The following is a 56,890-nucleotide window of genomic DNA, read 5'->3' as shown; positions in this document are numbered from 1 at the left end:
GGTGATGAGCGGAGTCATGGCTGTACGTCCACGGACTTGCAGAGCAGCAGAGGCGCTTTCACGCCTTCCAACGAAAGCACCAATGCGCAACCCCACGTATCCGCAGAGACGTAGAAGCACGAAGGCACATGCACGGAAGTCAGGAAAGACACGGATCAGGCTCTCCGCTTTTGAAGATAGCCGCCAATGCGGATTTCAGTAAAGGCACAAACGGTCAAAATGAACACTATAGATTGTAGCCCTATAGGACTCAATAAGTTGTCATTCTGGATTTTGGGGAAAGTTCAGAATGACAGCGTTCAAGCCATCGTTGCCCGATGCACTGCGGCGGATCAGAAAGGCGCGTGGTCTGAGCCAAGAGGCGTTCTCGGATGTATCTAGCCGCACCTACATGAGTGCGCTGGAGCGCGACCTCAAAAGCCCGACGCTGAACAAGCTGGCCGAACTATGCGAAGTCATGGAGATTCATCCGCTCACACTGGTGACGCTGGCCTATGCAGGACGCGACCCGCTCAACGCCGATCAGCTCCTTGCTCAAGTCCAGCGGGAACTGAACGAAATCGTTGCAGCATCGAAAATAGAGAACCCATGATCGCGGCCTAGCTGGCCGTTAAAACACCAGATGACTATACCGACACATTGCGGCATGCCGCCGCTTCATCTGAACATTGAAGGTCTTCGCTCACATGCCATGCTTGTAAGCATATTTATGCCCGAGCCAGATGTTTCAGTCGAAAAAAGAAAGTGGCGCTCTTGGTTGGTGCATTGCCTTGTCAAGACGGCCCGTCACTACAACGATGCGCGGTTGTTAATACTTGCGCAGATAAGCGAAGGTCAACGATCTTCTGCCGAGATGGCAAAAGGCCGACTTTTGCCTGTGTTCGACTTCGCATTTGCTATGGAAGACTGCATCACATCACTTGAAAAAGCGATAGCGTGCATCCGGGCTTTGTCAAAAAAGGGGGAAATGCCATCGGCATTTGTTCTCGCGCTAGATAACGAGCGGCAATCCCTAAACGATTTTCGCAGGCAACAGGAACATATGCACTCTCAGATCGCCGCAGGCCAAACCGGCGATGGCCCGATCCTCGTGACGCTATCGGACGATGGTGATAGCATGAAACTCCGCAGTCTTACTATGTCATTCGTTGCTCTGTTTACATTGATCGACGCTATCTACCGTGATATAGCGAGCCTCTTCCCTGCGCACGATATTCAGTCTCCCCCATCACCGGGAGGTATGCCTCAAATCTCAATGTCCATGACAATTGAGGTTGTCCAGGGTGAACCCAAACTGCCGGACATTCCATCATAGGAAAGCCCCGCCGCAGTGGACGGGGCTTCATGGCTCCGTCAGGCTGCCTTTGGCTTGCTGCGCGACCAGATCAGGTCGTGTGCGCCGCCCTCGCCTTCGATCAGGCGGGCATAGACCGTTGCAGGGAACGATGGATCATCAAGGGTCACGGACACATAAGGGCGTCCGGCCTCGCTGGTCTTTTTCCACGCTGCGCCGATATCGTGGCCAGCCGCTTGCAGACGGTAGTCGGGGGCGCTCTCGTTGTCACCCTTGTCGTTGGGAACCAGCTTGACCTTGACGTTGAGCATCAGGGTGCGAAGCGTGCCGGTGAAGCCGTCTTTCTCTGCGGTGAAGGTGCCGATGTTAGTCATGATGATTTCTCCTTTCGGGTTGAACAAGGTCGCGCCAGTGCGTCCTTGTTGTGATCCGCCCGGCGGGGGATAGGCTGGCCGCACCGCGCAGCGGTCGCAACAACGTGGAGAACCTGGAGGCGAAAAGAATTTGCCCCGCGAGGAATGCGCATAGCGCAGGGGAAATTGTTTTCGCCGCAAGGTTGCGGTCATAAAGCCCAAGGCGCAGCCGCGCCACCGCCAGGATTCACGACAAGCCAAGGACGCACGGGCCGCCTCTCCCGAATGGAGACATGACCGACTCGGCATCCTCGCATGACAGCTTCACCGGCTTGCGCCCTGACGCGGCTAGGTCAATGCCCCAGCAACAAGATACGAGCGCTCCTGCAACAACTCGCGGCCACATGCTTGATGCGTGGCGTGGAAGCTCCACATCGAGGCTAGGTGGTGTATCGGTGAACCGTCCTTCTTGACGTACAGGCAACGAACCGCCAGCGTCGAGCACGGCACGCTTTCGTGCAACCTGCCGCAGCAAGCCGGGGCGTAGTCCCACAAGCGCCGCCTATTGCGGCGAGGTGCTGTCGGAATGTCGGCGGCGCGTGCGCCGCGCCGCACTTGCATGGCTTCAATGGCTTTTGCGCACAAGGCGACTTGTGCGCGGCCCCTTTGCCGCCTTCAGTCAGGCGGCAAAGGGGCGTTTTGGCTTTGAGCCTTGAAACCGGGTGCGGCCACTGCCGCGCGCGGGGTTGCTTCCTATTCTTTGGTTTCGATGATCCACCACATGGCACGCGGCAAGGCGCAGCCCGTGATGGGGTGTAGGTCGGTCAGGTCGGCACGGGCTGTCCAGCCGCGAGGCGGACGATAGCCGCGCACGTCGCTATCGCCATGCCAGCGGCGGGCGCGTATCGTGCCGAGGGCGTAAGTCGCGGCCATGCGCGGGCGGTTCGTGGTGTCGTGGCTCATGGGGGAATCCTCGGCATGAAAGCGCCCCGGCCGGAACCGGGGCGCTATCTGTGGTGCGGGGTCAAGCGGCCAGTGCTTCGGCTGCCTCGTCCGTCACCACCTCCTGCACGGTCTGCTGCGTGGCTTCGGCGGCGAAGATGGCAGGCATCCAGCCGGTGCCATCGGCCAGCCGTTCGGCTTCGCTGGCAATGTCGCCTTTTCTCAACTTCGCCAGCCGGGTGACGTGCTCCGGTGCGAATTCGTCCACGGCTTCCAGAATCGCGGCCTTCGGCACATGCTGGAAATAGCCGTCTGCGGTCGGCTGCCACCATGCCGCCATGTCCAGCGCCACGGCCTGCGCCAGTTCGGCACCCGACTGGTGCTGCGTGGCGCGGGGCGTTACCACATCGACCGTGGATGCCACGCATACGGCCAGCAGGCGTACCAGTTCATCCTGCGGCTTCGCCAGCAGTGCGGCGAACAGTTCGGCGCTGTCCTCCGGCAAGGCTTCACCCGCTACCTGTTGCAGTTCGCGCAGTGCCACGGCGGCGGGCGATTCCAGCCAGTCCGGGGCCATGCCTTCCAGCCGATCTTGCTGGGTTAGCTTCACGCCCAGCGGCAGATCGTGGCCGTAGTGGCTGCCTTGCAAGACAGTCTGCACCATGCCATGCACCAGTGCGGCCAGCGCCACCTGCGGATGCCGGGCCACTTCGATTTGCAGCGCGGCGGTGCGGTGGGCACTCAAGCGCTGCGCCAGCCGGTCGGACATGGCAGCGGGCTTGGGGGCGTCGTCGGTTTCCTCGCCGGTGTCGTCGTTCCCGGCTTCGCCCTCGCTGCCGAAACCTTGCCGCAGCCGTTCAAGCGTGCGCAGTGCCTTGGCCTCGGCTTCGCGCAGCAGGCCACGATGAATCACGGCCTCGCCATTGCGGTCGATGGTGACGATGGCACCGGCGGCAGCTTTGACGGCTTCCCCGTAGCCCTGCAAGCCATCTTCCAGTGCCTGCAACTGTTCACCCAGGTGTTCGCCTTCCTCCTGCAAGGCGTCGGCCTTTTCTTCGTCGTCGGCGTCCAGGGCGGCGTCCACGGCTTCGGCCAGTTCATGTAGCTTGGTTTGCAGCTTCTCGATGCGTGCGGCTTCGCGCTTGTTGGGGTTACGGCGCTGCCTCGGGGCGCGCTGGAAGGCTTGCAGGTCGGCATGGGTCGTGCCGGGGGTTGCATCCACCCATGCCCAGCCTTCGGCCTTCACCTCGGCGGCAAGGCTGGCCAGCTTGTCCTGCGCCAGCCGTTCCAGCAGCGTGGCATCGGTCAGATACATGCCGCTATCGGCTTCCGCGAACAGATCGCGGCGGGTGCCACCGCCTGCGGCCTCGTAAGCATCCAGCCCAACGAAGCACGCCAGCGGATGCCGGTGGGCGTCAATCTCGCGCTCGGTCAGGCGGTCGCGCAGATTGTGCGGGCTGCGCTGCCAGGTCGGCGCATCGTAGAACGCGGCTTCCTGCGCGGTGTGGTCGTCGGTGATGGCAAGGGCCATCAACTGATCAAGGCTCACAGCCTCGGCGCGGTAGTCGGCCAGCAGGCGCGGCGACACGTTGGCGAGTTTCAGGCGGCGCTGCACCACCAGCGGCGTGACGCTGAAATCTGCGGCAATGTCCTCAATGGGGCGGCCTTCGGCCACCAGCGCGGCAAATGCCTCGAACTGGTCAGCGGGGTGCATGGCTTCGCGCTGCACGTTCTCGGTCAGGCTGGCGGTGCGGGCGGTGCCATCGGCAACCAGCAGGCAAGGCACGTCCCATTCCTTGCTGATGCGGCGCTTCTTCGCCAGCAGCTTGAGGGCGGCAAGGCGACGGCCTCCGGCCACGACTTCGTAACGCTCGCCGTCAGCGGTCGCGGTCACGATCAGGTTTTGCAGCAGGCCGACACGCTGGATGCTGGCGGCGAGTTCGGGAATCGACATGCGCGGGGTCTTGCGCACGTTGCGGCCCGTGGGGCGCGATACCAGCCGCAACAGCGGCACAAGAATCAGATTCTTGCTCGGGTCGGCGGCTTCCAGCAGCACGGCAGGCGCGTCGCTGGCCGTGGCGTGGATGGCTTGGGCTTGGGTGTGGTTGATGGCGTTCATGGTGAAAACTCCTTGCGATGATGGAATGCAGCAGCGAATGACGCGGCAAGGGCTGCTGCCTGCCCCTGCCGCGCAGGGAAATCAGGCTTTCAACTGGCGCAGACCATCGGCCAGCAGCCACAGGGCGCGATTCAGGCGCACATCGGAATCAATGCCCAGCACCGGACGGGTCTGCTGGCGGCGTCCGTTGGCGCTACGCCCGTGCAAACCGCCTTTGGTCAGGTTCTCTTGGGTGCGGTTGAACACGCTCCACAAGTCCGGGCGGCGGTCGTCGAACCGGCGTGGCATCAGGATTTGCGATTCGGTGATGGGTGCGGGCTTGTCCGGGTCGTCGTACTTGAGCGACAGCGCAGCGCGGGCGAATACTTCGGCCTCGCCTTCGTCCAGCGTAATGGCCTGCATGGATTCGCGGGATTCCAGCGCACGGTCAAAACCGTGCAGTACCTGATAGGCTCCTTCGATCACTTGCCCGGCCACGTCACCCTTATGCGGCACGCGCACATCGGCCACGGTGTCGCCGCAAACAAGGCCATTGCTGCACACGAAACGGAACATGCCGGCCAGCATCTGGTAGCTGCTGGTGCCATCGTGCGAGTTCAGCAGGATGATTTCGTTGGCTTCGCCTCGGGCGTTGATCTGGCTGGCGTGGCGCAGCCGGATCATGTGCTTGGTGTAGTCGCGTCGGTCTTCGTGGCGGGTGCGAGTCTGCGTCACCATGAAGGGCTGAAACCCTTCCTTGCGCAGTTCAGTCAGCACCGTGGCGGTGGGGATATAGGCGTACCGCTGGGAACGGCTTTCGTGGGGCGCTTCCGCAAAGATGGACGGGGCCACGCGGTGAATCTGGTCATCGGACAGCGGGGAATCGCTGCGCAGTACCGGGGAACGGGAAGCGAAACGGGATGCAAGCATGGTCTTTCTCCTGACGAAAAGGGTTTGCTGTTCAAACCGCACACCGGATTCCTAGATTCGGAGCCCAGCCTTTCGGCTGTTCGGTGCGGTTGGCACGAGGAACCCGGTTGGCCCTGTTGCCACCGTCTTTCCTGAGTTCATCGCCCGCGGCCAAAGGAGCGCGCGGACGGGGGCCGTCAAGGAGACAAGCGCAGGGTTGGTGCGGCCCGCAGGCGCAGCCGAGGACACGGCCCTGCGCGCCTTGACGGCACACGGAAGCGGGCTACGGTCGCGGGTAAGGTGATGAAGTCAGGGGAGACGGCTGGACAAGGCAACGGCCATCCCTGTGTGCTGACCGCACGCAAGCGAAGCGCGCAGGCCCGAAGCTGGAAGCCGGGCCGTAGGCGTCAGGGATGTGGAAGGCTGGCGAATGCCAGTCCCGTCAGGGATGAGCGGATAGCGAACCTGGAGCAGCGTGGTCCGCGAAGCGGAGACGCAAGCAGATGTTTCGCTTAATATCTACGTGTACGTGCTATTGGGATTTCACGAAGAAGTGACATCAGCTTATGGAAAGCGTGCACCCGAAGTTTTCTGAATTATCTGAGTAGGCAATTTAAGGCAAGAGAGGGGACTAATGTCGCGGGCATCTTCATTCGATCAGTCTTTTTGTATAAAGACGCTTGAGCGCGTGCTATGGAAGAGAGATTTCCTCAGAGTCCCTGCTGCTGGTCAAGCGGCCCTGCGAGACCAACTCCTCAGTCAAGCGCTTGCATCAGCCATTTCCCATTTCGACCCTCCATCCATACCCCTGGCAGGATTCCCTCTTAAGGGAAAGACTGTTTATCGTTTAGCCAGGCATCAAGACGAGCTGGTGGAGCGAAAACTTCGACTGAACTTAAAAAGGTGTACTTCACTGGCGGCAGATGGTCGATCTCAGATCGTAAAAAATCTCAAGCTCCTCCTAGAAGAAGGAGTGCCTTATCGAATTTATCGTTTGGATATTCGATCATTTTTCGAGTCTTTCCAGAGAAAACATATTTTTGATACCGTTTCCAGCATCAAGAACTTGAGTCCGCATAGCAGGAAGTTAATCGAGTCGCTGCTTGATGCCCATACTGCGATTGGAGGTAGTGGCGTACCAAGGGGGCTGTCCATTAGTGCTGCGCTATCAGAAATTCTAATGCAGGATTTCGATCAGAAGATGCGCTGGGGCAGAAATATATTTTACTATTCTCGGTACGTCGATGACATCATTATTGTCTCGTCAGCAAGGGAAAATGAAACAGATTTTCTACGTGAATTACGCTCTTGCCTTCCTCCCGGACTTGAATTAAATCCTGATAAGAAGAATGTTGCCGCAGCGACCACCAGGGTGGCAAAAGAAGATTCCGAAATCGCGCCAAAACTCCTTCAGTTTGACTATCTTGGCTATCAATTCTTGGTCAAAAATCCCACGAAGCAGGAAGCAGGAAAAACTAAGGACGGAGAGTTGTACCGAAAAGTCCACGTAGATATCGCAAGAAAGAAGATCAAACGAATTAAAACAAGAATTGTCCGCTCATTCCTGAGCCATGCCAAGTCTAATGACTGGGGATTGCTCCGTGATCGCATCGCATTCTTGACACAAAATTTCAGTGTCTATAACCCGAAAGCAGGTGGAAAGAAAGTCGCCGGGATATATCATAGCTACCCATTGATTTCAGAGGGTGCTGCCGGCCTAAAAGACCTGGATAGATTTCTTAGAAATGCAGTTCTATCGAAAAAGGGTCGGGTTTTTTCGATAACGAACACAATAATTTCTGCACATCAGAAGCGCCAATTACTCGCGTACAGCTTTGCGAAAGGGCACAGCAACCGTAGCTTCATCCACTTCTCCGCAACACGAATATCTCAGATTCAGAGTTGCTGGATTTACTAAGGCGATAAAATGAAGAAAAACCGAATTCGCCGCAGCGACTACAACAGAGTTCTCATTACAGAGACCACTCCGTTCGAAACCCCAATCATATTCTCGAATGATGGGCTCTATGATCAGATTGCTACCCTAGATAGTGCTGACCATGTGCAAAGTACCGTCATCAAATCTCTGGTCTTGCATGCTGGCATAAGCAAACCACCAAACTCGACCATACCATATACCTATAAAATCAAGAAAGACTCAAAGAGTTTTCGGCGTCTTGCTCTATTGCATCCGGCCTCCCAATGGAAAACAAGGGTTTTCTATGAAAAATATGAACAGCTAATAATTCACTATTGCTCGATAAGCCCAGCGTCCATCCGCGCGCCCAAAACAGTCGCAAGTAGCTTTTATTCAAAAAGCTCTTGGGAGAATATTAACAAGTATAAAACCGGCTCCATTGCCCTCGACGGGCTCGACAAGTATGTCAAGCATGCGCCCTCTTTTTTTTCGTATAGAGGATACGACCGCCTGTATAAATTCTTCAATTCGAGAGATTATCTCGCATTGGAAAAAAAGTTTTCTTTTCTAAAGACGCTTGATGTCACAAAATGCTTTGACAGCATCTATACCCACTGCCTTTCTTGGGCAGTTAAAGACAAACCTTTTACCAAGTCGCACGTTAATGTCTCCTCGACTTTTGCCCAAGAGTTTGACGGCGTCATCCGCCACGGAAATCATAATGAGACAAATGGAATTCCGATAGGCCCTGAGGTGAGCAGGATTTTTGCTGAAATACTATTTCAGGAAATTGATCGACGAGTTATACAAGAGCTGGTGGACTTGAAATTTGGTCAACATTATGAATTTCGACGCTACGTAGATGACGTTTTTATATTTGCTCGAGATGAGTCCATTGCCAATAGAATTCACGATAAATATGCAGATGTTCTAATTGATTTCAACCTTCACACAAACACAGCGAAGTCCACATGCATAGGAAGGCCGTTTTCCTCATCCAAGGCAAGGCTTGTCTATGACGCAGGACAACAAGCCAATTCATTTTTTGAAAAATTTCTTGAGCAAACTGGGACGGGAGTGCTCAGCCCCAAAGGTATCCATAACAAATGGAAGTTAACCAAAAGCTACATTGACTCAGTAAAGGCTCTATGTCATTCAAATGAATCGACCTATGATGAGATTGCGTCCTTCTTAATTTCAGTGATTACCGAGCGAGTCAAGAGGCTGGTTAATCATGACGACTCTTCGAGCACCATACAAGATGGCGAATATGTTGATGCATTTATTGTGTTGCTCGACGTATTGTTCTTTCTTTACAGTGTTGCCCCCTCTGTTGGCGCGTCGTACAAACTTAGTACGTCCTTAATTTTGGCCGCACGATTTAGCAAGAAGCATTTACCTGCTGGATATCCAACCGTACATCAAAAAATTTTTGATCTTACCTGTTCATTGCTGCATGACCAATGTGGCATGAAGCACGCCGGCGATATTGAAGGATTTGTTCACCTTGAATCTTTTAATATTGCATTAGCAACGCGGGAGCTGGGTGATAATCATCTGTTGCCGCCAGAGATTATTGATGAGCTTTTTGTCAGCGCGGGGAAGTTAACATACTTCACCATTGTTGCCTCTCTGTTCTATGTGCGAGATTCTAATGTGTACCAAGAACTGAGGACTAAGCTTCTGGATGCGGCGATGGGAAAATTATCTGATCTTTCTGATGTCTTGATGAATAGCGAAAAGGCCCATCTCTTACTCGACCTACTTTCGTGCCCCTATGTACCCGATAAGCAGAAGACTGCTTGGATCAAAAGTCTCTTTAGAACCCTTCAATTTGCCCAGCCCAGCAAAGCGGATTTGCAGAAATTTTTGACGGGCATTAATACGAGCCATGCGCAGGTGGATTGGAATGATATTGATCTGCTCAATTCTTTAGAGAAGAAGGAGCTGAAGCAAGCGTATTAGGTTACACTCGCCTGCGAAGGAAGGGTGTCCCCTCATCTTCTGCTGGTTCGCCAGTGGCTGAAGCCGGTGCTCGCAAGAGCGCCATTCAGTATCGACTCGTGCGTATGGTCAGCAATGACAGGAAATATGGGACGGTGCTTGAGTGGTGCACAAGTCACTTCGGTGGCTTGTGCATCCACACACTCAGTGGGGCCCCTTCCTTCACCTCCCTTTGTCGAAGCAAAAAGGGGCCGAAGCCCCAGGCTCAGATCAGGCCACGTTCAGCAAAGGACGCAGTGTCGCTACCGGCGACAATGACATGATCCAGCGTGCGCACCTCCACCAGTCCCAGCGCATCCTTGAGCCGCTGCGTCAGCACCTTGTCGGCACTGCTTGGCTCAGGATTCCCGCTCGGATGGTTGTGCGAGAGGATGACCGCCGCCGCATTGAACCTTAGCGCTTCCTTGACCACTTCGCGCGGATACACCGATGCACTGTCGATGGTGCCGTGGAACATCTCCCGGTACTCGATCAGCCGGTGGTGCGTATCCAGAAACAGCACCGCAAAGACTTCATGCTCGAAGCCTGCCAGCTTGTTGCGCAGGTACTCCTTGACCAGCGCTGGCGAAGTGAACTCAGCACCACGGTGCATCTTCAGCTCAATGGCCTGGCGTGCCGCTTCAAGAATTTGATCCACCGATGCCGGCGAGTAGCGCCCCTGGGCGTCACGCACCAGCAAAGCGTCATCGAACGAGGAAAAGGAAAGTTGCGACATGATTGTGCTCCGGTTGCTCGGGCGGAATTGCCCGGAACCGTGGCCAGCACGGCGCAGCGCAAGCAGTCAGGGATCGAAGACGGCCGATAGGCCGCAAGCGTGCGAGCACGCGAAGTCATTGACGGCGAGAACGCCGTGATACGGTGAAGGGGACAGCAAGACCGCCTACACCCCGCTCAGCCACACACCCGCCGTTGGCAAGTGCGCAGCACGCGCAGGCCCGGATCAAGGATCCAGGCCGGAGGCATCAGGGATCAGCGCCGAATGGCTGTGATTTGGCACGAAGCACAGGGCGCAGCCCGCGAGCCCGACGGCGGTACGCCGGGACGAACGACTATGGCTTATCGTCCTTGAGGGACAGCGTTCCACGAGATTCGAGCAGACGCCGCGTGTTCTCCAGCTCTTTTTGCAGCAACTCTGCATCCGGCAGCACTGTCCGATAGTTCGCAGCCATCACCTTGGTCGGCAAGCCATCCAGCGCATACCGCGCCAAAGCATGGCCCTTGTCGGCACACAGGATCAGACCCACCGGCGGATTCTCGTCCGGGTAGGCCCAATGCTCCTTGGCATAGTTGCAGTACATATGCATCTGCCCCACATCGGCATGGGTCAGGCTGCCCAGCTTCAGGTCGATGATGACCAGGCAGCGCAGCTTGCGATGGAAGAACAGCAGATCCACCCGATACCAGGTCTGATCGATGCGCAGACGACGCTGCCGCCCGACGAAGGTGAAGCCTTCACCCAGCTCCAGCAGGAAGTCTTCCAGCCGCTGAATCAAGGCCGCTTCCAGGTCGGATTCCGAATACTCGTCCTTGAGGTCGAGGAACTCCAACACATACGGGTCTTTGATGGCATCGTTGGGCGTGACGGCATCCTCGGGCTTGGCCACCGAACCCTTGAGCAGCATCGCCGCCTTGTCCTTGGACAAGGCTGTGCGTTCGTAGAACTGGCTTCCGATCTGCCGGTCGAGCTGACGTACGCTCCAGCCACCGCGCAGCGCTTCGACCTCGTAGAACTGGCGGGCATGGTCATCCTTGACCGACAGCAGCCGTACATAGGCCGACCACGGCAGCGTGAAGACCTGGGCCAGTTCGGAGAGGTCGAATTTCCGAGACACTGTCTGGGATTTCTCGGCAGGCGACTCATTTCCCAATTTCCCAGACAGTGTCTGGGAAATCTCGGGCTGGGAGTACGCGAGGAAGAAACGCCGCATGCTCTCCAGGTTGTTGACACCGAACCCACGTCCGAATCTAGCCGTCAGATCGGCGGACAACCGTTCCATCAACTGCTCGCCGTAACCTGCCCGCCGTCTGCCTTTCTGCTCGGCTTCGACAATCCGGCGGCCAATCTCCCAATAACTGGCTGTCATCAGTGCATTGACACTGCGCGCCGCCGCCTGGCGCGCAGCATCCAGCAACTCCACGATGCCGCCATGGATGCCGGCATAGCCAGTTGGTAAGGCGGCACGTTTCCCCGCTACTGCCGGCGTCTTCCTTGTCATGCTGTCACCTCCATAGAACGGGACGCCCCGGTAATCGCCAACCGCCGATTCGCCACCAGTTCGGCCGCGTCCCGTACCGGCTTGTCCTCGGTATGAACATAGTGCATAAACATCGCCACGGTCTTGTGGCCTGTGAGCTTCATGCCCACCTTGGTCGGCACGCCCGAATTGGCAATATCGGTAGTCGCCCGGTGGCGGATGCCATGCGTGCCAACGTGGGGCACGCCAGCGGCCTTGAGCACGCGCGTCCAGCCGCCGTAGTGTTCGCCGTGGGTCATGTGCCGGGTCGGGTCATTCGGCGACGGCAGGACATAGGGGCAACCATCCCGGCGCGGCGCGGTGGACAGCAGCCGATAGGCTTCCTCGCTCATGGGCTTGGAAATGCCACCTGTCTTGCTGTCAGGCCAGACGACGCGGCGCTTTTCCAGATCAATCCAATCCCACTCCAGCGGGCAGATTTCAGAGCGACGGGCGGCAAACTCGAATTGCAGGCGGATCGCCAGTGGGATGACGTAGTTCTCCAGTCCTTCCGCCTCCAGATGCTCCAGGTGGCGGAAGATCCGCACCAGCTCGTCATCCACGATGAGCCGGGTTTCCTTGCCGGGCGGGTACATCGGGACGTGACGGCACGGATTCGTACCGTCCGGGCGCAGCCCCCACACTTCGGCCAGGTTGAACATCTTGCGCAGCACGCCAAAGGTGCGGTTGGCCTCGGCCTGCTTGTAGGCCAGCTTCTTCATCAGCGCCGCCACGTCAGGGCGCTTCACATCCTGCACCTTCATCCGGCCCATGATCGGGATGATGCAACGGTCAATCACGCCCTGATAGCCGCGCTGCGTGCTGGGCTTGTTGCGTTGCTTGGAGTAGTCCTCCATGAAGGTGTGGCAAAACTCCTTCATGGTCGGTGCCTTGCGGGCGGCGTTCTTGGCCGCGCTGGGGTCGCCGCCCTTGCGCACCTCGGCCAGCCACTCCTGCGCCATCGTGCGCGCCTGATCGACCGTCAGTTCCCCGTACTGGCCCAAGGCGGGCTTGCGTCGCTCGCCAGCGTTTGTGCGGTACTGGAGCATGAACACCTTGCGGCCCGCTGGGGTGATCTTGCACAGGAAGCCGGGCACCACGGTATCCCGCAGTTCGACTGCCTTGTCTTGGGGGTGTGCCGCATCGACTGCGGACTTGGTGAGCTTGATCTTCGCCATGATGACTCCTCGGAAAGCCCGGTTTCCAAGAGCCGCATGGGAGCCACGCGAGGGGAAGCCGGGTCAAGTTTCGGAAAGCACCGGCATATGTTGAGCTCGCCTAAGTGATTGATAAACCTGCTGTATCGAGCCTTGGCGTAGTTCAGCGAATTGCGGTACTGGAGTCATCGTGAAACAAAAAAAGGCCCGCGAGCCCGAAAGGGCCGGCGGGCCAAGCAACCCGGCGCGCAGGCCGGGCAGCACTGGCTGGTCATCGCTTGCGGAACAGGCCGCTCAGTATGGCGAGCACGGCAAGGACGATGAAGATGTAAAAGAGGATCTGGGCGATGGACGCGGCGCCGGCGGCGATGCCTCCGAAGCCCAGGAACGCGGCGATGATCGCGATCACGAAAAATACGGCGGCGTAGTACAGCATGGCATTCTCCTTGTTCGATTCGGCCGGTCGGCGGCTTGCCGCCGCCGGCGCCTATCGATTCTTGTCGAAGAATTCCTTGACTTCGCGCTCGGCTTCTTCGCGCGTCCGGCCGTAGCGTTCCTGCACCAGGCCCGCGAGCTGTTGAGCATTGCCATTGATGCGGGTCAGTTCATCGTCGGTGATGTCGCCCCAGACGGCTTTGGCCTTGCCCGCCAGTTGCTTCCATTGACCCTCGATGGTGTCTTTATTCATGGTCTTGCTCCTTGTTTTTCACCAGCGGCGGGAACAGCCCCGCCGCCTTCCGTCAAGCTGCCCGGTCCGCGAATCCGTTCACGAACGGACGGGCTTGTCACTAACGTAAACGATTCCCGGAAGCGCAATCCACACAAAAGCCCAGCAAATGTAACAAGAATGGTAGACATGGTGCGTCACACCGGCCGTGCGCAACATATGCTTAACAAACAGCCGGCGCTGTAACCGGCGCCAAAGCCGGTGAAGGCTGGTAAACTGTACAAAAATACAGCTTAGCTTCCGTTTCATGCCGTCCGCCTCGCCCCTGCCTCAGCCTTATTACTACCTGGACAACTTCCAGTTCGTCCTCGACTGGCTGCAGGCCCGCTATCCGGATCTGCTGTCACCCGAAGAACACGGGTTCATGCGGGATTTCGCCGGCCTCGAACGCCCCTCGCGCGCCCTGCTGGTGCGCATGGCCATGCGCAAGGGCGATCTGTTCCGGGCCGACCGGCTGCGCTATCCCGAAATCGGTGATCCGGTGGCCGCCGCGGCGCCGCTTGCGGCCGCGGGCTGGGTGGAACGCGATCCGTCGCTGCGCATCGACGAACTCTTCGGCCTGTATACCCGCGACGACCTGGCGCAAGCCTTCGGCGACCGCCTCGCCCAAGCCGGCCTGGCGCGGGCCGGGAAACGCACGCAGCTGGAATACCTGCTGGCCCTGTGCCCGGATGCGCGGCCCGTCGCGCAATGGCTGGGGGCCGCCGCGGCCCCGGTGTACCGGCTGCGCATCACGGACCTTTGCGAGCGCTACCGCCTGATGTTCTTCGGCAACCTCAGGCAGGACTGGACGGAGTTCGTCCTGGCCGAGCTGGGGCTGTACGTGTATGAAAAAGTCGATTTTTCGCCCTCTTCCCGCGCTTTCCAGCTGCGCAGCGACGTCGACGACTACCTGAGCCTGCACCGCTGCGCGGAAACCCTGGACCAGGAGGCCCGGGACGAGGCCGTGGACGCCGCCGTCGCCGCGATCCCTTCCGCGCCCTTCCGGAACTCCTGGCTGGAAACGCGGCGCGCCAGGCTGCTGTTTCGCGCCGGCCAGCACTATGAACGGCGCCGCCACTGGGAGGCCGCCTCCCGTTGCTACGAGCACAGCGGCCACACCGAAGCGCGCGCCCGCCACGTGCGGGTGCTGGAGCGCCAGGAACGCTTCGAGGACGCCTTGCGGCTGGCTCGGCTCGCGCTGGAAGACCCGGCCGACGAGGCGGAGGCGCAGCGGCTGCAGCGCGCCCTGCCCCGGCTCCTGCGCCGCTGCGGCCTGCCGCCCGGCCGTCCGCCGATCCGCTTCGATGCGGAGCGCCTGGATCTCACGCTGGCGCAGGACCCGGGCGCCGGGCGCGTCGAGGCCGAAGTCCTGCGGCATTTGCGGCAAGATGCCGCGCCCGTGTTCTACGTGGAGAACACCCTGGTCAACGGCTTGTTCGGCCTGCTGTGCTGGGAAGCCATCTTCGCGCCGGTTCCGGCCGCTTTCTTCCATCCCTTCCAGGCCGCTCCCGCCGACTTGCTGCGGCCGGGCTTCCATGCCCGGCGGGAAGCCCTTTTCCAGACCTGCCTGTCGCAACTCGACGACGGGCGCTATCGGCGCACCATACGCCGGAACTTCCAGGACAAATCGGGCGTGCAATGCAGCTTCGTGAACTGGCACGCGCTCGACGAGTCCCTGCTGGAATTCGCCCTGGCCTGCATTCCGCCCGCGCACCTGGGCAGGCTGTTCGCCCGCCTCTTGGGAGACATCCGCGGCAACCGCTCGGGGCTGCCCGATCTGATCCAGTTCTGGCCGGCCGACCAGCGCTATCGCATGATAGAAGTGAAAGGCCCGGGCGACCGCTTGCAGGACAATCAACGGCGCTGGATCGCCTACTGCCGGCAGCACGGCATTCCGGTCAGCGTCTGCCACGTAAGGCGTCCCGCGGCGTGAAGCACATCGTCGCCGTGCGCGCGCTCTGCGAGTTCGGCGCCCGGACGGGCGACCTGGGCCTGCGCTTCACGCCCGGCGCCACCGCCCAGGAAGGCATCGAAGGGCATGCGCTGGTCCGGGCAAGGCGCGCGCCGGGCTATGAATCCGAAATTCCCCTGGCCGGCGAATTCCAGGGCCTGCAGGTGCGCGGGCGCGCCGACGGCTACGACCCCGTGGCCAATCGGCTGGAAGAAATCAAGACCTGCCGCGGCCGCGCGGAAACCATACCGGAGAACCAGCGGGCCCTGCACTGGGCGCAAGCCATGACCTATGCCCACCTGCTGTGCCGGGACCGCGCGCTGGAGCGCGTGCAGGTCGTGCTCGTGTATTTCGACGTCGACGATGGGCGGGAATCGATGCTGGCCCGGGACTGCGCCGCCCAGGACCTGGAGCGCGGCTTCCAGGCGCTGTGCGGGCGCTATCTGGCCTGGGCCGAACAAGAGGAACGCCATCGGCAGGCCCGGGACCAGGCCTGCCAGGCGCTGGCCTTTCCCCACGCGGACTTTCGCGCGGGCCAGCGCACGCTGGCGGAATCGGTCTACAAAGCGGCCTGCGGGCAACGCCGGCTGATCGCCCAGGCGCCCACCGGCATCGGCAAGACCGTGGGCACCCTGTTTCCCATGCTCAAGGCCGCCCCGCGCGAGCGGCTGGACAAGATCCTCTTCCTGACGGCCAAGACCTCCGGCCGGCAGGTGGCGCTGGACGCCCTGGCGCGCTTGCTGGGCGGCGCTGCCGCCGCCGGCGGCGACGGCCCGCGCGTGCTGGAGCTCACGGCCCGCGACAAAACCTGCGAGCACCCCGAGCTGCTCTGCCACGGCGAATCCTGCCCCCTGGCCCGGGGCTTCTACGACAAGCTGCCCGAGGCCCGGCGCGATGCCGTGCAGGCCGCCGGCAGCCTGGACCAGTCCAGGCTGCGGGACATCGCGCTGCGGCACGAACTGTGCCCGTACTGGCTGGGCCAGGAACTGGCCAAGTGGTGCGACGTCATCGTGGGCGACTACAACTACTATTTCGATACCAGCGCCTTGCTGTACGCCCTGGGGCGCGAGCGGCAATGGCGCGTGGCGCTGCTGGTCGACGAAGCGCACAACCTGCTGGAACGCGCCCGCGGCATGTATAGCGCGGAACTGCGCGAAGAGGACATCGCCGCGGCCCGCGCCGTGGCGCCGCCCGCGCTCAAGAAGCGGCTCGACGCCCTGCTGCGCGGCTGGCGCAAGGCGTTCCGGGACCAGGATCAGCCCTATCGCGCCTATACGGAACCGCCCGCCGGCCTGGCGCCTTTGCTGCAGCGCGCCGGCGTCGCCATGGCCGAGCACTTCACGCAGGCGGCCCCGGCGCCCCACCCTGACCTGCAATCCCTGCATTTTGCGCTCCAGCACTTCCTGAAGCTGTCCGAGTCTTTCGGCCCGCATTCCATCTACGACTCCACGCCGGCGCCCGCGGGCCGCCGGCTCGCCACGCGTCACGACCTGTGCCTGCGGAACATGATCCCCGCCCCGCATCTGCGCGAGCGCTTTGCCGGCAGCCACGGCTGCGTGCTGTTCTCCGCGACGCTCACGCCCTGGAACTTCTATCGCGACACGCTGGGCCTGCCCGAGGACACCGCCTATGTGGACGTCGCCGCGCCGTTCCAGGCCGCGCAGCTGGAGGTCCGCGTCGCCGGCCACATCTCGACCCGCTACGCCGACCGGGAGCGCTCCGCCGAGCCCATCGCGCGGCTGATGGCGCGGCAATACCGGCGGCGCCCGGGCAACTATCTGAGCTACTTCAGCAGCTTCGACTACCTGGAACGCTGCGCGCGCGCCTTCATGCTAGGCCATCCGGACATCCCGGTCTGGACGCAATCGCGCCACATGAGCGAAGCCGAGCGCAACGGCTTTCTGGCACGGTTCACGCCCGACGGTCGGGGCGTGGGCTTCGCCGTGCTGGGCGGCGCGCTGTCCGAAGGGATAGACCTGCCGGGCACGCGGCTCATCGGCGCGTTCGTATCGACGCTGGGGCTGCCGCAAGTGAACCCGGTCAACGAACAGCGCATGCGCTGCATGGAACAGGTGTTCGGCAAGCGCCGCGCCTATGACTACGCTTACCTGTACCCCGGCCTGCAGAAGGTCGTGCAGGCCGCCGGCCGGGTCATCCGCACGCCCACGGACCGGGGCGTGCTGTATCTCATCGACGACCGCTACCGGCAGGCCCGGATACGCGCGCTGCTGCCGGGCTGGTGGCGGGTGGATTATGATGTCGCTACCCAAAACCCGACTCATGACGAAGGCGGCTCGATGCAATGAATCCGGCGATCATACCGTGGGCGCTTTCAGGCGGCGCAGCCGTGGCGGTGGGATTCGCGCGCTTCGCCTATGCGCTGATCCTGCCGGCCATGAAAACCGACCTGGCCCTGAGCTACGCGCAGGCCGGCTGGCTCAATACGGCCAACGCCCTGGGCTATCTGCTGGGCTCGCTGCTCACCATTTATCTGATCGGCCGGCTGGGCAACAAGCGCCTGTTCCTGGGCGGGCTGGCGGTCACCACGCTGTCGCTGCTGGCCAGCGGCCTGACGCGCGATTTCACGCTTCTGACCGTCTTCCGCTTCCTTTCGGGATTCGGCGCGGCGGGCGCCTTCATTTGCGGGGGCGTGCTGTCGGGCGTGGTGGGCACGCGGGCCATCGTGATCTTCTTCAGCGGCGGCGGCATCGGCATGCTGCTCACCGGGGCGCTGCTGCCCTGGCTGTTCGATTTTGCCGGGCCGGGGGCCTGGACATGGGCCTGGATCGCCTGCGGAGCGGTCTGCATACCGCTGTCGCTGGCGGCGATCGCCGCCATGCGCGACATCATCGAGCCGTCGGTTTCGGGCGCGTCGGCGGCATGGCCGCTGCGGCCCTGCCTGCCGGAACTGGCGGGCTATTTTCTGTTCGGCCTGGGGTATATCGCCTACATGACGTTCGTGGTCGCCTGGCTGCGCCAGAGCACGATCGACACGCTGCCGCTGGCGGCCACGACCTCGATCATGTGGAGCACGCTGGGGGTGATGACGCTGCTGGCGCCGGTGCTCTGGAGGCGCTTGTTCAACGGCAGGCGGGACGGCCTGCCCATGGCCGCGTCGATGCTGGTGCTGGCTGCCGGGGCGGCCCTGCCGCTGGCGCTGCCCAGCATCCTGGGGATATGGCTGTCGGCGGCGCTGGTGGGCGCCAGCGTCTTCATGGTGCCTTCGGCCGCCACGGGTTTCGTGAAGACGAATCTGCCGAAGCCGGCCTGGGGCGGCGCGCTGGCCGTGGTCACCAGCCTTTTCGCCATTGGACAGGCCATCGGCCCCGTCGCCGCGGGCTGGATCAGTGATCGTTCGGGTTCGCTGTCCACCGGGCTGGCGGTGTCCGCGGCGGTGCTGGTGCTGGGGGCCGGCATCGCGTTGCTGCAAAGGCCGCTGAGGGACGGGCAAGCGGCGTGACGGCTAGGCTGGATCCAGCCGAGGAGGCGCCCAACGCCGCATCAAGCCAAGGTCACGCAATCACGCAGGAACGAGATCGTGCTGGGAACGAACGGTAGGAGAAGCCACGGCCGCCAGCACAGGACGGATGCCCGTCAACATGTATTCGATCAGCTCCCGCACCGGCCGGATCGCATTGCCGAAAGGCAGCTTCTCAGAGCCACGGAAGAACAGCCCCCGCTTGATGTCGCCCGCCAGCGCGAACGCCAGACGCGTATCGATGCAGAACTGGCCGTGCTTCGCAATGCCATCGCGCAAGCCGCAGGACACCAGGCAATCGAAACCCACCGTGCAAGGACGCTGCTTCGCGGCGCGCTGGAGCTTTTCCTCTTTTTCCAGATAAGCTTCCAGCCACGGCGTGCGCACCGCCCGTGCGGGCAGGCCCGCCACGCTCATGAACGTCACGATGTCTTCCGGCTTGGCTTCGACCAGCACTTTCTTGAAATTGGGGTGGGCGTCGCCCTCCTCCGTCACCGCGAAAGGCGAGCCCAGCTGCACGGCGCTGGCGCCCATGCCCAGCAACTGCTTCACCTGCTCGTGGCTATGGATGCCGCCGGCCGTGATCAGCGGAATGCTTTCCTTTTCCAGCCCCAGGTCCTTGAACAGCTGGCGCGCGCCTTCGAGCACGTTGGAAAAGGCGAAGTTGGGGTTGTCCACCGCATCGGCCGTGGGGGCGCCCAGATGGCCCGCCGCGTATTTCGGATTCTCGATCACGATGGCGTCGGGCAGGCGGTTCTTGCGCATCCATTTCTTCAGGACCAGGCTGATGCCGCGCACGTCGGACAAGATGGGGATGATGGCGACCTTGGGAAAATCGGCGGTGAGTTCGGGCAGGTCCAGCGGCAGACCCGCGCCCACGACGACCGCGTCGGCCCCGCTCTCGCAGGACTGGCGCACATACGAAGCATATTCGGAGACGGCGCGCATGACGTTCACCGCGATCAGCCCCTTGCCCTTGGCCATGTCTTTCGCGGCCTTCACTTCACGGTCGAGCGCGACGAGGTTGGTCTTGTCGATGAGCGCCCGGTCGCGCGAACGACCGGTTTCCACCATGAGGTCGGGGTGATGGCGGCGCAGATCGACGCTCGATATCGTACCCATGGCATCGAACGAGGCCACCGTGCCGGCCAGGCGGTGGGCGGACACGCCGACACCCATCCCCCCCTGTACAATGGGCAGCAGAGATTTGCCCTTGAGCTTGAGTCTTTCTAGTACGGTGTGCAACACAATCGATGTCCTTGGTAAAGATTGGGGGCTTTTAGCCTAGCGAGCACTATGCAGCCATAATGCGCACGATTCCTTAATAAATGTCAAGGATCATGCGCTTTTTTGGCGGCTCCCCGGGGCAGGTGCGCGCAAGCCACACTTCCCGGGAAAACGTCCCCGGCCATGGGGTTATTCACGCAAGGCCGGGCTGCGGCATATATGTTCACATCGGCGGCCCGGGCGCGATCCATCCACGCCCGCCGCCGGCCCTCATCAGGAACCAGCAAGAATCCATGCAGCGCGCATTATCCTTCAGCAACTCGCCCCCTTTGGGCGTTCCCCTGCGTTTCCTCATCAATACGCCATTGTTCGTGCTGCTCGCGGCGCTGCTGCTGCTGTGGGCGGGCCCCAGCGCGCTGGGTTCGCGCTGGACCGGCCACGCGCTGGCCCTGACGCATCTGTTCACCCTGGGAGTGCTCGCCAGCGCCATGCTTGGCGCCATGATGCAGATTCTGCCGGTCGCGACCGGCATCCGCATGCCGGCGCCGCGCCTCACCGCCGCCGCCACGCACTTGCTGCTGACTTCGGGCACGCTCAGCCTGGCGGCGGGCTTTCTGACGGTCCATCCCTTGTTCTTCCGGCTGGCGATCCCGCTGCTGGGCGGCGCTTTCGCCTGGCTGCTCGTCGCGGGCTTCTGCGGGCTGTGGCGCGACCGCCGCCAGGCCACCAAGGGTTCGGCCGAAATACTGGTGGCGACGCGGCTGGCTTTGGCCGCCCTGCTGGTCACCGTCGTCATGGGGCTGCTGCTGGCGGCCGGCTTCGTCTGGCCGGTGCCGGTGTCGCGCCTGTTCACCGACCTGCACAGCGCCTGGGGCCTGCTCGGCTGGGTAGGGCTGCTGGTCATGGGCATGTCCTATCAGGTGATTCCCATGTTCCAGGTGACCGAGCTCTACCCCAAGACGCTGACGCGCTGGCTGGCGATCGTGGTGTTCGTCCTGCTGCTGGCCCTGGCCGCCAACATGCTGCGCGATCCACTGGGCGGCATCGAGATCGGCTATACGCTGGCCATCCTGCTGCTGCTCGCCTATGGCGCCTACGCCTATGCCACTTTCCGCTTGCTGTGGACCCGGAAACGCCCGGAAGCCGACACCACCACCCGGTTCTGGCATACCGCGGTCTTCAGTCTGGGGGCCTGCTTCCCCGTCTGGCTGGCGCAGATCATCACGGGCGCAGACCTCGCCGTGACGCTGGGTGTGCTGTTCATCGTGGGTTTCGCCTGGAGCGCCGTCAACGGCATGCTGTACAAGATCCTGCCCTTCCTGCTGTGGTACAACGCCCAGCGGGACCTGGACGTGGCCTTGCGCGAAGTGCCCAAGGTCAAGCAGATTCTTCCCGACGACGTGGCGCTGCCCCAGTATTGGGTCCACCTGGCCGCGGTGGCGGCGCTGGTGGCCGCCAGCCTGTGGCCGGCCGCCCTCGCCCGGCCCGCCGGCCTGCTGCTCGCCGCTTCCGCGCTGTGGCTGGGGGTGAACATGGCGCGCGCCCTGCTCTTCTACCGGCGCGCGCTCAAGAACATCGCCCGCGCCCTGGCAAGCCGCGCTTAGGGCCTGCCGGCACTAAACAAGTAGGCGCCGAACGGCGGCGCCCCGGCATCAAGACGGGGGCCACAACCCCATGGCGGCCAGCCGCATCGTCAGCGCCAATGCGTTCGGCACGGCATGGCCGAGCGCCGTATTGTCGAAAATACACCAGGCTTGCCGGCCCGCCGCGTGGGCGGCCGCAATCCGGCCGGCCACGGCATCGATGAATTCGTCGCTGTAGTCCGAATGATAGACATGCGGCGCGCCGTGCAGCCGGATATAAAGCGCAGGGGAATCGCCCGCGGGTTCCACGCCTGGAACCGGCAAGGGGTGCGCATGGACCCAGGCGATGCCGAAGTCTTTCATCAGCGCCGCGCCGGCCGGCGTGAACCAGCTCGCATGGCGCGGCTCGCAAACCACATGCACGCCCGTCCGCGCGCGCAGCATGGAAAAGAAGCCGGCGACTTCGGCCGCGTTCAGCGCCAGGCTGGGCGGAAGCTGCAGCAGCAGGCAGCCGAGCTTGCCGCCCAGCGCGGCGGCCTGGTCCAGGAAGGCGCCCATGGCGGCATCCGCCGCGCGCAGCCTGAGCTCATGCGTGACGGCGCGCGGCGCCTTGACGCTGAACCGGAAGGCCTCGGGCACACTGGCCGCCCAACGGGCGTAGGTCTTGGGCTGATGAGGGCGGTAGAACGAGGAATTGATCTCGACCGCTGAAAACACCCGGGCGTAGCGTTCCAGATGGCTGCCCTGGCCGGGAAAATGGGCCGCCACCCTGGAAGACAGCCCCCAGCCGGCGCACCCCACATACACGGGCGCCGCCTTGGGATCCTGCGCTTGACGAATCGGCTTGGCCACGGGCTTCCCCCACGCTGCGCAGCGCCGGGCCGACAGGCGAAAGCCGCCGTCGTGGCGACGCGCCGGCCATGGCTGCAGCCGACAAGCATATCACTTGCGGCTGCGCCGCGCGGCGCTGCGGCGGGGCTCAGCGGCCCAAGGCAATGGCCGGGGAATCGAACACTCTGGGCTCGTCCGCATGGAACGGAGCCGCGAGTTCGGCCGACAGGCGGAAAGTGGATACCAGGGCGCGGAAGTCGGCCGCCTGGCTTTGCAGCAGCTCCGAAGTGCGCAAAGTGCTTTCGACCAGCATGGCATTGCGCTGGGTGGTGCCGTCCATATGGTTGACCGCCTCGTTGATCTGCCTCAGGCCGATGGCCTGTTCCTTGCTCGCGCTGGCGATCTCGCCGATCAGCGCCGTCATGTGGCGGAAGCTCTCGACGATTTCGCCCATGGCCACGCCGACTTGCGACACCTGCTCGGAACCGTTGCGGATGCCGTCGACCGATTCCTGGATGACGTGCTTGATTTCATGGGCCGCGCCGGCGCTGCGCTGCGCCAGCGCGCGCACTTCGCTGGCCACCACCGCAAAGCCCTTGCCGGCTTCGCCCGCGCGCGCGGCCTCGACCGCGGCGTTGAGCGCCAGGATGTTGGTCTGGAAGGCGATGCCGTCGATGATGTTGACGATGTCGCCGATTTTTTCGGACGCCTGGCGGATGGTCTCCATGGTCTTGACGGCATTGTCGGTGACCGTGCCGCCGCGCTCCGCCATCTGGGACGTGGCGATCGCCATGCGGTCGACTTCGCTGGCATTGTCGGCGTTCTGGTGCACCGTGCTGTTCAGCTCTTCCGTGGCCGCCGACGTCTGTTCCAGCGCCGCCGCCTGCTGCTCGGTGCGCGCGGAAAGGTCTTGCGTGCCCGCCGCCACGGTGTCGGCGGCTTGGGCGATGGAATCCGAACCGGCGACGATGCGCCCGATCAGGCTGTTGAGATTGTCCCGCATGTGCCGCATCTGGGTGATCAGCTTGCCGATCTCGTCGCCGGCATCGTCGTGGTCCATATACGCCAGGTCGCCGGCGGCGATCGCCTGGGCGGAACGCACGGCGCGGCGGAAGCCGCGGCTGAGCCGCCGCATCGTATAGAGCATCAGCATCATGCCGGGCAGCACGACCAGCAGCAGGATCAGGCCGAATGCGACCACGGCCGCTTCGAAGCGCTGTTCGGCCGCGGCAACGGCCTGATCCGCCATGACGCTTTGATACTGGCGCAGGGCGGTCAGCGACTTCAGCAAGGCGTCGCCTTCGGTACGGCCCGCCACCAGGAACTCCTGCATGGAAGGCGGGCTGAAGTCCGACGCCTCCAGGCGGACCACGGCTTCGCGCGCCTTGGCCAGCCAGGCGTTCTGATGCTGATCGAGCGTCTTCAGCAGCTCGGCCTCACGGGCGTCGAGGTCGCGGGACTCGAGCGCCTGCTTGTGCTGCTTCCATGCCTCTTCGTTCTTCCGGACGACCGAAGTGTGCAAGGACAGCTCGTGCCCGTGCAGGGAATAAAGCTCGCTTTGCGGATTGTGCTGAAAGCCCAGCAGGATGTTCAGGCGGCTGTCGTAGAACTCCTGCATCAGGCTGTTGACCTGCTCGGCCGTCATCATCCGCTCGTCGTGCAGATTGGACAAGCTGGACCGCGCCTGGAACAGGCCCCAGCCCGATGCCGCCATGATCAGCAGCAATGCCAGGCCATAGACGCTCATGACCGCCCAGACACGGCGCGTAAGACTTGAATCGTTGAAACGGAAGTTGAACCGCATGATGCCTCGACACCTTAAAAGAAAAGAAACTTGCCCGCCCCCGGCCGCCGCTGAAACGGCAGCCGGGCCCGTCATACCGCATCGACCATCGAAAGAATCTCCGTCGTCCAGACTTGGCTTTTCATCCAGGTGCGGTTGAAGGTCTCGACGCGCTCGGGCGTCCAGCCCGCCGTGTTGGCGTTCTCGAAGGCCTCGACGTCCTTGAGCAGCACGCCCAGCGGGCCGCCGCGCGTCAGGACGGCGTCGATGAGGTCGGCGGAAAGCGACAGGTCCTTCATGAGCTCCGGCAGCGGCTTGCCCAGCAAGGGCCCCATCATGGACAGCAGCCCGGCGAGAAACGCCGATTCGGCGCCCAGCATGGACGGCTTGGCCAGCCGTTCGCACATGTCCGCCCGGGTCAGCGCGCGGGACAGCAGCAGCTTGCTGGCCGGGCCGTTGTTCGCGATCAGCATGGTGATCGCCATGTTGCGCACCGGCTTCAAGCCCAGCGCCAGCAGCACCTGGAAGATCGTTTCGATCTTGCCCCGATAATGAAAGCGGGCCGAGTTGGCGTACTTCAAAAGCAGGAAGGTCAGCGCGGCGTCCTGGGCGATGATGCGTTCGATTTCCTTGAAATCGGTGTTGCATCGGTACAGCGCCGACACCAGCCGCATCAGCGCGGCGTGGTTGTTGTTGCGCGTATTGGACAGCGTCTTCTGGGTTTCGGGCCGCGCATAGAAATACCCCTGAAAGAGCTCGAAGCCCATGGCCCGCAAGCGTTCGAAGGAGTCGAAGTCCTCGACTTTCTCGGCCATGAGCCGCAGGCCCATCCGCTTGTACCGGGCGACGGCCGGCTCGTCGAAGGGCTGCAGCATGTCGACCTTGACGATGGTGGCCACTTCCAGCAACGGCTCGGTTTCGGGGGTGAGCACGAAATCGTCCAGCGCCACGTCGAAACCCCGCGAGCGTATCCGCCGGAGCGACTCCACCACTTCGGGATCGCCGGCGACGTCCTCCAGGACTTCAATGACCAGCTGGTCCGGGTTCGACGGCAGGAGCTCGGGCTTGAGCAGCATGTCGCGCGGCGCGTTGACGAACATCCGCCGCTTGCCCACCAGGCGCTCGATGCCGATTTCATAGAAGGCGATATGGTAGACCCGCGCCGTCGCGACCACCGCCTGGTCGTCGGCCACGTTCGCAAAAGTGGCCGTCGCGCTGTCGCGATAGAGCAGTTCATCGCCCACGTGCTTCAGATCGCCGTCGCAGATGGGCTGCATGGCAATGCAGTAGTTCTGCAGTGGCAACGATTCCTGCATGAGGCCGGAGTCGCTCCGATCCGATGTGGAATACGCTGTCATGGTTAGATCCCTTGTATCAAGAAAAGTCCCAGTCAATGCCTGCGCGGCGCAGGCCGGGCGAGCCCCGCGGCCCGCAAAACGATGCGGGGCGGGCGCCCTGAGGCGGATCTTGATCCCCTACACCTCGATCACGTCGAAGGTCTGGCGCCTGTGGACGCCGGCATTGGCCTGGGTGGGCTCCGGCAGGCGGAAGCGGGCGACCTCGTTGGCCAGCCGCTCGGCCAGTTCCCGCATGGCGTCGGTGGCGGAAACCGTTTGCTGCACCATGGCGGCGTTGTCCTGCGTCATGCCATCCAGGTGCTGCACCGCCTTGCCGATCTCGTCGACGCCCACGCTTTGCTCGCGGGCGCCGTTGGCGATCTCGCTGAGCAGATCGTTGGCGCGCTGCGACGAAGTCAGGACGTCTTCGATGGCGGCCCCGGCCTCGCTCGCCGTTTTGGCGCCCGCTTCGATCTGCTGGACGCTCTCGGTGATCAGCTTCTTGATTTCGCTCGCCGCATTGGCGCTGTGGTGCGCAAGCGAGCGGACTTCGCTGGCCACCACGGCGAAGCCGCGGCCGTGCTCGCCCGTCCTGGCCGCTTCGACGGCCGCATTGAGCGACAGGATGTTGGTCTGGAAGGCGATGGCGTCGATGGTGTTGATGATGTCGCTGATCTTGCTCGACGACGCACGGATCTCTTTCATCCTGACGGCCATTTCGCGCATCACCTGCGCGCTTTCGCCCGCCGCCTTGGCGCTCTTGTCGACGACCTGCGCGCCTTCTATGGTGTTCTCGGAGGTGTTGTAGACCGTTGCGCGGATCTGCTCCATGGCGGCCGCGGTCTGCTGGATGTTGCTGGCCGAGTCCTGCGTGCGGGCGGCGAGATCCACCGCCGCGCGATTGATTTCCCCGGTGGAATACAGGATGTTGTCGCTCGCGCCGCGCACGCGGGCCACCATGTCGCGCAGCGAGGTCTGCATGCTGGCCAGTTCGAGCATGAGTTCGGCCGGCTCGTCCTTGCCCCAGGGCGCGGGAGTCGTCGTGAGGTCGCCGTCTTTCATGGCGCGCAAGTGGCGCCGGGTTTCGAGCAGGCCGCCTTGCATCACGCGGTAGAAGGACAGGAACAGATAGGCGAGCAGCAACAGCGAAATCGCCACGATGCCGCCGTTCCACATCAGGCGCCGCATGGCCGCCGCGCGGATGTCGTCGGCGTAGACGCCGGAGCCGATGACCCAGCCCCAGGGTTCGAAGGACTTGACGAAAGACACCTTGTCCACCGGCACGTCGCCGCCCGGCCGGGGCCACTGATAGCTTACGGTGCCTTGGCCGTCCTTGCGGACGACGTCCACCATCGCGTTGAACAGGGCGAAGCCGTGCGGGTCTTTGTAGTTGGTCAGGTCCTGCCCGTTGAGCGCGGGATTCGTGGGGTGCATGACCATGCGCGGATGCATGTCGTTGACCCAGAAATACTCCACCCCGTCGTAGCGCAGCTGGGCGATTTCACGCAGCGCCTGTTCCTGCGCCTGCGCCCGCGTTAAGGCGCCCGAGGCTTCCTGAGCGTGGTGCGACACCAGCAGGGTGTGGGCGACTTCGACCAGTTGCCGGGTTGCGCCGACGCGCGCCTGCGTGGCTTCATCGTGCCGGGCGACGAGCTGCCAGCCCAGCAACACCAGCAGAGGCAGCACCATGGCCACCACGATGATGGCCGACTTGGCCGCAAAGGAGAGCTGGCGAAACAGCCTGACTCCGGGAGCCCAGATGCCGTGATATGTAAAAACCCCCCCTGCTTTTTTGAGAGGGGGGGCAGAATGGGAACCAGTTGCGCTATCGCGCCGGGCAATCAGTGACATAAAGCTCCTTGAATCGTTTCCGTCGTGCGCCTGTTTCAGTTCGATTCATTTTAATCGTTTTGGTTAATATGAACACGCATTTGGCTCTGCAAAAACAAAGGGGACAAGGAACTGTTTTGTTTAATTAAAAAAGGTTCCGCCCGCTCTGAAAATCTATAGCAATGGAGTGGTGGTTGATGGCAATAATGAAGGCGAGGACGAGGACGCAGGCGCGGCTGGCCGATTACCTGATGCTGGGTAACCTGACGCTGGCCTGCCCGCTTTCCAGAGTCCGCGAAGCCCTGGACAAACATGGCCGGCACAGCCGCCGGCGGCGGGGCCTGCCACACGAAGTGTTGGTGTACTACGTGATCTGCCTGTGCCTGTATCGCGAGACGGCTTACGAGGAAGTGCTGCACATCGTGATCGAGGGACTGCGCCGCGTCTATGGCGACCAGATCCGCGACGTGGCCGTCACCAAGGGCGCCATCTCGTCGGCGCGCGTCCGGGTGGGTGCGGACGTATTCGAAACCCTGTACCGTTCGCAGGTCCAGCCGGTCGGCCCGGTACGGATGGCGGGCTGCTGGTACCGGGGGCTGCGCATCATGGGGCTGGTCGCTTGCACGCTGGACATGCACAATGCGCCCGATAACGCGGCCTACTTCGGTTACCCGGACGCCACGCCCGGAACGCCGGCATTTCCACAATTGCGCTTTTGCGCGCTGGCCGAATGCGGCACGCACATCCTGCTGGGCGCGCGCCTGGGCCCGCATGGAACCAGCGAACGGGCGCTGGCCGGCGAGGTGCTGGAAGCGGCGACGGGGGAAATGATCGTCATCGCCGATTGCGGCTTCACGGATTTCGCGCTATGGCGGCGCGCGCAGGCCAACGGCGCGAGGCTGTTGTTCCGGGCCTGTGACAGCCATGTCTTTCTTGCGCACGAGTCGCTGCCGGACGATTCATATCTGAGCAAGATCTATGAGTCGCCGGAAGCCAGGCTGCGGGACGACGGCATCGTGGTGCGCGTGATCGAATACCGCCTGGACACCGACGGACGGACGCATCGGCTGATGACGAATTGGCTGGACGCCGGCGAGGCGCCCGCGGAGGAACTTATCGCCCTGTATCATCGGCGCCTGCCCATCGAGGTGGCGATAGCGGAGATGAAGACGCTGCTCTCCGATGGCATGGTGCTACGCAGCAAGAAAGCGGAACTGGTACGCCAGGAGTTCTACGCGCTGCTCATTGCGCATGCGGTGATCCGGAAACTGATGACGCGCACCGCCGAGGAGGCCGGGCGGGAGTGCAAGGAGTTGTCGTTCACGCACACCATCCATATCCTCCGGCAATTGCTGCCCCACAAGGTCACGCCGCCTGAGACGCAGCGGGGAGTGTCGGAGTTCGGGGGGTAAAGGTGTTTCGGCTCGTCTTCCGAAAGGGCGAGTTCTGCGACCGCCCTGACGGAAACCGGGTAGCCATGGCGTGACAACAACCTGAAAGCGCCATGTATGTGAGAACAAAAATCCTGGAAAAGGCCCACGCAGGAAATATTTAACGCAAAATGTTTTTAACTAAACAACATTTAGCTACATATCTATCGCTCAGTGCCGTATTTCAAAGCATACGCACATCGCATTAACGTTAAATTATGTTGTTTTTTTACAACGAAAAATAGAAAAAACCGCGAAGTCGAATTAATTTTTTATTGCACCCGCACATCGAAACCAAAACCTCGGCAATGACGAACGTCTGGTCCATGGCAATGACGAACGTCTGGTCCATGGCAATGACGGCGTCCTGGACCTGAACCGTGCCAGACTCCAAGACACTCAAAATCGCTTTTACTTGGATCGTACTACGATAAATCAGTATTATGCAACCAGGCGCCTCGGCGTCTCGCGGCGGGAGCACCTGGGGATTCGCCCAGGCCTCGCATGCCGCGCTGGTGACGTTGGGAACCGGGCGGTTCGTCGCCGTCACGACTCGATGACGACGCCGGCCGCGATGATGGCCAGCACCAGCCCCGCGATCACCGCGTAGGCGTAATCGCGCTCGCGCAGGAAAATGGCCAGCATCAGCGCCACCCGCAAGACCGGCAGCAGAATGAGCGCCGCCACGCCGGCCTGCACCACGTCGAACCCGCCCAGCGGCAGCGCCACCGGCAGCGGCTCGGCGGCCGCCATCAGCATGCCCGCGGCGATCAGCGCGCAGGCGAACCATGTTCCGTACCAGAGCAGCCCAGCAATGACGCCCTCTTGCCGCTCGAGAATATTTTCCCGCGCTTTCATTTCCCCCCTCCAGGAACCTGGATGCCGACGGCGCTCAGGAACATCTGGACGGCCAGCACGGCGAGAACGGCCACGAAGAAGATGCGCAGCTTGTCGGCCGGCAGCCCCATCAACAAGCGCGCACCGGCAAGCGCGCCGACCACCGAGCCGACGGCGATCGGGCCGGCAATGCCGATGTCGATGTCGCCGCGCACGAAATAAGCGCCCGCGCTGGCGGCCGCCGTCACGCCTATCATGAAATTCGACGTGGCCGAGGACACCTTGATGGGCAGCCGCAAGGCGGTGTCCATCGCGGGAATCTTCAGGACGCCCGAGCCGATTCCCAGCAATGCGGAGACCAGCCCCGCCGCGTACATCAGCGCCATGCCCAGCGGCAGGCGGCGCACATGGTAAGGCAGTTCGCGCCCCGACACACGGTCTGGGAAGCTGGAATGCAGGCGCAAGGCCGTGGCCCAGCTCTTCGGGTCCGGAGCGTCCGTGGCCGCCGCCTCGCGCCGCCGCGCCAGCATCTGCTGCGCCGACACCGCCAGAATGGCCGCAAACAGGCCATACAGAACCGGTGTGGAGACGATGCCAATGAGGAACACGCCGGTCAGCGCGCCGAGCGTGGTGGCGGTCTCCAGGACGATGGCAAGGCGGACGTTGGTCAAGCGGCTTTTCAGGAACGGGGCCGCGCTGCCGCAGGAACAGGCGATGACCGACACGATGCTGGCGCCGATCGCCACATGGATGCCGACACCGAAAAACAGCGTGAGGATGGGGACGATGAAAATGCCGCTGGCCATGCCCAGCACACCGCCCAATGCGCTGGCGCCAAAGGCGGCCATGAAGAGCCATAAGGCGTCCATTGCTTCGCCTTTGCCTTATGGGCGCTTGCGCGGACGCCGCGCCAGGCGCGTGACGAAGCTGATCAGATCGCCGCGATAATGCAGTTTTTCGTAGTCGATGGGACGATGCCCTTCGGTGTACGAGGTGCGCTCGATCAGGAAGATCGCGCTGCCCGGGCTGACGGCCAGGGCCCGCGCCACCTCCGGCGCGGCGGTGACCGCTTCGAGCCGGTACTCGGCCTCGGTGAGCGGGGATTCGTATTTGTCTTCGAGCAGCGAAAAAATCGGCTCGGCGTCCAGGTCGTGGGCGGCGACTTTTTCACCGATTTCGCGCGGCAGATAGGTTTCGTCGAAGGACACGGCGACACCGTCGGCCAGCCTGACGCGCTGGATCCGCATCACCATGCCGCCGGGCGGCATCGCCAGCCGCCGGGCCACCTCGGCATCGGCGGGGACGAGCCGCTTGTCCAGCAAGCGGGCCGTCGGCGTGCGGCCCAGCGCCTGCATGTCTTCGACGAAGCCGGTCAGTTCGGTCAGTTCCTGGGTGATCCTGCGCTGGGCGACGAAAGTGCCTTTGCCGCGGCGGATTTCGACCCATCCGCCTGACACGAGGTTTTCGATCGCCTTGCGGATGGTCGTGCGGCTGACGCCGAAGCGCTGGATCAGCTGGTCTTCGGGCGGGAGCTGGCCGCCCGGAGGGAGCAGGCCGGAGGAGATGTCGGACGCCAGCGCCGCTTCGACTTTCGCGTATAGGGGACTATGGTCATGTTCCATATGAACATAGTGACATCATGATGTCACTATGTCAAGGCTTGGGTTGCGATGGATTTCCTTATGTCTTGCATGGCATGCGGGCGGATTGGCGCCTGTCAGGCCTCGCCGCGCTTTTCCCAAGATTTCGGCGTCCCGTGCTTCGGCATCGCGTCCGTGCACAAAGTGCACCCTATCTCACGAAATCATTGATCCAGATCAAGTCGGCTCATAGCATGTGATCCGTCAGCAAGGAGAACAGTATGAGCACTTTAACGCCAGACACCATGCATGCCCTGGTCGATGACCAACCAGAGGAATTCCGAGTGTCCACATCCGCGTATCGCGGCGAAGATATCTTCGAGCAGGAACTCGAGCGAATTTTTTACGGTACATGGGTCTATCTCTGCCATGAGAGCGAACTAGCCAACCCCGGGGACTTCAAGTCCACCCAAATCGGCACTCGCCCGGTCATAGTTTCGAAGGGCCGCGACGGCGCCATCCACGCCGTTCTCAATGTCTGTACCCATCGCGGCGCCACTTTGTGCCGTGAAGAAACAGGCAACACACGCGCCTTCGTCTGCCCATACCACGGATGGTCGTTTCGTCCATCAGGCGAGCTCATCGGCATTCCGGACGAAGCTCGTTATCCCGACTGCTTCGACAAAGCCGACAAGCATCTGAAAGCGGTGCCGCGCATCGCTTCCTATGGCGGCCTGGTCTTCGGATCGTTCAATCCGGACGTCGAGGACCTCGAGACCTTCTTGGGCGGCGTCAAGCAGCACATCGACATCTGGCTGAAGCGTACGGCCGGCGGTGCCTATCGCGTCGCCACCTCGCACAAGTACGGCTATGCGGGCAATTGGAAGTTTCAGACGGAGAACGTCTGCGACGGCTACCATCCGGGCTTTGTGCACCGGTCGGCTTTCAATACGGTACGGAAGTTTGACGGATCGTTTGAGAACCGGGCGGTGGACGTTGCGGTGCGGCCCGGCGGCTATACCCGCGGCTATCCGGAAGGACACGGCACGCTGGAAGCCGGCGCCCCCTTGGAGTCAGGCGGCATCGACCCCGCCGTGCGCCAGGCCTACAACGACAAACTCAAGGCGCTCCATGGCGCTGAGGCCGCAGCCGAGATCCTGACCAATCGCCAGTTTTTGATTTTCCCGAATCTCGTCATTTTCGATTTCAATATCCGCGTCATTCAGCCCATCAGCCATGATCGGACGGAAGTGTATTCATACCCCTTGATGATCGAGGGTGCGCACGATGAAATCAACAGCAATCGAATGCTGGACGCTCAGACTCGCGTGGGCACGGCCGGGATTCTGTCGGCGGACGACATCGACGTATTTGCCGGCGGCCAGCATGCCTTGAACGCCGTCGGCTTCGATTGGATCACCTTGAGCCGAGGCTTGAAGCACGAGGAAATCAAATCCGATGGGGAACGTATAGGCGTTTATAGCGACGAAGTGCCCCAGCGCGCTTTCTGGCGCAAATGGCGGTCCATGATGGGCGGCCAGGCTTGAGATCTATCCAGGAAACCAAGATGACACATCCAATCGAAGCACTGATTCTGCGTGAAGCCGAATTGCTGGACGACGGAAAGCTGGACGACTGGCTCTCGCTTTATACCGAAGATGCCAGCTACTGGATTCCGATCGACGAGCACGCCGATCCGCTCAAAGACTCCTCCATCATCTACGACAACCGCATCCGCCTGGCCATGCGCGTCGAGCAGATACTCAACCAGGGCCGCGTTGCGCAGAACCCGCGGTCCCTGACGATGCGCATGGTAACGAACATCCGGATCCAGCAGGATGGCGACTCCACCGCAACCGCCCGTTTCTGCTTGCACTTGACGGAAATGCGCGCGGGCGACTGGCGTCAACGCGGCTTGGGCGAGATGCGCGTGTATCCGGGGCATTGCACGATGCATGCGCGGCGCGACCAAGGCGAATGGAAGATTCACCAGAAGAAGATCGTTCTCTTGAATCGCTACCAGCCCATCGTCGGCCTGTCCTTTCTCATCTGACCCCATCGCCCGAATCAAACCCATGCGTGCCGGCAGCCAAACGCTGCCGGACCATCCCCACCATTTTCGATATCCCAATAGAAGCAATGATCACTCTTAAACAAGCATTCTGTTCCTGGGCAGGCAAGGCCCTGCTCGCCGCCTCGGCCGCGCTGGCGCTGCCGGCCATTGCACAGGCCGGTTTCCCGACGCAAACGGTCACGCTCGTGGTGCCGTTCTCGCCGGGAGGGTCCTCCGACACCGCTTCACGCATTCTTGGTGAATTGCTGGCTCAGAAATGGGGCCGATCCGTCGTCATAGAAAACAAACCCGGGGCCAGCGGATCCATAGGCGCATTGACCGTAGCCAATGCAAAAAGCGATGGCCATACGCTGCTGGTGACTCCCGTATCGATCGGAACCATCAAACTGTTCCTGAAGAATCCCGGTTTCGACCCTCACACGGATCTGACTCCCATCGCTCAATTTGCCAAAGGCGACTATGTGCTTTCAGTGAATCCGAAAGTGCCCGTCAACGACATGGCTGAATTCGTCGAGTATGCGCGCAAGAATCCCGACACGGTTTTCCACGGCGCATTCGGCAGCGCATCCCGACTTGCATTCGAAGATTTTGCCCTGAAGAACGGGGTCACTCCGGAGAACGTCAACTACCGAGGCGAAGCACTGGTCTTGAACGCGCTGATTGCGGGCGAAGTGCAGGTGGCATTGACCACGCTCGTCGGCGCAAAACCCTTCCTGGAGTCCGGCCGCATCAAGGCCCTGGGCATTCCTGCCAAAGAACGCTCGCCCATCGCGCCGCAAATTCCATCGGCTGACGAAAGCGGCGCACCGGGCTTCCATGCCGATTTCTGGTTTGGCCTCATGGCGCCCGCGGGCGTGCCGGAAGACGTCCGCAGGAAGATCGCCGCGGACGTCGGCGAAGTGCTGGCGCGCCCGGAAGTACAGGAGCGTTTCCAGGCCCTGGGCCTGTTGGCCACCTCATCCTCGCCCGAAGCATTCGCCGAATTGATCAAGTATGAATCGGAACGCTGGGTGGAGACGGCCAAACACGCCGGCATCGAACCGCAATAAACGTCGAAGGAGTGAGTGTCATGCGGGCTCTGAGCAAAATCACGGCGGGCGCCGGCGGCCTGGCCATACGCCATTGCGAACCTCGCGCGCCGGCCGAGGGCGAAATCCTGCTGAAGGTGCACAGCGCGGGAGTATGCGGAACAGACATGCAGATCTACCACGGCCATGGCGCCTACGCGCAACGGCTAAAGCTGCCCACCACGCTCGGCCATGAAATGTGCGGCACCGTGGTTCAGCTGGGAGCCGGGGTCCGCCACATTCGTGAACGAGACTTGGTCAGCCTCGAGAGCCACATTCCATGTTGGCATTGCAAAGCCTGCCGCACCGGACGAGCGCATGTCTGCCCCGATACGCGGTATCCCGGCATCGATATCGACGGGACTTTCGCGGAGTATGTGACCGTGCCCGCTTCCATCGCGTGGGTCAACCCGGCGGGAGCGGATCCCGAAATGGCCGCCCTATTGGAACCCTTGGGCATCGCCGTGCATGCGACGCTGGAAGGTTCGGGCGTATCAGCTCAGACTGTGGTCATCAACGGCTGCGGTCCCATAGGACTGATGAATATTGCGGTTGCACGATGCTTCGGCGCCCACCGTGTCGTTGCCGTCGATCCGAACGCGCTGCGCCGCTCTATCGCGGAAAGGCTCGGCGCGGACGTCGTCGTCGACCCGCTCACGCAGTCCCCCAACGAGGTCTTGCGCAAACTGACCGGTGGAGAAGGCGCCGACGTCGTTTTCGAATACACCGGCAATCCTCAAGGCGTTCTCAACTGTTTTTCGATGGCGGGCGCGCTGGGGGAAGTGCGCTGGTGCGCGACGCCAAGCGGTGCCATGGACTTTGATTTCGGCATGTGGCGCAAAGGCCGGCCCACGATCCACAACATCCACGGCCGCCGGCTCTGGACGACCTGGGAAGCGGCCGCGCCACTGGTCTATGGGAACAAGATCGACCTAAGCCCGATCATCAGCCATCGCGTCCCTCTTGCCGAAGGGGCGCGGGCGTTCGAACTGATTGCGGCAGGCAAGGCAATCAAGCCGCTGATCATGTGTGCCTGACTATGAACCATCATCCATCCGCCTTACGCATCCTGTCGACCCAGTACGTGGCGCGAGACATACGCCTGTTCACCCTTGTCGACCCTGACGCCCGGCCGCTACCCGATTTCGATGCCGGCGCCCACATAGAGCTGCTGCTGCCCAACGGAATGGCCCGCTGCTACTCCTTGCTCAATGCGCCTGGTGAGACCTCGCACTATCAGATCGCCGTGCATCACTCCCCGACGGGCATGGGCGGCTCACGCTACATGCATGAAGCGCTGAACGAAGGCGATGTGCTAACGGTAACCGGACTGCGCAACCATTTTCCTTTGCATGAGGAAGCGCCCGGCAGCTGCTTCATCGCCGGCGGCATCGGCATCACGCCGTTCATCGCCATGGCCCGCCGCCTCACCTCCCTGGGCAAGCCCTGGGAAATCCATTACTGCGCGCGCACGCCGGACCACGCGGCGTTCGTTCCAGAGCTGCAAGCAATGGCGGATAGCGGCGGCAACACCCTGCACTGCCATTTCGATCAGCTGCCTGGTGGAAAACCGCTGGATATCCCGCAACTGGTACGGACGCGTCCGCCCGGCACGCATCTTTATTGTTGCGGGCCCAAGGGCATGCTCCAGGCCTTCGAGGCGGCGACGGCCGACATGCGAGCACGGTCGCATGTCGAATACTTTTCCGCCAAGACTGAAGCCGCCCTCGGCGACGGCTTCGTGGTGGAGCTCGCGCGCAGCGGGAAGGCGCTCGAAGTGGCGCCCGGCCAATCCATCCTCGACGTCGTCACGCGTGCCGGCATCAACGTACAGACATCTTGCCGCGAAGGCATCTGTGGCAGTTGCGAGACGCGCATCATCAGTGGCGAAGCCGATCATCGAGACTCCGTGCTCACGCCCGAAGAACAGGCGGGGAACACCACCATGATGATCTGCTGCTCGGGCGCCAAGACCCGAAAGCTTGTCCTGGACCTATGAACGATATGGCACGACGCGCATTCCTGGGCATGTCCCACTCCCCCCTGTTTGGCTTGAACCCGCTACCCGGCGAGACCGGACAGCGGCTCAGCGGCGCCATCCGCGACACGCGTCAACTGGTTCAAGCCTTTGACCCCGAGCTGATCATTCTGATCGGTCCCGACCACTACAACGGCTTCTTCAATGAACTCATGCCTCCATTCTGTCTGGGAACACGGGCAAGCTCGGTAGGCGACTATCTGACGCCTTCCGGGCCGTTGAACGTGCCCGAAGAGCAGGCGCTTTCCCTGGGCCGGCATCTCATGGACAGTGGCTTCGATGTAGCGATTTCGCGCCGCATGCAAGTCGACCATGGGTTTGCTCAGGCCCTCCAGTTCATGTGGGACGGCATCGATACGCCTCCGGTCATCCCGTTGTTCATGAATGCCGTCGCCAAACCCGGCATACCGCGGCTCACTCGCTGCAGGCAATTGGGTGCGAGCATCGGCCGCTGGCTCGATACGCTGCCGCAACGCATATTGGTGATCGGCTCCGGCGGACTATCACACGAACCTCCCGTTCCGACTCTGGAACATCCGGACGAGGCGGTGCGCGAACGCATAACCGTCAAACGCACGCCGACGCGAGACGAAGCGGATGCCAAAACTCGACGCGTCATGGCCGCCGGCATGGCGCTCGCGGCCGGCGATTCTGGAATGAAGCCCTTGGCTCCCGAATGGGACAGGCAATGGCTGGATGCAATAGAACAGTGCAATCTGGGTGCGCTCGAAGCCTTATCCGAAGATTCGATCGAACATGACGCAGGCCTATCGGCGCATGAATCCAAAACGTGGCTGATCGCCCGCGCCGCGACGGCTGAGGCGGCCACGACGGGCATTCGCCATTATCAAGCGATTCCGGAACTGATCGCCGGCTACGGCGTACTGTTCATGCACTGATGCGCGGCAACAATGAATCAGGAAAATGAAATGACCACTGCAACCCCACAACAAGTTCGGATTTGGGCGGAAGCATTGCGCCGGGCCGAGACCAGCCAAAAGCCGATTCCGCCCTTGCGCAACGAGATCCCCGACGCTGCGGCGGCATATGCCGTACAGCTATGCAACGTCCAGCACGCCGTCGCGAACGGCCGCCGCATCATCGGCCGCAAGATCGGCCTGACGTCATTGGCCGTTCAGAAGCAGCTGGGGGTGGATCAACCGGACTTTGGCACGCTGTTCGCGGACATGGTTTTCGGTGACGACGAACCGATTCCGCTGGCTCGCACTCTACAGCCCAAGGCTGAAGCCGAGATCGCGCTCGTTCTCGGACGCGACCTCTGTCTTGCTGATGCAACGTTGATCGACGTCATCAATGCCGTCGACTACGTGCTGCCCGCCATCGAAATCGTGAGCAGCCGCATTGCCGACTGGAACATCCGCTTTATCGACACGGTGGCCGACAATGCCTCGAGCGGGCTGGTCGTCGTGGCTGCGGTCCCCACCAAGCTGAATGGACTGGATCTCAAGTCATGCGCCATGCAAATGACTCGCAACGGTGAGACGGTATCCCAAGGCTCGGGCGCCGCCTGCCTCGGCCATCCGCTCAACGCCGCCGCATGGCTGGCCCGCAAGCTCGCCTCGCTGGGACAGCCTCTGCGGGCGGGCGATCTGGTGCTGACCGGCGCGCTGGGCCCCATGGCGCCGGTGGCCGCCGGCGAGCTCTTCGAAGCCACGATCACAGGCGTCGGATCGGTACGCGCGCAGTTCTGAATCGCGCGCATCTCGCGGCCCCGGCTGCTGCGCACGCATGCCTCCTTCACACAGAGAGATCATATGAGCAAGAAACTCAAGGCCGCCATCATCGGCAGCGGCAATATCGGCACAGACTTGATGATAAAAATCCTGCGCCATGGGCGAAACATCGAAATGGGCGCCATGGTGGGCATCGACCCCGGGTCCGATGGACTGGCAAGGGCCACACGTCTAGGCGTGGCGACGACCCATGAATCCGTGGAGGGCTTGCTGCGGCTGCCTGCGTTCGCTGATATAGACCTCGTGTTCGACGCCACCAGTGCGGGCGCGCATGTCAAGAACGACGCCTTGCTCCGCCAGGCCAAGCCGCACATTCGCATGGTGGACCTGACGCCCGCCGCCATCGGGCCTTACTGCGTACCCGTCGTCAATGGCGACCGGCACCCGGATGCGCCCAATGTCAATATGGTTACGTGCGGCGGTCAGGCGACCATCCCCATCGTTGCCGCCGTATCGCGTATCGCCCGGGTGCACTACGGTGAAATCGTCGCCTCGATCTCATCCAGGTCGGCCGGGCCGGGTACGCGCGCCAACATTGACGAATTCACGGAAACGACCTCGGCCGCCCTGCAAAGCATAGGCGGCGCAACGAAAGGAAAAGCCATCATCATTTTGAATCCCGCCGAGCCGCCCCTCATCATGCGCGACACGGTGTATGTGCTGAGCGACGTCGCCGACGAAGACACCATCGCCAAGTCCATACGCGACATGGTGGCGGCCGTGCAGGAATACGTGCCTGGTTATCGCCTGAAGCAGCCGGTGCAATTCGATCGGGTCAAGGACCTCAACGTGCCCGGCGTAGGCCGCTTGTCAGGGCTGAAAACCTCGGTTTTTCTTGAAGTCGAAGGAGCCGCCCACTACCTGCCGGCCTATGCGGGAAACCTGGACATCATGACCAGCGCCGCCTTGCGCACGGCGGAGCGCATGGCTTCGCGCGTAGACGGCTTCGCCGCCACCGCCTGAGTCGGGCCGGTTCACAAGAATATTTCGGGAAGAACAGCCATGAGCACCAAACTGTATATTTCAGACGTGACCTTACGTGATGGCAGCCATGCCATCCGCCATCAATACAGCGTCGCCGACGTGCGCCGGATCGCCGAGGCCCTGGACGGCGCAAAAGTCGATTCCATTGAAGTGGCCCATGGCGACGGCCTGCAGGGTTCGAGCTTCAACTATGGGTTCGGCGCGCATACCGATCTGGAGTGGATCGAGGCCGTCGCCGACGTCGTTCGGCATGCCAGGATCGCCACCTTGCTCATCCCCGGCATCGGCACCGTGCATGACTTGAAGGCGGCTTATGGCGCCGGAGCGCGCGTCGTCCGTGTCGCCACCCATTGCACGGAAGCCGACGTCTCCAGGCAGCATATCTCCTATGCGAGGGAACTCGGCATGGAGGCCGTCGGATTCCTGATGATGAGCCACATGAACAGCCCCGAAGGCCTGGCTCGGCAAGCGCAACTCATGGAGAGCTACGGCGCGACCGTTTGCTATGTGGTGGACTCGGGCGGCGCCATGAACATGGACGACGTCTCGGCGCGGGTACGGGCGCTTCGCGACGTCCTGCAGCCCGAGACGGCGATCGGTATTCATGCGCACCATAATTTGAGCCTGGGCGTCGCCAATTCGATCGCAGCGGTGCAAGCGGGGGCGATACGGATCGATGCATCGCTGGCCGGCATGGGCGCCGGCGCCGGCAATGCCCCACTGGAAGTCTTCATTGCCGCGGCGGAGCGCCTCGGCTGGCATCATGGCACCGATCTATATCGATTGATGGACGCGGCGGACGACATCGTGCGCCCTCTGCAAGACCGCCCTGTCCGCGTCGACCGGGAAACCCTTGCCTTGGGCTACGCGGGCGTATACAGCTCCTTTCTTCGCCATGCCGAAGCGGCGGCACAAAAGTACCAATTGCCGACCGTGGACATTCTGGTCGAGCTCGGCCGCCGCCGCATGGTCGGCGGGCAGGAGGACATGATCGTGGACGTCGCGCTCGATCTGCTCAGGCAGCGCCAGGACGCTTGAACCCCAATCGTGGAAAAACTCGACATGACAAGATTCACTGAAGCAAGCACCAGCAATTTCATTACCATTCAAGAGGCGGGCAAGAGCCTGTCCTTGCACTACAACGACATCGGCCTGGGCGGGCAGGTAGTGGCCATGCTGCATGGCTCGGGGCCGGGCGCCAGCGGCTGGGCCAATTTCCATCGCAATATCGATGCGCTGGTCGACAGCGGCTACAGGGTGATCCTCATGGACTGCCCGGGATGGAGCAAGAGCGATCCCATCGTCTCGACCGGGTCACGCTCGGACTTGAATGCGAGGTGCCTGAAAGGCTTGCTCGATGGGCTCGACATCTCCAAGGTCCATATCATCGGCAACTCGATGGGCGCGCATAGCGCGTCGGCCTTCGCCCTGGACAACCCCGACCGAATCGGCAAACTCGTGCTCATGGGCGGCGGAACCGGCGGCCCCAGCCTGTTCACCCCCATGCCAGCCGAAGGCATCAAACTGATCGGAAAACTGTATCGCGATCCGAGCATCGAGAATCTCAAGCGCATGATGGAGGTCTTTGTTTATGATGCCGGCAGCTTGAACGAAGAGATCTATCAGCAACGTCTGGACAACATCCTGGCTCGCCGCGACCACCTGGAGAACTTCGTCAAGAGCCTCGAAGCGTTTCCCAAGCAGTTCACGGACTATGGCCACCGCCTGGATGAAATCCAAACGGAAACACTCATCGTGTGGGGCCGCAATGATCGATTCGTGCCGCTGGACGTCGGCTTGCGCATCTTGGCGAATCTTCCCAACGCGCGCATGCATATTTTCAACAAGTGCGGCCATTGGGCGCAATGGGAACACGCTGAAGCATTCAATCGTCTAGTGGCGGACTTCCTCGCGCATTGAAGCCGGCGCGGCCATACGCCGTCCACGGCGGTAGCGGAGCAAGCCTATTCCTGGTTCAATTGCCTTGTACCGAAAGGCCATACGCCATGTCTCCGTCCGATGAAACCTCCGCTACTTACCGCCTCAATAAATCCTTGGTGAAGGGTTTGGCCCTGCTTACCGAGATGAATCGGAACCCCAACGCCAGCGGCACGATCAGCGAACTGGCCAAGTCGACGGGGCTGCACCGAACCACCGTCAAGCGACTGCTCGAAACACTCAAGCAAGCGGGCTATGTTGAGCACGACCTGGCCAATAATATTTACAAGCTCACGTTCCGTGTGCAGCAGCTCAGCTACGGCTATCGCGATACCACGCTGGCCATGGAAGTCGCCTGGCCCCACATGCGGACGCTGTCCCAGAAGATCGTCTGGCCCTGTTCGCTCGTCGCCCCCGAGGGAGACGAAATGGTGGTAAGGACCTCCACCAGGCCCTACAGCCGCCTATCCTTCCACCCGGGGATGCCCGGCCGGCGCATGCCTATGCTGACTACTGCGGCGGGGCGCGCCTATCTCGCCTACACCTCGGAAGCCGCCCGCCAGACCATCCTGAATATGCTGGGCAACCGCCCTGTGCCGGGCAATGCCGCGATGCGCGATTCCCGGTTCATCAAGGCGCTCATCGACCAGACCCGTTCCCAGGGGTACGGATCGAATTTTGGCGAGTGGGACGAAGAACCGAAGTTCGGCGCGTACGCCGTGCCCATATGCAATACCAGCGGCGAAGCCATCGTTTCGCTCAACGTCATCTTCCTCACTTCCGCACTGAAGGAGGCTGGCACGAAGGAAAAGCTTCTTGAAGCGCTGTTCGATGCCGCCAAGCGGATCGAAGTGGCTTACGCCGAAAGTTCGGCCCGTATGCCCGACGAACCGGGGCCGTCTCAGGCTTATCCTGATGAAGGCTGACGGAATGTGCCATCATTCCGTCAGACGTTGCCCTTCCGGCAAATACCCCGCAGCGAGCACCGCATTTGGGAGGAACGAGTGAACTTGACCTATCAATGGCTCCACGACACCGTACGCGAGCGTTTCGACTCGGACGAAGCCATGGAGGCCTTCTTGCCCCAGGCGCTTGCGGCCGACGAATTGAAGCGCAAAGGCGACGACCGGTATCTGTCTGCGATGACGCGGCGGGTATTCCAGGCCGGTGTGCAGCATTCCGTGGTCGACGCCAAGTGGCCTGACTTCGAGCAGGCGTTTTCGGGTTTCATGCCGGAGGCCATGGCCTTGCTCGATGAAGCAGACATCGAAGGCCACATGCAGAACCAACGCATCGTCCGCGACCGCGCCAAATTGCGGAGCATCCCCAGGAACGCCCGCTTCATCCTGGATGTGCGGCAGGAACGGGGCGGCAGTTTCGCCGCGTTCATCGCCGATTGGCCGGCCGCCGACATCATCGGCTTGTGGCGCCTGCTCGCCAAACGCGGCGCCCGCCTCGGCGGGCGTTCGGCGGCCGGGTTCCTGCGCCTGGTGGGCAAGGACACCTTCTTGCTCACCAGCGATGTGGTGGCGCGCCTGGCGGCTGCGGGCGTCGTCGCCCGCGAGCCCACGAGCCAGCGCGACCTGCAGGCCGTGCAGGATGCTTTCAATGCCTTGCGGCAAAGTTCCGGCAGGCCGCTGTGCCAGCTGTCGGCCATGTTCGCATTGAGCATCCACCCGGCCTGGTAGCGGGCCGGGCGGCCGTTCAAAAGGGATACGGCGGCGCGGAATTGCGCACGGTCACCCACTGCCATTGCGTGAACTCGTCCCAGTTCGCGGGCCCGCCGTGGCGCGATCCATTGCCCGATGCGCCGCGCCCGCCCATGGGCATGGTGCCGTCGTCGTTCACCGTCTGGTCATTGATGTGCAGCAGGCCCACCAGCAGCTGCTCGCCCAGGGCCATGCCGCGGCCGATGTCCCGGGTGTGCACGCCCGCGGACAAACCGTATTCGGTGTCGTTCGCAAGCGCAATGGCTTGCGCGTCGCTTGCGAAGCGGGTGATGGACACGACCGGACCGAAGATTTCCTCCCGGAACACCGGCATATCCGGAGTGACGTCCGCCAGCACCGTCGCGGGATAGAACAGCCCGTTCGGGACGCCTCCGGCCAGCAGCTTGGCCCCCTGCGCGATGGATTCGCGCACGATCCGGTCGACCCGGGCAACCTGCTGCGCCGTGATGATGGGCCCCAGGGCCACGGGCTCGGTGTGAGGATTGCCCACCGGCAAAGTCTTGGCTTTTTCCGCCATGCGCCGAGCATATTCCTGTGCCCTGCTCTCGTGCACCAAGTGGCGGCCGGCGCTCATGCAGATCTGCCCCTGGTGCAGCCAGGAAGCCCATGCGCCGCTGCACAGCGCAAGATCCATGTCCGCGTCGTCCAGGATGATCAGCGCATTCTTCCCGCCCAGTTCCAGCGCGACCTTTTTCAGGTGCCGCCCGGCCAGTTCGCCCACCCGGCGGCCCACCGCCGTCGAGCCGGTGAAGGACACCATGGTGACGTCGGGGTCCGTGACCAAGGCCTCCCCCGCCTGCGCATCGCCCGGCAGCATGTGGAAGACGCCCGGCGGCAAACCGGCGGCTTCCAGCATCAGGGCCGGCAGCACGCCGCCGCTGACGGGGGTCCGGGCATCGGGCTTCAACACCACGGCATTGCCGGTGGCCAATGCGGGCAGCACGGCCCGGCTGGTGAGCAGGAAGGGGAAATTGAAGGGCGTGATCACCCCCACCACGCCATGGGGCACACGGCGGGCAATGCTGCTGACCCCTTCATGGCTGGGCAGCACCAGGCCCCTGGGCTGGGTCAGCATGGCGGCCGCCTCGTGGCACAGATGCAGCACCGAATCGATCTCGAACATGGCCTTGGGCCGGACGCTGCCCGTTTCCCGGATGATCCAGGTGGCGTAGTCGTCCCGGTTGGCTTCGAGCAATTGGGCGGCTTTGCGGAAGATCTTGGCCCGTTCGCCGTAGGGCATGGCGGCCCAGGCTTTCTGCGCGGCCTTGGCCGTTGCGGCGCTGGCGCTTACATCCTCGGCGCCGGCGCGCGCCACCCGGGCCAGGACGTCGCCGGTGGCGGGCTCCATGACGGAAATCTCGCCGCCCGACAGAGTTTGCCATCCGTCGGCCAAGGCCTTGCCGGCCCAGTCGCATGCATTCAACAAGTTGCTCACTTCGACTCCTTCATCAATAGATGCCTGCTGTCTGAAATACTTAGAAGCCGTGGCGCTGGCTGATGATGTAGGAATGCATGCCGCCGTCCGCGGCCAGATTGGTGCCGCGCAGCCAGCCCGAGCCGTCGCTCAGCAAGAATGCCACCACCGGCGCGATATCGGTCGTGCGCCCCGGGCGGTCCATCACACGCATGTCTTCTTCCACACGAGCGCCCAGGGTTTCGACGAAATCCTTCAAAATGGGGGTTTCCACCGGGCCCGGACTCACCGAGTTCATGCGGATGCCGCGATCGCGCCACGTCCAGCGATTCTGCATGGTCCATACGATCAGGGCCTCTTTGGTAAAGAAATAGCTGCGCGCGCCTTCAATTCCGTGCTTCTTGCAAAATACGTCCACGCCGTCGAAATCCAGTGCTTCGCTGTCCCGGATGACGGGGATCGAATCCACCCATCCAGCGCCGGCCAGGGAAGCCAGGTTCACTATCGACGCATTATCGGCCAGCTTGGGCACGACCTGATGGGTCAGGTACTTCAAGCCCACCAGATTCACCAGCACGACTTGCGCCGCCGGCCGAGTGGGCGGCAAACCGGCGATATTGGCCAAGCCATTGATGCCGTCCGGCAACCGGGCCGCCAATTCGTCAATCGCGGCTTTGCTCGACAAATCGGCGCGGATGAATTGATCGACCTGGATCCGGGGCGGGTTGAGGTCGACGCCAATCACCTTCGCGCCCTGCGCCTTGACCACACGGGCGGTTTCTTCGCCCATTCCAGACGATACACCGGTGATCAGAAGAGTTTTACCCTGCAACATAGCTTGAGCTCCTTTCAGTGTTCAGCATTGGCGAAGCCGGATGCGTCCCGCAACCGCGCGGCCGATTCCGCGCCCTACACGTTTCGCCAACCACCTCGATTATTCCAGCCGCCTTGCATCCAGGCTTTATCGGGAGCGCATAAAGCTGTTTACTGTGAGGGAACGGGCGAGCCGTGGATTCGCGCCAGGCGAACAGCGCACTAGGGTTTCCCCGAGCTTTCATATTTGCCCCATACAAGGAAACATCGCGAATGATCTTCAGCCGCCGAAAGGAAGAGTCCGCAATGTCCGCAGAACTGGTTCTTTCCACCCATAGACTCAGTCCCAATGATACAGGGGTGGCGTGGCGGGACTGGGTGAACACGCTTTTCCATGGGCTGGAAGCCAGCTTGTACGGCGACACGGTCTTCGATGGCAGCATCCATGCCGCACGGGCGGGAAACGTCGTGATCACCAAGATGGAAGCCAACCGTCACCGTGTCGTTCGCACCAATCGGGCGGCGCGATGCTCCGACGCCGGTTACCTGAAAATCATCGCGCCCTGGGCGGGCTGCGCGGTCGTGGAGCAGCATGGGCGCCAGGCATGGGTGCGCCCCGGGGCCTGGGCCATTTACGATACGACGGGCAGCTACGAAGTGGCGAACCCCGAACGCTCGGAGCACCTGATCGTGATGCTGCCGAAAGAACGGCTGCTGGAAAGAGGCCTGCGCCTGGATCCGCTGATGGGGCGGACTATCGGCGGCGCTTCGGGCATTTCACGGGTGGCGCTCGAGACGATGCGCAGCACGTTTCAAGAGCTGCCCAACATGACGCCGCAGGCCGCGCTGGGTTCCGGCGACCTCCTCCTCGAGTTGGTACGTTTATCGCTGCAGGAGCTGAGCGGCCGAAGCACCGCCGGCACACAGCTGGAAGCCTTCAAAGATCGCATCCGCGACCACATTGGCAAGCACCTGCGCGACCCGGGCCTGTCGATAGACGGGATCGCGGAAGCGCTCGGCTGCAGCAAACGCAATTTGCACAAGGCCTTCGCGGACGAAGAAGACACCCTGGCGCATTACATCCTGCGCCGGCGGCTGCAATCATGCATCCGCGACCTGAAAGACCCGATGCATGCTGACAGAACCATCACCGACATCGCTTTTTCCTGGGGATTCAGCAGCTCCGCCTATTTCAGCCGCGTATTCCGCGAGCACACCGGCTTGTCGGCCAGCGATTTCCGGCAAGCGGCCAATCGCAGGGTGGCCCGCAGGCTAGGAGCTGCTCCACGCTCGATTCATGGGCATGCAGCTCCAGATGGAACACCCGCGGCGCCGGCTGGATCGGCCCCTTGACCTTGCGCGGGGCCTGAAGCATCGCACCAAGCTGACCGGCAGTCACCAGAGGATGCAACGCCGGAGGCATGGCGTATACCTGTAATTCCGTCAAATGCAAAATGTCTGATAATCAAATAATGCCAGATAACTGAAAAACAACTATGCTTGCGGCGGCAGATCCCGACGGATCCGCATACCCGCCAGCATCATCCCCTGCTGAAAACCCATGACCGATACACTCCAACACCTCAGTCAGCGACAGCGCGAATTCGCGCTGGAGCGCGATTGGGACCAGTTCCATTCGCCCAAGAACCTGGCGTCCGCGCTGATCGTGGAAGCGGGAGAATTGCTTGAACACTTCCAATGGATGACGGAAGAGCAAAGCCGAAGGCTCCCTCCCGAAAAGCTCGAGGCCGTTGGCACCGAGATCGCGGATGTTCTCCTCTACCTCATCCAGCTGAGCAACGTCCTTGGCATCGACCCTGTGAAAGCCGCACAGGCCAAGATCCAGGTCAACTCGGACAAATACCCTGTCGACCGCGCCAAGGGTAGCAGCAAGAAATACGACCAGCTTTGAATTGGTTGGGACGGGTGCAGCTGCTCTTTCGCCACGTTGATCCGCATGGCCACCTGCGCTACGGCTTGCCCATGTCGCTGACGCTCTTCATCGCTGTCAGTTGGCGTTTTTTTTCGCTGCAGCGCCCAGCGCACGGCCCCGGGCGACCATCTTTTTAGCGTCCAGCAGCGTTTCACAACCAGGGTCAAGGAAAAAATTCCGCTATGACCATAACGGCTTATGGTCGGCGTCTCATGGCGTCCGCTCAGACGATAATCGTAGCGGGCCGTGACGGCACCGGAGTCGACACCGCCACGCCGCCAGCTCATCGTCGGCAAGGCCGATCACGGCAGGACGTTCTTGAACAGCCTGCCATTCTTCATGATCGCGACGAAGTTCTTCTCTGGATTCGCAATGAGCTTGACGTCTGCGATGGGATCTCCTTCCACGAGCAGCAAGTCGGCGAGCGCCCCTTCTTCGACGACGCCAAGCTTGCCGGGATAGGGATTGCGCGGCCCCGACAGCGCGAGCAACTCCGCGTTGGTGCTGGTGGCCATCTTCAGCACTTCGGACGGCTTGTACCAGCGCGTCATCGTCGCCAGCATCGCCCCCTGATGGGCAGGCATCCTGGGCTCGAAAAGGATATCGGTGCCCCAAGCGACCTTGAGCCCGTATTTCTTTGCGAGTTCGTAAGCGTTGTCGGTTCCGGCGTATACCTCGAGCTGTTTGGCGCGCGACTCGCCGGTCTTCGGGTTGGAAAATTCGTTGTCGATAAAGGCCTGGAGACTCAACCAGACGCCCCGCTCGGCCATCAGCCGGGCGGTCGGCTCATCCATCAATTGACCATGTTCGATGACCTTGACACCGGCGCGGACGGCCGCCTGGATGGCGCGCGGCGTATAAGCGTGAACCGCGACATAGGTGCCCCAGTTCTCGGCGGCTTCGACGGCGGCGCGGAACTCACCCTCGGAGTACTGCGCGACGTCAATCGGATCGTAGTGCGACGACACGCCGCCGCCCGCCGCAAGCTTGATTTGGGTCGCGCCAAGCATCAACTGCTCACGGACGCGTTTCCGGACCTCGTCCTCGCCGTCGGCGATCACGCCGCCATTGATCGCTTCGCCACGGCTGAGCGCAGCGTTCCTTGCGGCGGGAACCTCGTACGGCATGCGAAAATCGCCGTGCCCTCCCGTCTGCGAAATCATCGCCCCGGAAGGCCAAATGCGCGGTCCATCCACCAGGCCTTCGTCAATGGCCCGCTTGAGTCCGAAGGCGGGACCGCTGAGATCGCGGACACTGGTGAAGCCCCGCATAAGCGTGTTGCGAGCCTCCTTGCCGGCGGCCAAGTTGATGTAGCCTATGTCGCTGGTCAACAGCACTGGCAATGGAACAGCCGCCATCATGGCATGCCAGTGCGCGTCGATGAGGCCGGGCATCAACGTTCGCCCGCCGCCCTGGATGATTTGCGTATCGGCCCGGCGGTCGACGGGAATCGGGCTGGTAGCGACCCGTTCGATCACGTTGCCCCGCACCAGTACATTCGATGGCGCGGAGAGCGTGTCGCTCTTGCCGTCGAAGATTCGCACATTCTCGAACAGCACGGTCGGTTTCAAGTCTTGCGCATGTAAAGCGGCTGGCGCAAGACAGCCGATCGCGAGCAATAGCTGCAGCTGCATCCCCTGCAAGAATCGCATGGTGTCCCCCTGATTTCCGGTTGAATTTATGAATAACGTGTTAGTAACGGCACGCCGCCAACCGCCTGCGAGCCTGCGCCGGCCTGATGCCGCCAATACCATAGCGACCAGACGCCATGTTTCTTGCCGACCGTTGATTGAATAATTGTAATAGAACGAAACGGAACTGGCAGGCGTGAAAGTCGGCGGTGCATTGCGCCGACACGCTCTACAATTTCAGTAGACTAAAAACGGCGTCTGGCGAATCGTTGAGTGACAGGCCAGGCACCGAACCCGTGGTCTCGATCGCCACCCCAGAAAACTTCATCCGTTCGTGCGTCAGGAATCCAGACTTAGTGGGTCATGTGCGGAGCGTGCTCTAACAACGTGCTGCGCAAATGCTCTGCTCGCTCCCGATCTTCTATCGTCGCAAGCCAAGCGAGCACGAAGGTGTAAAAGAATCCCAGCACGCATATGCTCTTCGAAGTATGCGTCGCTGCGGCCTCTTGGATGGGCGATGACATCTCGACAATCCGTCGTCGGCGTCGGATAGCGCTGCCGAGTCAGTCCGTAGCACAGGCGGTCGGACATGCTACGGATGTAGTCAGCGACATTGGACAGACGGCCGCACATGTCTGTGAGATGCATGAACAGAGTCAGTTCGACCGTGAAATCATCATGAACGGGGACAGCAAGTGCCAGGTTCGCGTTCAGCATCCCGATCGCTATGTTGAGCGCCCTGAGCCTATGACCTATACATCCTTCCAAGGGCTGATGACAGTCACACCGGCCGCTTCATAGGGCGATCTGTGGCGTGATGCCACGATGAAGCCCCGTGACGCCGCCACAGCCGCAATGTAGCCGTCTGGTGTCGGAAAACCACGCCCATCATTTCTGGCCGTTACGGCCAGGTCGGCGTAGCGGCGCGCTGCGTCCGTGTCGAACGGCAGAATCCGACCTTTGAACAGTTCCAGCAGTTCATTCATGGTGCGATCCAGCATGTTCTTACGCTTGCCTGCCGGCAGCGCCCGGACGCCAAACAGCAACTCGGCCAGCGTGACGTTCGACAGATACAAGGTTTCCGCCGCCTGGTCGTTCAGCCAGGCTCTTACGGTCGCGTCTGGCTCCGGTTTCATCGCCTCGGAAACGACATTGGTATCCAGAACAATCATTTAATCGAAGCTCAAGGGTTTGGCCGGCGTCTTGTCGCGCACACTTTCGAAGACGGCGAAATCTTCATTTATCAGGCCGATCTTGCGACCGATGGCAGCCAGGGCTTCGCCCATGCGCACCCTCTTTTCCGGCTTGACCGCTGCCGCAAGAATCTCACGCACCTCGGCTTCCGTACTGCGGCCATGCTCAGCCGCCCGAACGCGTAAAGCACGATGCACGTCATCCGGCACATTTCTTACAGTCAGGATTGCCATGATTCAAATCCCCCAATCTGCTGTCTATGACAGCAATTGTAGAATTATGCAGTCACCTGTACAGGTATCAAATGCTATGCCTCTTTCAACCCAGTTTCACCTTGTTAGCTTCCACTTGCCCCAGTAGTCGCGCCTCGTGCTGTTCCTGCTCGAACGATGCAGGCCTCGGTCGCATTACTCTGCCTTCATGACACGCCCTATCTCGTCCTGAGCGGCCTCGATTCGCCTCAGCAGGGCCGAGATTGCAAAGGTTGGATCGGTGTCCAACTTTTGGGATGCGGTTCAATTACGCGGGCTTAGGTGCTTTTTTTTCGTGCTACTACATGCCAGCCGGTGCCAGACGCCCAATCATCCCACTCAATTATAAATCACCTGAAAATATCCATGAAAATCAATATATTGACACCAAACCAATTTGCCGAACCATGAAAAATACCATGTTCAAATCATAGAGGTAGAGCGCGCTCTGTAGCGGCATCATCCGACCTGTCATCACCTGCCGAGGCCGTGGCCATCTGCCGCAACAGAATGGCTAGCTCAGCAGGGTTGCCGTCGCGGCGGACGTCAGCAAGCAGCTCCGCTGCATACGTCGGATGGGCGCGGAAGTGCTCGGCCATCGCCGTGTCATGCGGTCTGTCCTTCATTTAGTGTCATCCTCCCAAACGTGCAGCAACTCCGACAGACGTTGCATTTATCATAGCGACACGACTAAAACATCATGAGTCAATCTCATGATACCGGCAAGACTGTCATCAAGAAGCAATTTTTAACTGGGGAACGTAGAATATGGAAGTCTGAAAAATATCCGACTTTCATAACCAATAACGGGAGGGGCAATGCATCATATCTCACAAATTAGAATACAGAATTTCAAATCAATCGCGGACGGAACATTTCCACTTTCGCACTACACCCCCTTGGTTGGCTATAACAACGCTGGAAAAACTAATATTATTCGGGCTATTGGCTGGATAATCAAACGATCTAGCCTCGCGCCAGAAGACTTTCACCTTACCGATCAGCCAATTATTGTAGAAGCGGAAATCTCTGGCATAAGTGCTGAAGTGCTCGATGCGATTGGTGATGCTCACCGTGGACGTATCGAGCCCCTTGTCGTTGACGGTCAGATACGTATTAGGCGCACGCAAGCCACTCCAGGGCAGCCAGTTGCGGGGATACGATTTGAAGTATTAAGGCGAGAAGCCGGTCAAGATGAATGGGTTGCCAATCCAGCAGGAATCGACGCTGCAATAGGCGCTCTGTTTCCCGAGCCTATTTTTATTGGAGCGATGGAAAACGCCACAGAGGACGTAGCGAAATTTGGTAGCGGAACCACAATCGGCAAGCTTCTTAAAGAGATAATGGCTCCCGTCATTGATCGGCACTCGCCTGCTGTTGCTGAGGCACTGCAAGACGTCGGAAGGCGTCTTTCAGCCAACGCTGAGAATAAAGACGAAACTTTAGTCGATCTCGACGGCCGTATTCAAGGCGAGCTGTCCAAGCTATTCCCCGGTGTCTCCGCAAAGACGCACATACCTGTCCCAGATTTTTCTGATTTCATGAAATCAGCGACGATACGGATTTTCGAAGAGGGGTTCGAAAATCCCGACGGGAGGGATGCCTCGTCATTTGGGCATGGCGCCCAACGGTCTATACAAATAGCTCTTATTAAGTGTCTAGCCGAAGTTCGACGAGCCGGCGGTGGAAATGCTGGTAGAACGACGCTCCTTCTGATTGATGAACCAGAGCTCTATCTACATCCCCAAGCTATCGAAGTCGTACGCGCAGCTTTAAGCCGACTCGCTGGCGACGGCTATCAGGTGGTCATTACAACGCATTCAGCAAATATGATTTCTCGGGACGATGCCCCCAATACCCTTCTCATAAGAAGAAGCGCAGCTTTAGGGACAAGATGCTATCCACGAATAAAGGATGCGGTGGCAGCGGCAATTGATGATGCGCAGCATCAGTCAGAAGCGCTATTTGCCCTTTCAAACTCGAGTAAGATTCTTTTTTCCGAGCGAGTCGTAATAACAGAAGGAAAAACCGAACGCACAATTCTGCCTACAATATTTCACAACTCTTTTGGAACTACTCCCGGTGAAGATAAGATTGGGTTTGTTGATATCGGAGGAACTCCCAATATTCCAGACACTATAAAAGTGTTGCGGTCGATGGGCGTGCCTTGCAAGGCGATTGTAGATTTAGATTTTGCCTTTAGGATAGCTCCTCTTAAGGGTCTGCTCGCGCCCGATCATGCTGATCTCATCGCATGCAAAGCAATACTGGAGGAATTAAGAAATGGCGGCCACATTGGCCTTGATGCAGATGGGCTTCCTACTAGACATAATGGAATGCCCGCTGCGGCGGCCTTCGAAAGACTTGCCCAAGAAGAAAACGCAATAGACTGCATTGCAAGATTGCATGAAGAGTTGAAAGCAATGGGCATTTGGCTATGGACGAAAGGCGCGATTGAAGCGCACCTTGGTATAGCCAAAACAAGTGCAGCCCACATAACCTTCATGACCAGCCTTTCTAATGAGGAATACAAAGCTGGCCTTCCCGACTACCAATCTGTTAGCAGAGCAATGGATTGGTTGCGCCTTTAATTGATATATTTAACGGCCCGTTTAGGGCCGTTTTCATTTTTTCTTGAACACTATTCGGCTCATAATCGCTCTTGTCTGATGCTGAAGTTCTCTGAACTGCATCATCAACGCTTCCACGTCAAATGGCCGGGCACCCTGACCGCGCTTTTCCGCTAGCCATAATTTCAATAGCCCAGCGAGCCGCCCAAAGTCGGCATTTACTTTGACAAGGTCACGAACAGCATCAAGATCGGCTATTGCTCCTACACGGTGATTTAATCCGGCCGCACGCATGTAGGCTGACCGAGACAAACCCGCACTATTTGCCCTTGCGTCGATCTCCGCCTTTTCCTCATCGGTAACCCAAACTTCAATGGGTTTGCCGCGCCTACGGGCTCTTTGCTCTAACTCCACGGTACTCGCTCCTCCTTTTGGTGCTTCTCCGTTTGTCATCGCGGCAGCGACGGTTAGCCTCGCAGAGCAAGATGCCGTCGAACCGAAGGTGAGTAAGGGGCGGTGTTGGATGGGGACGGGCTTGCCCGTACCCGTACAACACACATCTTGCCTGCTACCTCTCTGCGATTCTAAGCGACTGGAGCAGAATCGCCAGTAAAATATGGCGTAGTCGCGTACATTCGCGCTAATTCGCATACATTCGCGTAGCATCGCATTAATCAATTCTTCTAATCGCATAGAATCGCGTACATTCGCATAGAAACGCGTTTTCGACTGAGCTCATGAGCATCAAAGACGGTCTGACACCAAAAGGGGGCTTTGAGAGGCCATCCCCTATGCCAGCCAAATCTAAGCCTTGTAAATTGCTAGACTCAGGTGAGAACATAGCCTCCGTTTACGCGCTTTTTTTCGAAACTCGATCATCAAGAAACAACGGAGTAATCATGGCACGAAAAACCCTCGCAGAGCGCCGTTCTGATGCCCTTTCGGAGCTTGAAATGGCGAAAGCCAGACTGGCAAAACTCGACAATGAGGCAGCAGAAAGAATCGGAAGAATTGCAATAAAGTCAGGATTGGTTAATCTTGAGCTGACGGACGATCAAGTCCGGGAAGAATTCGACAAAATCGTGGAAAGGATCAGCAAGGGGAATTGATCATGAAGACAGCTCACCGCATCAGCGCATTGGCCAATCAACTCAACGAACTGCAAGCCTGCCTCGGTCGAGCCAGCGGGCGGCCTAGCGACAGCGTTATGGAAGCCCAGCGCATAGCGGCCGAGCTGGCTTCTTCACTCGAAGATTGGCACCTTGAAACGCTACACATTCCTGAACCGGAGCGTGACCTCTACCGCGCACAGAATCCCTATTACGCTGCCCACTGACACCGCGCACTGCCCTATCAAAAGCTCACTTCGGTGGGCTTTTTTTTGTCCGCAAAATGTATCAAAACGGACAACCAAGCTCGTTCCGCTCGTCATGAAAAACGCGATCAAAATCATAGCGTTGAGAAACAATCTCGTGCAGATTGACGGACAGTTTACGGACATAAATCATTGAATTCTATGCGGATACAAGATTATCCGCATATTTAAAACCGCTCCATATCGGTCAATAATCAAACCTCGGACGATGACAAAATGAGGTATTCGGTATGGAAATAGAATCGCAAAAAACGTCGGCTTATGCCGCCCGAAAATTCGGTCGAGGCGCGGCGCTCGCTCTAGCAATGGCAAGCGCAGGCCTTGGTGTAAGTCTCTACATGGCACCGGCTCCGGCCTATGCCATCTACTGCTCGAACTGCTCGACGTTCTATCAGCAGATGTACGAGTACGCCGAAGCGGTCAACACGCAACTGAACACGGCCCAGCAGTTGCAGACGCAGATCCAGCAGTACGACAACATGATTAAGCAGGGCATGTCACTGCCCAGCCGCATGTTCAACACCATCACTGGCGACCTTCAGCGCGTGGCCAGCGTCTACAACTCGGCGCAGTCGCTCGGCCGCAACATCAGCAATCTGGACGAACAGTTTCGCCAGCAGTTCAAGGGCTATGACAGCTATCTGAACTCGATTGGCCAAGGGCAAAACAACATGCCGCAGCGCTATCGGGACTGGGCACAATCCGGCTTCGATAACGCCCGCACGGCCATGCAGGCCGCTGGCGTAAATACAAGCACATTCGAGGATGAGAACGCGATGCTGGATCAGTTGGTGAGCCGTTCGCAGTCGGCCGTTGGCCGTCAGCAGGCCATTCAAGCCGGGAACGAGATTGCGGCGCAGAACGTGCAGCAGCTCCAGAAACTGCGCGATCTGGTGGCCACGCAAATCACCCTGCAAGGCAACTACATGGCGCAGCAAAACGAACGACAGTCCGTTAGCGATGCCTCCGAACAGCAATTCCGCAGCCGTGAAAATACACGCGGCCCGTCTGAGGGGTTCTAACCATGATGATTTCTAAGGCGCTGATTGCCGCCCTCTGCCTCGTCTCGGCCCTTGGTGGGTCGGCACTGACGGCCGTAGTTGTCACGAACACCGCCGCGCCGGAATGCGCAGCGGTCGGCAATGGCCATCAGGATGACCAATTCCGCAGCCGCCCAAACACTCGCGGCCCGTCTGAGGGGTTCTGACTATGCGACGTTCAACCGTTTTCGCACTTGTCGGTGCGGTGCTCTTGCTATCTGCAACTAGTGCGATGGCTGCCGGGGTTGATTTGGCGCAGAGCAACACGTCTATGAACAGCCTTCTGCGGCTGATTCAGAACGCTTCAAACCAATGGGCACCGCGCCTGCATGACTACGCCTTGTGGCTCTTGGGATGCCTTGCCGTCATCCAGTTAGTTTGGACATTTGCTCCTTTGGTCATGCGCGGAGCTGAGCTGAGCGACATCCTCCATGAGCTGGTGAAATTCATCCTCGTGATAGGGTTCTTCTATGCGATGCTCGATCACGCGACCGAGTGGGGCGGAGCCATCGTCAACAGCTTCCGGCAGGCCGGGGCGCACGCGGCAGGGTTGGGTAGTGCGGAGCTGATGCCGGGGGATATGTTCTCAACTGCTGTGGACTTTTCACGGCAGGTGCTGACGGCCGGTGTTTCGATGTTCAGCCCAATCACATCGGTTGTAGTGGCCGTATCTGCATTGATCGTCCTGATGTGTTTTACGTTTATAGCGGCTCTGGTATTCGTGACGCTGGTAGAGGCCTACGTCATCATCAATGCCGCCGTCCTGTTTATGGGTTTCGGTGGCTCTCAATGGACACGCGAATATGCACTGGCTCCCATTCGCTATGCCGTTGCGGTAGGTGCCAAGCTGTTTGTCCTGACTCTGATTGTGGGTCTGATCATGCAGGTTTCCGCAGAATGGTCGGCAGCCTACACCAACGACGAAGCGTCGTTGATGACCTTGGTCGGCCTGTCTTTGGTGTGCGCCTACCTGACCAAAACCATCCCTGAACTGATCGGCGGCATGATTAGCGGCACGTCGATGGGCGGCGGCTCTGCAATTGGGGGCATGGCCGCAGCCGGTGCAGCCGGTGCAGCGGCCGCAATCGCTACTGTTGCAACAGCAGGGGCAGCAGCCCCGGCCGCAGGAGCACTAGGGGCCGCAGGAACTGGCGGAGTCGCTGCCAGTGCCGCGGGTGGTGGACTGGCCTCCGCACTGAACGCCAGCATGGCAGGCGGCAGTACCGCAGGGGGCATCGGTGGTGCGACGGGCGTCGGCAGCGCTGGAATAGGCGCAAGCACAGGAGGGGGCAGCGGTGCGGCCGCAAAGGCCGCAGGTTCTCGCGTCGGGGGTGGTGCCGCGTCAGGATCGGCGAATCCAGTGTCGGCGGCCGCTTCGCCAGCTAGCCAAGATGTCAAGGGTCATCCAAATTTCCCCATCCATGGTCATTCAATTTTCCCCACCCTAGTTCCCGTCATTCGACGGAGGGGGTTTCAGCGGGTCTGACCAGGCCCGCTTTGAGCTTGTCTTTCAGGCGGTAAGAATTTCCTCGTATGTTCATAGTGATGGCATGGTGCAGGACCCGGTCCAGAATCGCGGTGGCTATCACCCGGTCCCCG

The 56,890-nt window shown here is 60.9% G+C and carries 55 protein-coding genes (1 of these 55 cut by a window edge); 28 read left to right on the top strand and 27 right to left on the bottom strand.

From position 1 onward, the window contains the following. Positions 1-18, bottom strand: the start of a protein-coding gene (locus tag H0A72_RS13760) for a DUF2958 domain-containing protein (protein WP_180156263.1). It extends 330 nt beyond the left edge of the window; 18 of the gene's 348 nt are visible here — the first part of the coding sequence; it begins with the start codon at positions 16-18; the stop codon falls past the left edge of the window. A 271-nt stretch (positions 19-289) separates the two neighbouring features. On the opposite strand from H0A72_RS13760, the gene H0A72_RS13755 reads away from it, so the two are divergent. Both H0A72_RS13755 and H0A72_RS13750 read left to right on the top strand, forming a co-directional pair. Continuing rightward, positions 290-592, top strand: a complete 303-nt coding sequence (locus H0A72_RS13755; protein WP_180156261.1) for a helix-turn-helix domain-containing protein — start codon at positions 290-292, stop codon at positions 590-592. 30 nt (positions 593-622) lie between these two features. Continuing rightward, positions 623-1,315, top strand: coding sequence for a hypothetical protein (locus H0A72_RS13750; protein WP_180156259.1), 693 nt, complete (start codon positions 623-625; stop codon positions 1,313-1,315). A gap of 38 nt (positions 1,316-1,353) precedes the next feature. On the opposite strand, the gene H0A72_RS13745 is transcribed toward H0A72_RS13750, so the two are convergent. The 4 genes from H0A72_RS13745 to H0A72_RS13730 all read right to left on the bottom strand — a co-directional run bounded on the left by H0A72_RS13745 (position 1,354) and on the right by H0A72_RS13730 (position 5,617). After that, a complete protein-coding gene (locus H0A72_RS13745) occupies positions 1,354-1,668 on the bottom strand; it encodes a DUF736 domain-containing protein (RefSeq protein WP_180156257.1) in 315 nt (104 codons plus the stop codon). A gap of 732 nt (positions 1,669-2,400) precedes the next feature. Then, the gene (locus H0A72_RS13740; protein ID WP_180156255.1) at positions 2,401-2,610 is read right to left on the bottom strand and encodes a hypothetical protein; all 210 of its coding nucleotides are present in this window, start codon (positions 2,608-2,610) and stop codon (positions 2,401-2,403) included. Positions 2,611-2,671: 61 nt separating this feature from the next. Then, a complete protein-coding gene (locus H0A72_RS13735) occupies positions 2,672-4,708 on the bottom strand; it encodes a ParB/RepB/Spo0J family partition protein (protein WP_180156253.1) in 2,037 nt (678 codons plus the stop codon). Between the two features lie 81 nt (positions 4,709-4,789). Beyond that, the gene (locus H0A72_RS13730; protein WP_180156251.1) at positions 4,790-5,617 is read right to left on the bottom strand and encodes a DUF932 domain-containing protein; all 828 of its coding nucleotides are present in this window, start codon (positions 5,615-5,617) and stop codon (positions 4,790-4,792) included. Positions 5,618-6,230: 613 nt separating this feature from the next. On the opposite strand from H0A72_RS13730, the gene drt3a reads away from it, so the two are divergent. Beyond that, positions 6,231-7,514, top strand: a complete 1,284-nt coding sequence (gene drt3a, locus H0A72_RS13725; protein WP_180156249.1) for an antiviral reverse transcriptase Drt3a — start codon at positions 6,231-6,233, stop codon at positions 7,512-7,514. A gap of 9 nt (positions 7,515-7,523) precedes the next feature. Continuing rightward, positions 7,524-9,479, top strand: a complete 1,956-nt coding sequence (drt3b, locus tag H0A72_RS13720) for an antiviral reverse transcriptase Drt3b (RefSeq protein ID WP_180156247.1) — start codon at positions 7,524-7,526, stop codon at positions 9,477-9,479. A gap of 244 nt (positions 9,480-9,723) precedes the next feature. Here the strand turns inward: drt3b and radC are convergent, their stop codons facing one another. The 5 genes from radC to H0A72_RS13695 all read right to left on the bottom strand — a co-directional run bounded on the left by radC (position 9,724) and on the right by H0A72_RS13695 (position 13,597). Further along, entirely contained in the window at positions 9,724-10,233 is a 510-nt protein-coding gene (radC, locus tag H0A72_RS13715; RefSeq protein WP_180156244.1) for a RadC family protein, read from the bottom strand. Between the two features lie 334 nt (positions 10,234-10,567). Further along, positions 10,568-11,734: a PDDEXK nuclease domain-containing protein gene (locus H0A72_RS13710; protein WP_180156242.1), complete on the bottom strand. Its 1,167-nt coding sequence runs from the start codon at positions 11,732-11,734 to the stop codon at positions 10,568-10,570. Continuing rightward, positions 11,731-12,930, bottom strand: coding sequence for a tyrosine-type recombinase/integrase (locus tag H0A72_RS13705; protein WP_180156240.1), 1,200 nt, complete (start codon positions 12,928-12,930; stop codon positions 11,731-11,733). The genes H0A72_RS13710 and H0A72_RS13705 overlap by 4 nt, the downstream gene beginning before the upstream one ends. A 250-nt stretch (positions 12,931-13,180) precedes the next feature. After that, positions 13,181-13,345 (bottom strand): DUF1328 domain-containing protein, encoded by a 165-nt coding sequence (locus H0A72_RS13700; RefSeq protein WP_180156238.1) that lies wholly within the window; start codon positions 13,343-13,345, stop codon positions 13,181-13,183. A 51-nt stretch (positions 13,346-13,396) separates the two neighbouring features. Further along, a complete protein-coding gene (locus H0A72_RS13695) occupies positions 13,397-13,597 on the bottom strand; it encodes a CsbD family protein (RefSeq protein WP_180156236.1) in 201 nt (66 codons plus the stop codon). Between the two features lie 286 nt (positions 13,598-13,883). Here H0A72_RS13695 and H0A72_RS22205 point away from each other — a divergent pair, with 286 nt between their 5' ends. The 3 genes from H0A72_RS22205 to H0A72_RS13680 are packed head-to-tail and all read left to right on the top strand — an operon-like array spanning position 13,884 to position 19,029. Further along, entirely contained in the window at positions 13,884-15,551 is a 1,668-nt protein-coding gene (locus tag H0A72_RS22205) for a VRR-NUC domain-containing protein (protein ID WP_180156233.1), read from the top strand. Further along, positions 15,548-17,875, top strand: a complete 2,328-nt coding sequence (locus H0A72_RS13685) for a helicase C-terminal domain-containing protein (protein WP_180156231.1) — start codon at positions 15,548-15,550, stop codon at positions 17,873-17,875. The genes H0A72_RS22205 and H0A72_RS13685 overlap by 4 nt, the downstream gene beginning before the upstream one ends. Next, positions 17,872-19,029 carry a YbfB/YjiJ family MFS transporter gene (locus H0A72_RS13680; RefSeq protein ID WP_180156229.1) on the top strand — a complete coding sequence of 386 codons (1,158 nt, stop codon included), beginning with the start codon at positions 17,872-17,874 and terminating at the stop codon, positions 19,027-19,029. The genes H0A72_RS13685 and H0A72_RS13680 overlap by 4 nt, the downstream gene beginning before the upstream one ends. A gap of 60 nt (positions 19,030-19,089) precedes the next feature. Here the strand turns inward: H0A72_RS13680 and H0A72_RS13675 are convergent, their stop codons facing one another. Next, on the bottom strand, positions 19,090-20,295 hold the full coding sequence (locus tag H0A72_RS13675) for a nitronate monooxygenase (RefSeq protein ID WP_180156227.1): 1,206 nt from the start codon (positions 20,293-20,295) through the stop codon (positions 19,090-19,092). 272 nt (positions 20,296-20,567) lie between these two features. Between H0A72_RS13675 and H0A72_RS13670 the strand changes: the two genes are divergently transcribed. Continuing rightward, entirely contained in the window at positions 20,568-21,878 is a 1,311-nt protein-coding gene (locus H0A72_RS13670) for a hypothetical protein (RefSeq protein WP_180156225.1), read from the top strand. Between the two features lie 48 nt (positions 21,879-21,926). Here H0A72_RS13670 and H0A72_RS13665 read toward each other — a convergent pair whose 3' ends face one another. The 4 genes from H0A72_RS13665 to H0A72_RS13650 form a co-directional block, all read right to left on the bottom strand. After that, positions 21,927-22,709 (bottom strand): DUF72 domain-containing protein, encoded by a 783-nt coding sequence (locus tag H0A72_RS13665; RefSeq protein ID WP_180156223.1) that lies wholly within the window; start codon positions 22,707-22,709, stop codon positions 21,927-21,929. Between the two features lie 127 nt (positions 22,710-22,836). Next, entirely contained in the window at positions 22,837-24,492 is a 1,656-nt protein-coding gene (locus tag H0A72_RS13660; RefSeq protein ID WP_180156221.1) for a methyl-accepting chemotaxis protein, read from the bottom strand. A gap of 71 nt (positions 24,493-24,563) precedes the next feature. Next, complete coding sequence (locus H0A72_RS13655) at positions 24,564-25,829, bottom strand: EAL and HDOD domain-containing protein (protein WP_180156219.1); 1,266 nt, start codon at positions 25,827-25,829, stop codon at positions 24,564-24,566. A 117-nt stretch (positions 25,830-25,946) separates the two neighbouring features. Further along, positions 25,947-27,497: a methyl-accepting chemotaxis protein gene (locus tag H0A72_RS13650; RefSeq protein ID WP_246436811.1), complete on the bottom strand. Its 1,551-nt coding sequence runs from the start codon at positions 27,495-27,497 to the stop codon at positions 25,947-25,949. 338 nt (positions 27,498-27,835) lie between these two features. On the opposite strand from H0A72_RS13650, the gene H0A72_RS13645 reads away from it, so the two are divergent. After that, on the top strand, positions 27,836-29,050 hold the full coding sequence (locus tag H0A72_RS13645; RefSeq protein WP_180156215.1) for an IS4 family transposase: 1,215 nt from the start codon (positions 27,836-27,838) through the stop codon (positions 29,048-29,050). 247 nt (positions 29,051-29,297) lie between these two features. Here the strand turns inward: H0A72_RS13645 and H0A72_RS13640 are convergent, their stop codons facing one another. Genes H0A72_RS13640 through H0A72_RS13625 form a run of 4 tightly spaced genes read right to left on the bottom strand, consistent with a single transcriptional unit; the run spans position 29,298 to position 31,527 of the window. Then, the gene (locus H0A72_RS13640; RefSeq protein WP_180156213.1) at positions 29,298-29,618 is read right to left on the bottom strand and encodes a hypothetical protein; all 321 of its coding nucleotides are present in this window, start codon (positions 29,616-29,618) and stop codon (positions 29,298-29,300) included. Further along, positions 29,615-29,926 carry a DUF1634 domain-containing protein gene (locus H0A72_RS13635; RefSeq protein ID WP_180156212.1) on the bottom strand — a complete coding sequence of 104 codons (312 nt, stop codon included), beginning with the start codon at positions 29,924-29,926 and terminating at the stop codon, positions 29,615-29,617. Before H0A72_RS13635 ends, H0A72_RS13640 begins: the two co-directional genes overlap by 4 nt. Further along, positions 29,923-30,774 (bottom strand): sulfite exporter TauE/SafE family protein, encoded by an 852-nt coding sequence (locus H0A72_RS13630; RefSeq protein ID WP_180156210.1) that lies wholly within the window; start codon positions 30,772-30,774, stop codon positions 29,923-29,925. Before H0A72_RS13630 ends, H0A72_RS13635 begins: the two co-directional genes overlap by 4 nt. Positions 30,775-30,789: 15 nt before the next feature. Continuing rightward, positions 30,790-31,527, bottom strand: coding sequence for a GntR family transcriptional regulator (locus tag H0A72_RS13625; RefSeq protein ID WP_180156208.1), 738 nt, complete (start codon positions 31,525-31,527; stop codon positions 30,790-30,792). Positions 31,528-31,766: 239 nt separating this feature from the next. On the opposite strand from H0A72_RS13625, the gene H0A72_RS13620 reads away from it, so the two are divergent. From H0A72_RS13620 to H0A72_RS13565, 12 genes are all read left to right on the top strand, one after another. Further along, entirely contained in the window at positions 31,767-33,032 is a 1,266-nt protein-coding gene (locus H0A72_RS13620) for an aromatic ring-hydroxylating oxygenase subunit alpha (protein ID WP_180156206.1), read from the top strand. 20 nt (positions 33,033-33,052) lie between these two features. Next, a complete protein-coding gene (locus H0A72_RS13615) occupies positions 33,053-33,538 on the top strand; it encodes an aromatic-ring-hydroxylating dioxygenase subunit beta (RefSeq protein WP_180156204.1) in 486 nt (161 codons plus the stop codon). Positions 33,539-33,624: 86 nt separating this feature from the next. Then, the gene (locus H0A72_RS13610; RefSeq protein WP_180156202.1) at positions 33,625-34,608 is read left to right on the top strand and encodes a tripartite tricarboxylate transporter substrate binding protein; all 984 of its coding nucleotides are present in this window, start codon (positions 33,625-33,627) and stop codon (positions 34,606-34,608) included. 20 nt (positions 34,609-34,628) lie between these two features. Then, positions 34,629-35,663, top strand: a complete 1,035-nt coding sequence (locus tag H0A72_RS13605; protein WP_180156200.1) for an alcohol dehydrogenase catalytic domain-containing protein — start codon at positions 34,629-34,631, stop codon at positions 35,661-35,663. 2 nt (positions 35,664-35,665) lie between these two features. After that, a complete protein-coding gene (locus tag H0A72_RS13600) occupies positions 35,666-36,625 on the top strand; it encodes a PDR/VanB family oxidoreductase (RefSeq protein WP_180156198.1) in 960 nt (319 codons plus the stop codon). Continuing rightward, the gene (locus H0A72_RS13595; RefSeq protein ID WP_180156196.1) at positions 36,622-37,563 is read left to right on the top strand and encodes a 3-carboxyethylcatechol 2,3-dioxygenase; all 942 of its coding nucleotides are present in this window, start codon (positions 36,622-36,624) and stop codon (positions 37,561-37,563) included. Before H0A72_RS13600 ends, H0A72_RS13595 begins: the two co-directional genes overlap by 4 nt. 30 nt (positions 37,564-37,593) lie before the next feature. Further along, complete coding sequence (gene mhpD, locus H0A72_RS13590) at positions 37,594-38,376, top strand: 2-keto-4-pentenoate hydratase (RefSeq protein ID WP_180156194.1); 783 nt, start codon at positions 37,594-37,596, stop codon at positions 38,374-38,376. 63 nt (positions 38,377-38,439) lie between these two features. After that, on the top strand, positions 38,440-39,381 hold the full coding sequence (locus tag H0A72_RS13585) for an acetaldehyde dehydrogenase (acetylating) (protein ID WP_180156192.1): 942 nt from the start codon (positions 38,440-38,442) through the stop codon (positions 39,379-39,381). Positions 39,382-39,420: 39 nt separating this feature from the next. After that, on the top strand, positions 39,421-40,440 hold the full coding sequence (dmpG, locus tag H0A72_RS13580; protein ID WP_180156191.1) for a 4-hydroxy-2-oxovalerate aldolase: 1,020 nt from the start codon (positions 39,421-39,423) through the stop codon (positions 40,438-40,440). A gap of 24 nt (positions 40,441-40,464) precedes the next feature. Beyond that, entirely contained in the window at positions 40,465-41,322 is an 858-nt protein-coding gene (locus H0A72_RS13575) for an alpha/beta fold hydrolase (protein ID WP_180156189.1), read from the top strand. 86 nt (positions 41,323-41,408) lie between these two features. Then, complete coding sequence (locus H0A72_RS13570) at positions 41,409-42,266, top strand: IclR family transcriptional regulator domain-containing protein (RefSeq protein ID WP_180156187.1); 858 nt, start codon at positions 41,409-41,411, stop codon at positions 42,264-42,266. Between the two features lie 78 nt (positions 42,267-42,344). Beyond that, a complete protein-coding gene (locus H0A72_RS13565) occupies positions 42,345-43,028 on the top strand; it encodes a DNA-3-methyladenine glycosylase I (protein ID WP_343060111.1) in 684 nt (227 codons plus the stop codon). Positions 43,029-43,044: 16 nt separating this feature from the next. Here the strand turns inward: H0A72_RS13565 and H0A72_RS13560 are convergent, their stop codons facing one another. Beyond that, complete coding sequence (locus H0A72_RS13560; protein WP_246436825.1) at positions 43,045-44,496, bottom strand: benzaldehyde dehydrogenase; 1,452 nt, start codon at positions 44,494-44,496, stop codon at positions 43,045-43,047. A 49-nt stretch (positions 44,497-44,545) separates the two neighbouring features. After that, the gene (locus H0A72_RS13555; protein ID WP_180156185.1) at positions 44,546-45,319 is read right to left on the bottom strand and encodes a coniferyl-alcohol dehydrogenase; all 774 of its coding nucleotides are present in this window, start codon (positions 45,317-45,319) and stop codon (positions 44,546-44,548) included. Positions 45,320-45,603: 284 nt separating this feature from the next. On the opposite strand from H0A72_RS13555, the gene H0A72_RS13550 reads away from it, so the two are divergent. Together H0A72_RS13550 and H0A72_RS13545 are read left to right on the top strand one after the other, a co-directional pair. Further along, complete coding sequence (locus H0A72_RS13550) at positions 45,604-46,650, top strand: AraC-like ligand-binding domain-containing protein (protein WP_180156722.1); 1,047 nt, start codon at positions 45,604-45,606, stop codon at positions 46,648-46,650. Positions 46,651-46,858: 208 nt separating this feature from the next. Then, entirely contained in the window at positions 46,859-47,209 is a 351-nt protein-coding gene (locus H0A72_RS13545) for a nucleotide pyrophosphohydrolase (RefSeq protein ID WP_180156183.1), read from the top strand. A gap of 323 nt (positions 47,210-47,532) precedes the next feature. On the opposite strand, the gene H0A72_RS13540 is transcribed toward H0A72_RS13545, so the two are convergent. The 4 genes from H0A72_RS13540 to H0A72_RS13525 form a co-directional block, all read right to left on the bottom strand. Further along, positions 47,533-48,882 carry a metal-dependent hydrolase family protein gene (locus H0A72_RS13540; protein ID WP_180156181.1) on the bottom strand — a complete coding sequence of 450 codons (1,350 nt, stop codon included), beginning with the start codon at positions 48,880-48,882 and terminating at the stop codon, positions 47,533-47,535. 731 nt (positions 48,883-49,613) lie between these two features. Next, entirely contained in the window at positions 49,614-50,033 is a 420-nt protein-coding gene (locus tag H0A72_RS13535) for a type II toxin-antitoxin system VapC family toxin (RefSeq protein WP_180156177.1), read from the bottom strand. After that, positions 50,034-50,288 (bottom strand): FitA-like ribbon-helix-helix domain-containing protein, encoded by a 255-nt coding sequence (locus H0A72_RS13530; protein WP_180156176.1) that lies wholly within the window; start codon positions 50,286-50,288, stop codon positions 50,034-50,036. 446 nt (positions 50,289-50,734) lie between these two features. Next, complete coding sequence (locus H0A72_RS13525) at positions 50,735-50,932, bottom strand: addiction module antidote protein (protein WP_180156174.1); 198 nt, start codon at positions 50,930-50,932, stop codon at positions 50,735-50,737. A gap of 192 nt (positions 50,933-51,124) precedes the next feature. Here H0A72_RS13525 and H0A72_RS13520 point away from each other — a divergent pair, with 192 nt between their 5' ends. Then, positions 51,125-52,897 (top strand): ATP-dependent nuclease, encoded by a 1,773-nt coding sequence (locus tag H0A72_RS13520; protein ID WP_180156173.1) that lies wholly within the window; start codon positions 51,125-51,127, stop codon positions 52,895-52,897. Between the two features lie 33 nt (positions 52,898-52,930). Here the strand turns inward: H0A72_RS13520 and H0A72_RS13515 are convergent, their stop codons facing one another. Continuing rightward, the gene (locus H0A72_RS13515) at positions 52,931-53,290 is read right to left on the bottom strand and encodes a plasmid mobilization protein (RefSeq protein ID WP_246436809.1); all 360 of its coding nucleotides are present in this window, start codon (positions 53,288-53,290) and stop codon (positions 52,931-52,933) included. Positions 53,291-53,775: 485 nt separating this feature from the next. Between H0A72_RS13515 and H0A72_RS13510 the strand changes: the two genes are divergently transcribed. The 4 genes from H0A72_RS13510 to trbL all read left to right on the top strand — a co-directional run bounded on the left by H0A72_RS13510 (position 53,776) and on the right by trbL (position 56,777). Beyond that, positions 53,776-53,985, top strand: coding sequence for a TraC family protein (locus tag H0A72_RS13510; protein ID WP_000101767.1), 210 nt, complete (start codon positions 53,776-53,778; stop codon positions 53,983-53,985). Between the two features lie 2 nt (positions 53,986-53,987). Next, positions 53,988-54,212, top strand: a complete 225-nt coding sequence (locus H0A72_RS13505; RefSeq protein ID WP_172773525.1) for a hypothetical protein — start codon at positions 53,988-53,990, stop codon at positions 54,210-54,212. 269 nt (positions 54,213-54,481) lie between these two features. Continuing rightward, entirely contained in the window at positions 54,482-55,273 is a 792-nt protein-coding gene (gene trbJ / locus H0A72_RS13500; protein WP_156865778.1) for a P-type conjugative transfer protein TrbJ, read from the top strand. Positions 55,274-55,460: 187 nt separating this feature from the next. Next, positions 55,461-56,777, top strand: coding sequence for a P-type conjugative transfer protein TrbL (trbL, locus tag H0A72_RS13495; protein WP_425502474.1), 1,317 nt, complete (start codon positions 55,461-55,463; stop codon positions 56,775-56,777). Here trbL and H0A72_RS22020 read toward each other — a convergent pair. Beyond that, on the bottom strand, positions 56,746-56,890 hold a 145-nt coding region (locus tag H0A72_RS22020), incomplete at its 5' end, for an ATP-binding protein (protein WP_246815001.1). The two genes, trbL and H0A72_RS22020, sit on opposite strands and share 32 nt — an antisense overlap.

Source organism: Parapusillimonas granuli (assembly GCF_013416525.1).
Taxonomy (GTDB): domain Bacteria; phylum Pseudomonadota; class Gammaproteobacteria; order Burkholderiales; family Burkholderiaceae_B; genus Parapusillimonas; species Parapusillimonas granuli.
This window is presented reverse-complemented; position numbering and strand designations above follow the sequence as displayed.

Coding starts and splice junctions, on each gene's coding strand:
- H0A72_RS13755 (WP_180156261.1), top strand. CDS start 290: ATGACAGCGTTCAAGCCATCGTTGCCCGATGCACTGCGGCGGATCAGA.
- H0A72_RS13750 (WP_180156259.1), top strand. CDS start 623: ATGACTATACCGACACATTGCGGCATGCCGCCGCTTCATCTGAACATT.
- H0A72_RS13745 (WP_180156257.1), bottom strand. CDS start 1,668: ATGACTAACATCGGCACCTTCACCGCAGAGAAAGACGGCTTCACCGGC.
- H0A72_RS13740 (WP_180156255.1), bottom strand. CDS start 2,610: ATGAGCCACGACACCACGAACCGCCCGCGCATGGCCGCGACTTACGCC.
- H0A72_RS13735 (WP_180156253.1), bottom strand. CDS start 4,708: ATGAACGCCATCAACCACACCCAAGCCCAAGCCATCCACGCCACGGCC.
- H0A72_RS13730 (WP_180156251.1), bottom strand. CDS start 5,617: ATGCTTGCATCCCGTTTCGCTTCCCGTTCCCCGGTACTGCGCAGCGAT.
- drt3a (WP_180156249.1), top strand. CDS start 6,231: ATGTCGCGGGCATCTTCATTCGATCAGTCTTTTTGTATAAAGACGCTT.
- drt3b (WP_180156247.1), top strand. CDS start 7,524: ATGAAGAAAAACCGAATTCGCCGCAGCGACTACAACAGAGTTCTCATT.
- radC (WP_180156244.1), bottom strand. CDS start 10,233: ATGTCGCAACTTTCCTTTTCCTCGTTCGATGACGCTTTGCTGGTGCGT.
- H0A72_RS13710 (WP_180156242.1), bottom strand. CDS start 11,734: ATGACAAGGAAGACGCCGGCAGTAGCGGGGAAACGTGCCGCCTTACCA.
- H0A72_RS13705 (WP_180156240.1), bottom strand. CDS start 12,930: ATGGCGAAGATCAAGCTCACCAAGTCCGCAGTCGATGCGGCACACCCC.
- H0A72_RS13700 (WP_180156238.1), bottom strand. CDS start 13,345: ATGCTGTACTACGCCGCCGTATTTTTCGTGATCGCGATCATCGCCGCG.
- H0A72_RS13695 (WP_180156236.1), bottom strand. CDS start 13,597: ATGAATAAAGACACCATCGAGGGTCAATGGAAGCAACTGGCGGGCAAG.
- H0A72_RS22205 (WP_180156233.1), top strand. CDS start 13,884: ATGCCGTCCGCCTCGCCCCTGCCTCAGCCTTATTACTACCTGGACAAC.
- H0A72_RS13680 (WP_180156229.1), top strand. CDS start 17,872: ATGAATCCGGCGATCATACCGTGGGCGCTTTCAGGCGGCGCAGCCGTG.
- H0A72_RS13670 (WP_180156225.1), top strand. CDS start 20,568: ATGCAGCGCGCATTATCCTTCAGCAACTCGCCCCCTTTGGGCGTTCCC.
- H0A72_RS13660 (WP_180156221.1), bottom strand. CDS start 24,492: ATGCGGTTCAACTTCCGTTTCAACGATTCAAGTCTTACGCGCCGTGTC.
- H0A72_RS13655 (WP_180156219.1), bottom strand. CDS start 25,829: ATGACAGCGTATTCCACATCGGATCGGAGCGACTCCGGCCTCATGCAG.
- H0A72_RS13650 (WP_246436811.1), bottom strand. CDS start 27,497: ATGGTGCTGCCTCTGCTGGTGTTGCTGGGCTGGCAGCTCGTCGCCCGG.
- H0A72_RS13645 (WP_180156215.1), top strand. CDS start 27,836: ATGGCAATAATGAAGGCGAGGACGAGGACGCAGGCGCGGCTGGCCGAT.
- H0A72_RS13635 (WP_180156212.1), bottom strand. CDS start 29,926: ATGAAAGCGCGGGAAAATATTCTCGAGCGGCAAGAGGGCGTCATTGCT.
- H0A72_RS13630 (WP_180156210.1), bottom strand. CDS start 30,774: ATGGACGCCTTATGGCTCTTCATGGCCGCCTTTGGCGCCAGCGCATTG.
- H0A72_RS13625 (WP_180156208.1), bottom strand. CDS start 31,527: ATGGAACATGACCATAGTCCCCTATACGCGAAAGTCGAAGCGGCGCTG.
- H0A72_RS13620 (WP_180156206.1), top strand. CDS start 31,767: ATGAGCACTTTAACGCCAGACACCATGCATGCCCTGGTCGATGACCAA.
- H0A72_RS13615 (WP_180156204.1), top strand. CDS start 33,053: ATGACACATCCAATCGAAGCACTGATTCTGCGTGAAGCCGAATTGCTG.
- H0A72_RS13610 (WP_180156202.1), top strand. CDS start 33,625: ATGATCACTCTTAAACAAGCATTCTGTTCCTGGGCAGGCAAGGCCCTG.
- H0A72_RS13605 (WP_180156200.1), top strand. CDS start 34,629: ATGCGGGCTCTGAGCAAAATCACGGCGGGCGCCGGCGGCCTGGCCATA.
- H0A72_RS13600 (WP_180156198.1), top strand. CDS start 35,666: ATGAACCATCATCCATCCGCCTTACGCATCCTGTCGACCCAGTACGTG.
- H0A72_RS13595 (WP_180156196.1), top strand. CDS start 36,622: ATGAACGATATGGCACGACGCGCATTCCTGGGCATGTCCCACTCCCCC.
- mhpD (WP_180156194.1), top strand. CDS start 37,594: ATGACCACTGCAACCCCACAACAAGTTCGGATTTGGGCGGAAGCATTG.
- H0A72_RS13585 (WP_180156192.1), top strand. CDS start 38,440: ATGAGCAAGAAACTCAAGGCCGCCATCATCGGCAGCGGCAATATCGGC.
- dmpG (WP_180156191.1), top strand. CDS start 39,421: ATGAGCACCAAACTGTATATTTCAGACGTGACCTTACGTGATGGCAGC.
- H0A72_RS13575 (WP_180156189.1), top strand. CDS start 40,465: ATGACAAGATTCACTGAAGCAAGCACCAGCAATTTCATTACCATTCAA.
- H0A72_RS13570 (WP_180156187.1), top strand. CDS start 41,409: ATGTCTCCGTCCGATGAAACCTCCGCTACTTACCGCCTCAATAAATCC.
- H0A72_RS13555 (WP_180156185.1), bottom strand. CDS start 45,319: ATGTTGCAGGGTAAAACTCTTCTGATCACCGGTGTATCGTCTGGAATG.
- H0A72_RS13550 (WP_180156722.1), top strand. CDS start 45,604: ATGTCCGCAGAACTGGTTCTTTCCACCCATAGACTCAGTCCCAATGAT.
- H0A72_RS13545 (WP_180156183.1), top strand. CDS start 46,859: ATGACCGATACACTCCAACACCTCAGTCAGCGACAGCGCGAATTCGCG.
- H0A72_RS13540 (WP_180156181.1), bottom strand. CDS start 48,882: ATGCGATTCTTGCAGGGGATGCAGCTGCAGCTATTGCTCGCGATCGGC.
- H0A72_RS13535 (WP_180156177.1), bottom strand. CDS start 50,033: ATGATTGTTCTGGATACCAATGTCGTTTCCGAGGCGATGAAACCGGAG.
- H0A72_RS13530 (WP_180156176.1), bottom strand. CDS start 50,288: ATGGCAATCCTGACTGTAAGAAATGTGCCGGATGACGTGCATCGTGCT.
- H0A72_RS13525 (WP_180156174.1), bottom strand. CDS start 50,932: ATGAAGGACAGACCGCATGACACGGCGATGGCCGAGCACTTCCGCGCC.
- H0A72_RS13520 (WP_180156173.1), top strand. CDS start 51,125: ATGCATCATATCTCACAAATTAGAATACAGAATTTCAAATCAATCGCG.
- H0A72_RS13510 (WP_000101767.1), top strand. CDS start 53,776: ATGGCACGAAAAACCCTCGCAGAGCGCCGTTCTGATGCCCTTTCGGAG.
- H0A72_RS13505 (WP_172773525.1), top strand. CDS start 53,988: ATGAAGACAGCTCACCGCATCAGCGCATTGGCCAATCAACTCAACGAA.
- trbJ (WP_156865778.1), top strand. CDS start 54,482: ATGGAAATAGAATCGCAAAAAACGTCGGCTTATGCCGCCCGAAAATTC.
- trbL (WP_425502474.1), top strand. CDS start 55,461: ATGCGACGTTCAACCGTTTTCGCACTTGTCGGTGCGGTGCTCTTGCTA.